We start from the raw sequence: 54,627 nt of genomic DNA, 5'->3' as shown, positions 1-54,627 counted from the left end.
GCCGACTACCCCGGCACAGAAATCATCGTCGCCGGCGACGACGACCGCCAGACCGAAGCCGAAGGCAAGGGCAACCCTGGGCGCGCCGCCGCCCATGAAGCCGCGGCCGCGTGTGGTGGCCTGGTGACCTTCCCCGAGTGGCCAGCCGATGCGCCGCTGACCCTTTCCGACTTCAACGACCTTGCCGCCTGGAGGTGCCGCCATGCGCCCGCCTGAGAACAACGTCATCAACCTGCGCCCAGAGGCGCCCAAGGTCGAGCCTGATCGTCCGTGCTGGGGCGTCTATGAGCACTGGGTGACCAATGAGAAAGGCCGCAGGCTCAAGCCCGGCGTGTACTGGCACGGCTTCAAGCGCAGCGCCAGTGACGATGACGGCGACGACGACAAGGCCGACCGCCCGATCACTGACGAGTGGATCGCCACACCCGTGACCGTCGCCGCTCGCACCACCAACAGCGACGACGGCAGCGAGGGCCGGTTTCTGCGCCTGCTCACCGACAGCGGCCCCAAGGAGTGGATCATTCCTATGGAGGTGTTCGGCGGTAGCGGTGAGGACGCCAGGCGGACGCTGTTCGGCATGGGCGTCATCATCGCCCTGAAGAAGCGCGGTCAGTTCATGGAGTACCTGCTGGACCAGCGCCCTGCAGAGGTGTTTGCCACTACCTGCCGCCCCGGCTGGCATGAGTCGGGCGCCTTTGTGCTGCCTGGACGCACCATTGGCAGCGACAAAGTGCGCTATCAGGCCAGCGCCAAGGGCCAAAACCTGTTCAGCGTGCGCGGTAGCCTGGACGGCTGGAAGGCCGACGTCGCGGCCAAGTGCGAGGGAAACCCGGTGCTGACCCTGGCTATCGGCTGCGCCCTCGCAGGCCCGCTGCTGAGCCTGGTGGGCGTGTTGGGTGGCGGCGTTCACCTGGTGGGCGACAGCTCCAGCGGCAAGTCGCTGGCGCAGTTGATCGGCTCATCGGTATGGGGCGACCCAGGCATATTCGCCGCGTCATGGGATATGACCAAGGGCGGCCTGGAGATCGAGGCATCAAGCCGCAACGACACCATGCTGCCTCTGGACGAGATCAAGCGGGCCGACCCCAAGCGCGTACAGGAGATGGCCTACTCGCTCGCCAACGGCCAGGGCAAGGGCACCATGACCCGTGACCGGGAAGCCCGCGGGAAACTGAGCTGGCGCCTGCTCGCGCTATCCAGCGGCGAGCGCTCCCTATCTGAGCACGCGGCCATCAGCGGTAACGCCGCCCATGCTGGTGCTGAGCTGCGCATGGTGGACGTGAACGCCGGCACCCGCACACACCGCGCCTTTGACGAATTGCACGGCCTGGAGGGCGCCGACTTCCACCGCCAGCTCACTGTGGCCGTAGGAGCAAACCACGGGCATATCGGGCCAGCATTCGTGGAGAAACTGCTGGCCAGCGATGACCGCCCCGGCCTGCTGGAGGACTTCGCCGGTATCCGCGCCCAGTTCGTCGAAGACAACGCCCAGGCCGGGCGGGTGGCGGATCGCTTCGCGGTGATCGCGCTGGCGGGCGAAATGGCCATTGCCTATGGATTGCTGCCCTGGACGCCGGGCACCGCTCTGGCCGACTGCCAGTTGCTGTACGGAGAGTGGCTGAGTCGGGTGGGTGGGGGCAATGCCGAGGATCGCCAGATCCTGGCGGGCATCCTCGACTTCATCGACAAGCACGGCAGCAGCCGATTTTCGGACGTAGAAGACCAAACGCCAGACGCCAAGGTGTTCAACCGTGCCGGTTACTGGGAGGTGGTCGGCGCCAAGCGTCTGTACCTGTTCAACAAGTCCGCGCTGACCGAGGCAGCCCATGGGCACGGATTGGCGCGTGTCGTGAAAGCGCTGGAGGGCGCTGGCGCAATCGCCAAGCACGACACTGACAGAGACAGCCGCAGGACCAAGAAATACCGCCTGCCTGCTGGTGGGTCTGCCCGCCTGTATGTGATCGACCCCGACGCCATGGACAGCGAAGGCGGTGGCCTATGACCGCCATCACCACCCAACGCCAATGCCCGAATCCACAGGAACCTAAAAACGTGGGGAACAGGGGGAACGGGGGAACAGCCAGTAAATCCGGGGGCTGTAGCCGTTCCCCCTTATTGAAGTGTTGGGGAACAGGGGGAACACAAACATGTTTTTGAATATAAGCACCTGTGCTGTTCCTGACGTTTGGTTATCACTGTTCCCCAGTTTTTCGGGTGGGGAACACGTACCCCCGCTGGAGGCCCCGGAAACCCTGAGCGTTCCCCGCGTTCCCCCGTTCCCCCCGATTTTTTTCACAGACACATTTGGGCGTTGTGGAAATCAGGGAGAGGTGACGCCATGAGCCTCCTTGCCGACCTGCTCAATCACATGCCGCCGAACGTTGCTGGCGCTGGCAAACCATCCGTGGAGAAACGCGCCCAGGATCGCCCGCGCTTGGCGCTGGTTGAGCCCGCGCAATTGCCGTCCAGCCCGTACACCAACGCCGCCAATGCCACGCCCGAGTGGCGCCAGGCCCGTGACCGGTACATCAACCACGTTATGACCTGCCGGGGCTGCTATGCGCCTGGTGGTCGCCATTGCGCGACCGGTGCCGAGCTAAGCACCGCCTACGACAAGACGCCCATGGAGGCCCACCCATGAAGCCCACACAGACCATGCGCCTGTGCGACATCGCCCTGAAGCCAGGGGCCAGCGCCAACACGCAGCTCATCACCACCCGGCGCATCTGCCGCAACATCAACCGCAACCTCGATTCGGTCCGCGATGAGCGACGTTCCATGCGCCGCCAGGCGGGCAAGCTGAAAGCGTTCTTACCGTTCACCCGCCAGGCCATTGCCGATCTGGAGCAACAGGCACAGGAGCACCGAGAGGACGAGCGCAGCAAGGCCGTGGCCGCGCTGGCCGGGTTCGGCCAATCACTGCTGTTCGACCATGACGGGTTGGCCGGCGCCCTGGGGTTCGACCGTATGTGCGACCTGCTGAGCGTTAACACCGTTGAGCGCGAGCAGGCCAGGCGGGAGGGCGTCACCAGCCTGGAAGACCTGGTGTTCGCCCATGCGCTGGAGGACAGCGCAGAACGCCGGGCACAAGAGTGGAATGACGCGCCGCTGTTCAACGCCTGCCATGCGGCGATGGCGGACTTCATCAGGGACTGCCCCGATGGCGTGCTGCCTGATCCATTCGCACCCGGGGCGCCATTCGGGCCGAAGCTGCCACCGAAACTGAGGGTGGTGTGAGCCATGACCAAGCCAGCAGCGAAACACCCTGATTCATCCGCGAAGGCGAAACAGCGGGTTTCAGATGAGCAGCGCCGCCTGGTGCTGGACCTGCGCCGCCGTCACTCGCTGCGCGAAGTGGCCGAAGCGACGGGCCTGCCGTTGGGAACGGTGAAGCCCCTGGTTTCACGCTCCGGGGCATTCCGCGACAACGAGCAGCACCGCGCCATGTTCACTCTGCTGCCGATCAGCGCCAGCACCGAGACCCTGCCGAGCGTGCCCGAGCTGCCGCCGCAGGAGGTCGTGACCGGGGATAAGGAGGTGGATGCGGTGCTCTGGTTGCGCTCGATCATCAGTACCGGCCAGACCGCTCTGATTGACCGGGCCATGGAGGGCGCCAAGAAGATCAGGACGCCGCTCGATGTGCTGGAGAAGCGTTACCGCGATTACCTGGTGGCCGCCAACCCCGGTCACCTGTTCGCTGCCATGTCGTCGTTCGGCTTCGCTGACCTCGAGGCGCTGGCCATTCGGGCCATTGGGCAGCACCAGCTTCGGCTGGAAGGCGCCGCCCGCTTCGGTGACGACCTGCTGGCCGACACCGCGGCGGAAACGTTCTGCATCTAGGCGCTGCGCGGGCTGGAGGCTACCGGCCAATTCGGTGACTTCGATAAGGGCCAGGTAGCCGCCAGGTTCAACGCCCACCCTGAACTGCTGCCGCACACCCTGGCGGATTGCCTATACGAGCTGGGCTACTGGGATCAGCTCTACCGCCTGCGCCACGCCGCGGACCGGGACGCCAGCGACGGGCCGCCCGATGCAACAGCACGGGACTGGTTTGTGTTCGGCCTGCTGGCGCAGATCCGGCCCCGTGATAAGGCCGAAGCGCTGGCGGTGTTCCGCTACCTGATCGCCAGCCAACGCGACGACATGGCGGAGTCTGAGGCAATTCTCTGCAACTTGATTGGATAGGCCGCGCCACGAAACGCAACTGCGCGAAAACGTGGCGCGACATAGAGCAACACCACCGGGCACCAGCCCATGACCAGCGCCAGCGGCGCCCATGCGAGAGAGATCCATGAACGATCAATACCAAGGAGAAACCGATCTATGACCACGTTCCAAGAACGATTCACAGAGGCCTGCAAGGCCACCGACTTCGCCGACAATTCGAAGGCCATCAGCGGTTACGACGTGTGGGATGTGCGCTATGTCCGGGATGGTAAGCACGTCGAAATCGACGGTCCCTTCTTCACCGAGGACGAAGCCCGAATTTCTGCTGATTTGCTCCGCGGCACATTCCGCGGCGCTAGGGCTTATTCCGTCTGCCACTGCGGGACATGGAATCCAGATCCGAAGCGGGAACAACTGATCCGCGACCAAGCTCGCATGTCGCGCTCTCTGCTGGCTTGCCGGCTCAATGTTCCGTCTCCCACTAACCCAGCTCAGGAGGCTTTCTAATGGCCGCATTGGCAATCGAATACAACCCGCGAACCATCATCAAGCTTGGCGGCTTTCTCGGGAGGAAATATGGAAGGGAGCACCCGTACCTTCTTTCCGACCATGGCGACACCCGTGAAGCGATGAGAGCGATAGATGTTAATCACCCTGGCTTCTTGAAAGACCTCGCGGATGCGCGATCGAAGGGGCTGGACTTCGCGGTGTTCCGAAACGGCAGGAATGTTGGCGAAGAAGAGTTCGGCCTGGGCGGCTGTCGCGAGATCAGGATTATTCCGGTGATCTGCGGGAGCAAGCGCGCCGGCTTGCTCCAGACAGTTGTCGGCATTGCGCTGGTCATAGTGGGCGCATTCTCGTTTGGCTCTACCACACCGCTTGGCGCAAGCCTTATCGCTACTGGCGTAGCCTCCACAGCAGGCGGCGTCATCCAGATGCTCAGCCCCCAAGCTAAGGGCCTAAAGACCAGCGCCGCCCCCGAGAATACTCCGGGCTATGCCTTCGGCAGCGCGAAGAACACCACCGCCAGCGGCAACCCGGTGCCGCTATGCTTTGGTCACCGGCGCTGGGGTGGGGCAGTAATCAGCGCCGGGATCTACGCGGAAGACCAGATGTAGCCCCCACCAGTGGTACATTCATCTTTTTGAGGGGAGAAAGAACTGTGCAAAGAGTTTTGATGGCGGGGCTGGTCGGCGTTTTATTGTCAGGGTGCTCGACTTCCCCTGTTTCCGCTGGCGATGCAGATCCCGTCCCCCCATCAAGGCTCTTTGCTTTCAGCTCCAAGGGAGGCTCCCAGTTGGTTGTGACTCGGGATAGCGGAATGTTTGGAGCCGGGTGTAACCATCGCTTCTACATCGATGGCACTTTGGCCGCCGAGTTTGCTACTGGCGAGATTGCTCGGTTCGGGCTGGCCCCGGGCAAGCACGTTATAGGCGCCAAGCCGAGCGCCGCTTGTGGAGGCGGCGGGCTAGTTGAATCCGAAGTTGATTTGAAGCTTGGCGAATCGGTCAGACGACGCCTTTCGGTCACCCCTGGAGGCATCACTGTCACGCCCACAGCCTACTAGGCCAGCAGACGGCATAGTCCGACTTAGGCCATATCGCCTGTCTCGCTGAACTGGTGACCATGGCAGCCTGAGAAAAGTGGTAACCAGTGCTGGTAACCACACCTTGTAGCCAGTCTGGGCATGGGTACTGAGCAGTGGCGCGCACTCCCCGCGCCAGCACATAGCCTTGACTATTGTTAACAGGCTGCGAGGTTGGCCGGCCCCGGCCAGGCACAAACATTTGCTACCTGGGCGAGGTCTCTGGCAGCGGCCGGGGCCGTTCCCATGTCAACATTTGTCAACATTTGTCAACGTCTGGCCTCGTCTCGACACGTTGGCTCGGGTATTCGTTTTGCTAGGTTGATTCTGATTCCGGCAGTAGGTGTCTAGGTTAGACTCCTACTGCATTGATTGCAGGTACGGGGACAATTATAGGTGGCTTCTGTAATGCGCCCACCATGCCTCCGACTCGCTAAGCAGACCTTGCACATCATTTTCCGTCGAAACGCCAGATTTCAACGAGTCACGCAATTCTTGGAATGTGTTGAATGGCAAACCGCCATTTGCTGCCTGCTCGTTCATTATTTTTTCAATGTGTAGTTTATTTTTTTCTGAGCAGTGCTCCATAGACCTAACCATTTGCAGTGCCACTTCAAGAGATTTGGCTGGGTCTCTATCCCACAAATGCTTGCGCGCCATGAAGTCTTCAATAGCTGGACCGATCTTGGCTTCGCAGAAAAAGATAATGACAGTCAGAAAAGGTGAAAATCGCGAGAAAGACCTTCCTCCCCTCGCAGTTAGTATCGGTGGAGCAAGAGGGCAAGTGGTGCCATTCACGTCGACACCCACGCTTGTTAGGTTCGCACCTCTATGAATCATGGCGTGGCGAAGGAGTCGAAGGTACTGGAAGTTATTTGTTCCCGAGTGTCCGCCATACCCATCAAGTGTAGCCACCATGTAGTCATTAAATGAGTTGTCGAAGTCGATCAGGATCTCCATTGCGCTAACGAGATAAAGGAAATATTCACCGAAGTATTGACGAGCATTAGCGGCGAAATTTGAGGCGTTCAGCGACTCAAAACCTCGGTAAGCCTCCACCTTTCGAGACCAGTACCAATCAAGACCGTCGAGTAATTCGCCGTGTTTATCGTCCATCCAGAAACTCCTTAGGTATTTGGGATGAGCTGTCACAATGAGCGTAAGCCATCCCCAACTATACGTACGCAGCCAGGTACGCGCTGCTGGTACCCATTCTGGCGCTGATGTTGGGCAGGTTCGCACAGAGGTTCGCAACCATCATGGCGCGAACCCCGGAGCCATCATGGTTTTTCAGCACATGGCCGAACAGCGGCTATTGTTGCTGTTCAAACTCACGGAGGCTTCAACATGGCTGAACAGTACGTAGGGCAGATCGTCGCGGTAGGGCCGGACAACCTGGATTACCAGATCCAGGTTTTTCAAGATGTAATTACAGAACGATTATTGAGCGGCGAGATTCGGCATACGCCGGGACTTGAGCGTTTTCAGCTCCAAGGAGGCGGAGCTGTAAATCGGCTCTCCGAAACAGAATATCTGGTGGTAGCCACCGACATGAAACTCACAGTTTATACGTGATCCACGATGACCTGCGAACCTTGGCCAGATCAAGGGGCTGGCCAAGGTTTCCACTTTGGTTTCCACGGTATTGCAGCCTGCCAGTAGCGTCCTGCCCGGCGCGCCACGGCTCGAATGACCACACGAAAACCACAATGCCCGCCGCCCAGCGCCAGCCCAAGCAATTTCTCAGGTTTCATTGTGGATGAGATGTGTATGGCCTAAATGGCTGTATAAATAAACAGTTCATTGTTGTATGCTGATAGAACGAGGCATGACTACGGTGTCAACATAAATTTGACCCAAAGCCTTGACTTAGGCAGAATCGCGCCTCATTTTTGATGAACCAACCCAACTGACACAGGAGGTCGACATGGTATATCGCACTGCCGCGGACGTCCTTCAGGCCCATTGGGATGGAAGGTTGCCGGTAAATCCTCAGGCCATAGCGCAAGCAATGGGAATCGAGGTGAAGGCTCTGACTCCCTTTGATCCTGCGACCTGGCGTCCCAATGAAAGTGGGCATTACTCCTATCGCGAGGGGCGCCCTCTGATCACCTATAACTTTACCGATGCCCCAGTGCGGCAGCGGTTTACGATTGCCCATGAGATTGGGCACCACGTCCATGGCGACCTTGACGCACCTCGAGACACGACGGAGCAGTTCAGTGCCAGGGCACGTGACCCCAAAGAGGTCGCTGCAAATCGATTCGCGGCCGCACTACTTATGCCGGCGGCGTTGGTCAAGCATATGGTCCTTGAGCAACGAATTAACGACATCTCCAGACTGGCGCAGACCTTCGGAGTGTCTACTGCCGCGATGGAGTTCCGGCTGAAAGCGATCGGCCTGCTATGACTGATTCGAGCGACGACCTGTCCCTCGGTGAAGCTGAAAATCCTGGGCTGATCAGCGACTACCTTCGGAAAGAAGCTTGGCGGTTTCGGTGGGAGAAGCGCCTCACCACCGTCACCGTCAGCCTTATCATCATTTTTTATGTGTCACTGTTGGGGTTCGTATTTTTCGGCAACATTCGAGTAACGGCCGGTGCTTGGTATTTCTTTGCTTCGGTGAGGCCGCATACTACTGGCGACATCCCCATCATCGTGTCCCTCTCAACGGTTCCGACGCTTCTACTGATCGCATTGCTTAGGTACTTCCACCACAGGCCCAAGCCTGAGCAGGATGAACCGCAGGCGACTCTGCCCATCAGCGTCGAGGCGGCCAAAGAGATCATCAAGGCCACCACCGACGCTATGAAGGGCCCGACCCCTTAAAAAACAACCCCGCCGACAGCGGGGTTTTTTATTCGCGGCGGTAACCCCACGGGTGGCCGTCAGGCTCCCCTGGACAAACGCCCGGAGTAAATCGCATGGCTTCAATGGATGTAGCAGTTGTTGATGGGCAGCGACTGCCGCCTGCTCCTGGGTTGAAGGGAGTTTGTGAGAGGTGTGGGGCGCCAGCTCAGGCGAAGTGTGGGCCGATCGTTCGCTGGCATTGGGCGCATGCCGGCCGGCGTCATTGCGACCCTTGGATGGAGAATGAAGGACCATGGCACAAGGCTTGGAAGGAGCTATTTCCGTTCGAGTGGCGTGAGAACGTTCGCATTGACGAAGCCACCGGGGAAAAGCATGTGGCTGATATCAGGCGCCCTGATGATCTTGTGATTGAGCTCCAGAACTCTCCAATGCCGCTCGACGAGATGCTAAGTCGAGAGCAGTTCTATGGCGAGAGGATGATCTGGGTCGTCAATGGTGAGAGTTTTCGCAATCACATCAACATCGGCGTTGCTCTGCCTGCCCCCGAGCATCCCCAGCTTGAGGAATATCAGTTGGCTATGCCGATCCTTGGGGCTCAAGCAGCTTCGTGGCTTGGGTACTTTCGTCGGGCGGATTTGGATGCCCGAACGTCCACGCGCGACCTCATGGAGCTCTTCCACGGCAAGGAGTTTGAGGCCCTTGAGGGATCGCACCGTGGCCACCATGCCTGGTCCTGGAAAAGGCCACGTGAGGTTTGGCTACACACCCGGCGAACCGTGTTCTTTGATTTCGGCGGGAGAGGGTGTCTTTGGGCACTGGTTAATTACAAAGGGCACACCGGCAAGGCGATCTATCCCGTCGTTCGCGAGCGGTTTATGCAAGCTGCTTTATCCGGAGCACAGCTCGACTTTGATCAACCCCCTAGCACTGCTGTTCCAATAGCGCCGCGGGTTTAGCTTTACTAAGCCTTTCCCAAATGTGAGACAGGCATGAGACGAAACCCGCATGGCCTGGGCGCCGGAGGCCTCACGCTAGGTCGTGCCGGTAAAGCTGGTGGTCGGCGCTGTCTCACATTGCTGGTGGTGCCGGGCACTTGTTTGACCACGCTTTGACAGAGTGAGGGCCAGGCAGATGGCGACCGCGCCTGTGGGCAGGCGTCTAAGGTCCGGCCGGTGCTGGAGGCCGTCAAAGTAGAGGGTCTGGCCGTCTCATACCCCTGACAGACCCCTGACGGATTTTGGACAGCTTTGGACGGATCGGCGCCAGCAACAGGTGGGAGGAGTGGGCCTGAGGGCAGATGTCATCGAGCATTCAGCCTGGGTTGCGACTTCGTCAGCGTGGGGCCGTCAAAAATCAACAGCGAATGTTTGACTGGCACTAGACAGAATTAGACGAGTTGCCACGAGCATGCGGTGCTCAAGCCCACGACTGGCCTGGGCGGCGACCCAAACAGTGGTCCCGACGCGCTTCACCTCGTCAAACATTTTCGAGTGCTTATTCTGGACAGGCTCTGGACGGATCGGCGCCAGCACCAACAGGCAGAATGCCGGGAAGCCAGCGGCACACCTGGCGCATGGTGCGGCTCGACCAGGCCCGGGCGATTCGCCTTGTCCAGAAGGGCTCGCACCCTAGACCCGCCCTTGACAGTCCTTGACGGAAATTCTTGACCACGCTTGACGGATTGAGCCGCTGGCGCTTGAGCAGGATCGGCTGTAAGCCTTACTGCACAAGGGCTGGAGTCACGTCGAGTGGTTCTGTGGGGACGGCGGTCGTCAAAGTTATCGCACATGCTCGTCAAGGAAACACCCGGCCAATCTGGACCTGAGATGACACTACCCTGAAACAGGATAGTGAGGCCAAGCAGTTACTGGTTCCCAATTATTTACACCACGTTCAGCTGTGACTCTGCAAGAATCGAGGCTTTTAACGCATCGGGGGGAGGTTCTTATGGATCGGGAAAAAATGACGGAAGCTTATGTTTCGTTATTGAGGGGTATGGAGACCACTGCCGCTCGTATGCGCGATTTGATTGTTGCGATGCCTCCACATGATTTGCTCGGCTATATCTACGCCCAACACGTGATGAAGGCGATAGCAGATCAACGTGGCTCTCAGGATCTACACAAAGAAGGCGTCCCAGACGATTTAATTAATGATAATCAGTTCTTATTAGAGTACGTCCATGCGGTTCTCGCATCAGATGTCGCCCCTATGGACGTAGTCTTCGACGAGGCGCAGTGTGCCGAGCTGTATGAGCTTGGCCGAAAACTGCGAGAGCAGGCTATGCTTTTCGCCATGGCTTCGTCCGCCAATACTAAAGATGGTGTCTTTGGTCCAGATACCGCCGACATTGAATTTCGCGCGAAATCTTCGTGGGTCATGCTACGAGGGAACCGCTACCAAGTGTTGGAAGGCGAGTTCTATCGCTACGTTTTGGCTCCTCACGAAGATGTCCTGAGAGAGGTGTACGGAGTTAATGCCGCTGATATCGCGGATGGCTTCCAGGCCATGGCAAATGCCACACGTTCAGGGCATTCCAATGCAATCTCGATGATGATGAAGCAGTTTGAGGCCGCACAGAATTTCGCTGTGGCTCAAGGCAAACCCCTGGAGGACGTCATGGAGGCATGGGTTGCGTCCAACGAGGAGCAAACGAAAGCCGCAGGCGAGGCGATAGATGACATGTTTCGGGGCGGCATAGCCAACGTGAGTCTTCACACGAAACTGCCGCCTACGCTTCTGGCAGATTTGTCGTATCGGCGCGGGGAAGAATCCGAGTTTTTCGCACCTGGGGATTTCGCTGGAACACCGTATCGAACACTGCCTGCCAGGAAGAAACCTCTGATCCAGCTAGGAGAGGAATACTACGCCGTCGATCCGTGCTTTACCCGAGACGCGGGCTATCGCGCACTGCTCTTCAATCTCCTTCAGCGAAAACCGGACTACAAAAAGTCCTTTAATGATCGGCAGAAAATGATGAGCGAATCTGCTTTCGCTGACATCCTGGCCGCTCAGCTTCCAGGTGCTACAGTTTTGCAAGAGGTCTACTACAAAGACCCCGTCACCAATAAATGGTCGGAGAATGACACCCTTGTCCTGATCGACGACGTGTTGATCCTAGTTGAAGCCAAAGCCGGTGCTGCTGCGACGATTGCATCTCCGGCGCTTGATTTCGGACGCCATGCCCAGTCTGTGCAGGACTTGATTCTTAAGGCCTACACCCAGTGTGAGCGCTTCTTCAATTACCTACATTCCTTAGAGGAAGCTCCCCTCTATCAGCTCATGGACGGTAAATACAAAGAGTGCGGTCGCGTCCGCCGTTCCGAATACCGAGTGATGGTCCCGATTGGGCTGACAGTCGAATCCTTCTCTCCCTTTTCAGCGTACTGCAAAAAACTGCCGCAGATCACACCAATACTTGGGAAACACGCCTTCATTTCTCTATCCATTGACGACCTGTTTGTGCTTAAGCGCTTCCTGCCTACGCCCGGCGAGTTCATGCACTATTTGGAAGTACGACAGGCTGTGGCAGGGCAGCGTCATGCTCATCTGTTCGATGAGTTTGACCACCTGGGTGCCTATTTGAAAAGAAACCGCTTCGATCAAGATATCGACAATCAGCTAGCAGACGGGTCAGTGAGCATGCTCGTCTGGGATGGTATGAGTGATCTCATAGATAAGGCTTTCGAGGGCGAAGACTGGGAAAACACTCCGTTTCCGAAGCAAGACTTCCCTGTTGAGGTGCATAAGCTGCTTCAAGCGCTTGACGCCAATCGGGTTCCAGGATGGCTTGTAGCGGAAAGCCGTATTCGTGATCTAGGAGAAGAGGGGCGCGATGATCTAGCCAGGACGCTGTCCGATCTTCGCCGTACTCTGAATCAGCGCCCCTATCGCTTTTTTCTTCTTGAGAGCTCCGCGCCCATATTCGTTTGGCTCCAACAACACGACTACAAAATTGACTGGGCTACGGTGAGTAACAAGGCCAGCGCAGGCGCTCTGTCCATCAATGCCTCAGACATGGTAGGCATTGTGGCCTACGTAGGTACCGATGGGACCTATCATCGAGCTCAACCCTTCGCGGTTCATATGCCCAAACAACGAACGGAAGAAAATTCTCACGTTTTCGATGAGGCCGCTCGAATTACTCAGGCCGCGCTTATGGTGAAGCCCAAGCCTGAGAGAAAATTCATACCTGCTATGGCGATCGAAAGGCAGGGGCGGAATGAGCCCTGCCAGTGCGGCAGCGGTGTCAAGTTTAAGAAGTGTCACGGACGTTGAGGCGTTGCGATCCGAAACTGGTCGGTCTTTACACTAGGCCTTTTGCGGCGAAATCGTAAAAGTCTTCGACTAGGCCTAAACATAAGTTTTCCGTTTGGTGGACGAATATTAGTTCGATGAGCAGCTACGAGGCATGAAAGCAGGATGGACTAGGTAAAGGTGAACGTGGCTCACACTTGCACAAATGGGGGGCAAAGCGCGACCCCCTTTCAATTCTGCTGGTGGCCAGAGTTGGCCATGGTGGTGAAGCGCCACTCCCTTGTTTCGGGTTCGTGGGGCACGGCTATACACAACCCCTGGGCATCGCTTAAACAATAGCTATACACGCCCCCCCAGGCATCAAGGTGGCTGCAGGAGCAGATCACTGGCTGCGCGTGTTTCCAGCTGGCGCTACTACAGACCAATGAGCTTTACGCTGCGAGTGGAACCGCGAAGCCCTTGGAAGGCGCAACGCATTTGCAAACCATACCTCGCTCTACGGTAAAGTGCCCGCCACTGCCAACCCAAGGAGGTATCAATGAAGATCGCACTGAGCAATGACGTACTGCTGGCCACCGCGAACGAAGAGCTGAAGCAGCTGCCATGGTACAAGGAAGGAATGGCCCTCGTGGAAGCTGAGATGAAGGGTGAGTTTCTCGTAATGAGGTCGGTGGGGATGGGGTTTGAAAACGGTCATCCTGATCCAAAGCTGTTGGATGTAATAAACGATTTCGCAGCATCCTTCTCCGATCGCTACACGCTGAAAAAATAAAGCGTAGGAACGGTGAAGCCAGGGGCGTGTTGAGTAGCCTCTCCCCGGAACAGCGTTCTACCGGTACCCCTCAGTCCTCGCGGCGCTGAGGGGTACTTTTCGTTTTAGGTATATATTTAGGTATACAGTGGTGGTTTCAAGCTATCTAGAGGCCCTGTTTTTCTGGCTTAAAGGTGCCCGATTCGACTCCTGTCTCCGCACCAGAGACCAGTTTCCAGAAGTCTATGACTGTCTACGAAACACCCCTCAAAGCCCGCCTAGTGCGGGCTTTGTTGTTTCTGTATCTCTTGACGGCTGTGTCGTGGTCGAAGGTGGCGCCGTAAAACGTTACGCTGAAGGCTCAACTTTACCTTCTACGACACACTTCCCGGTACGTGTCTCCCGCGCGCGCAAATGAGCACCTATCGCAATCGGCGGTATCTGAAAGCGAAGAGGTGAGGTACGTCGCGCGGTTCAAGTTTGGAATTGGCGAGGAAAACTCGCTAGGCAAAGGGATTGATTTGAAAGATCGAGGATCTGAAGCAGTTGGCTTTTGTTCCGGGGCCATTGAAGGCGCCGGTTAAGCCAACTTGAGTCCAGCGGTGGTTAGCAGCTACTCCCCCTGATAGTTGGATTCGCAGGTACTCACCTGTGCTCACACATGGTATCTGATTTCTAGCTGTGTAAGACCGCGGCTATGTAAATTCTGGGTTCTCCTGGTGTTTTGTTGTCTCTGCTGGCCCAAGGACTAAACAGGGACATTCGGGTGGTACCATCGATCAGTATTACGGATAATGGACACTATGGAATCACGGAGTGTCCAGTGTGAAGAAATGGAAATTGGCTTTAATTAGCGTGTTTTTGATGTCCCTCTCAGCCTGTGAGAAAGGACCATTGTATGCCTTCGAGGGCACCTACTTCATAACTGAAGGTGAAGACTGCACGATTCCGGCGAGTGCGGAAGACAATGAGAATTATTTTTTAGAAATAACCAAGCAGGTACACAATGGAAGCGTGTCGTACTCCGCCAAGCTCCCATCAGTTGCAAAAGCCGAAATGCCCATTACTAGCGTGAAAAACGCCTCGCCCACCAAAGATAATGAACTCACGTTCAGCTTTACTCACGCCACGGTGCCCGGCGCCGTGGCGGGGAGCTCAAAGATGAGCTTCGAAATTTCTGTAGTTCCTAATAAGAACAAGGAAAACCATCTATGGCTAACTAAACAAAAGGCCATCATGGTTCGGGACGAGAAAGTATCCGAGTACGACGTTCTCGATAATTTGAGAAGATTTTTCGAACTCGGGAAGGCCGGCGCTTGCTTGAGAAAGGGGACAGCGACGAGCTGAGTACAACAGGGCGGCGGTGTTGGCGAGGATAACCAGACGCGTTCAACCTCGCCCGCCACCTTTTGGTCATTCGCCAAACAGCGCCTTGGTGTATTTTTTGGAGACGGCCCCGGATCGCTCCCCGTTCGCGCCGTAGTACCGATCCTCGCGGCATAGCCGCTCTTTCACGTCGCAGAATATCCCGTTAACGAAGGTGAATTCAGTCAGGTCGACGTCACTCGATGTGAAGACGTCGGTCGTCGCTGCCTTCTTGCCTAGGTACTTTTCCGTTAGCTCGCGGGAGATGCCTTTGTCATTGGCGCACACGTAACGGTCGCAGAGTACGCCCGATGCAGGCGTTTTCAGTGCGGTTCGCTGTTTGGCCTGTGCGGGCATCACGCCCACGGCCAGCAGCAGCGCCAAAGAGAACAGTAGAGGTGATTTATTCATACTCATTGGACTTCGTTCAGTGGGTTTCAGATTTACGCAAGCCACGGCGCTGCAGGTTAGCAGACCATGTTAAGGCAAAGAGGTTTCTGCGAGACCAGGCGATTCATTTGCCGTCGCCAAATCCTCGATCAATGCCTTCGCCATCCCACTGAGAAAATGAGCCGCACAAGTCATCGCTTCATCTTCTTCAATCATCACGTGATGAGTCAGCTTGCTCACGCAGCCCATCAACAAAGCTGCCTGTTCCAGCACAAATTCCACACTGTGCCCTGGCTCAACCCGAAACAGTCGTTCGGTGGTCTTCCCGCCCGGGCCTTCGCCGAAGGTGCCGACGCCTATCGTTTTCAGAACTGAAGCACGATCTTCGCTCATCCATACCTCCCAAAGCACGCAGCCAGCATTGCCCAGGCAACACTGGCGCTCTTCTGAAAAATGCCGTCAGTGCTTCAACTGAACCTTGCTCAAAGCCACTTCAATCAAGCTTCGGGCGTGTTCAATCTCGTGCATGGTCGCCAAGGTCAGTACCTGCTCAGGCGGCCTGGGATGGAGCAGCACTGTCTGCTGAGCAATGGTCAGCGCGCGGACCAAGTATCCGGACGTCTGGACGAGAAGGTCTTCAAGGGATTGGTTGGGATGATGCGGTGGGTCTGGGACGATTTTGAGCATGCGAACCTCTAGAGTCATCGAGGCTGCTACAGACCTGCTGTCAAACAAGTAGGTGGCAGCGGTACGCGGGTTGACAGACCGAGGACTCTAGAAACTCGGCGCACACGAGGTGCCCCACGTACTGCCGCCATAAAGCGTGCACGTGTTCTAGAGATCTGGAGGCCTGTCAAAGCCTGTCGTTAAAGGTCAACGACCGGTCGAGACTAGAGTGAGGCCAATGCCATCGCAATGGTTTACGCGCGGCAAAAGTATGATTGGGAAATGGACTACATGGAATCAGGAAATTCTGAAGATTTCCGCCGTTAACGTACCGTTCTCGCGACTATTCGTTACAAATCCACGCTTCACGCTGGTGACCCTGCCATCACCCACGCCATCATAGGAGGTCACCGCAACCTGGCCTGTCCAGGCGCTGCGTTTTATACGAAGGGCAACGAGAGCCCTCTTTTTCTGCTGGGGCGATGGATGAAACAAGGGCGAGTGTGGGCGCTGATGTTGATGGTTGCGGTCTTGTCGGGCTGCGCCACGGCGCCGCCGAGGGATCAGAACAATCTGTGCAATATCTACCGCCAGTACCCGGACTGGTACGAAGATTCGCTGAAGATGCAGCAGCAGTTCGGCACGCCGCAACATGTGGCGATGGCGATCATGAAGCAGGAAAGCAGCTTCGTCTCCGATGCGCTGCCGCCCCGCGACTACTTGCTGTGGGTAATTCCGTGGGGGCGGGTGAGTTCGGCCTATGGTTATGCACAGGCCCAGGACCCGGTCTGGGGTGAGTACAAATCCGGCACCGGCAATGGCGGCTCGCGCGATAACTTCGATGACGCGGTGATGTTCATCGGCTGGTACACCGCCGGCACCCAGCGCCAGTTGGGGATTTCCAAGTGGGATACCTACAACCAGTACCTGGCCTATCACGAAGGGCGCGGCGGTTTTAGTCGTGGGACTTATCGCAGCAAGCCGTGGCTGATGCAGGTGGCGCGCAAGGTGGAGGCGCAGTCGCGGGTCTATGGCGCCCAGCTCAAGGCCTGTCGCCAGGAGCTGGAAGATGATCGCGGTTGGTTTTAGACCGTTCGGCGTAGCAGCGGGCGGGTCTTGATCAGCCCCGCCGCAAGGGCCGCCAGGATCAGGGCAATGGCGATGCCTTCGTTGCGGTCGATGTGGTGGCCGAGCATGACGATGGAGCCAGCGATGCCGAATATCGGGATCAGCAACGACAGCGGCGCAACGGTTGAAACCGGGTACTCGCGCAGCAACAGGTTCCAGCCCCAGTAGCAGAAGTGCGTCGCCGCGTAGACCTGGAACACCAGCGATAGCAGGGCGATGCCCTCAAGGTGGCTGGCCAGGGCGGTGAACGGCGCGCTGCCCTGGCTGAGCCAGGTGAGCAGCAGCAAGGGGATCGGCGGGAAGAGGCTGGCCCACACCACAAAGGCAAACATCTCACGCACTTTCGAGCGTTTGATGATGACGTTGCCAACGCTCCAGCTGAAGGCGCTGACCAGCAATACGCTGTAGCCCGCGGTCGTCGCCTGGCCGGGGCTGCTGGCGATAATGCAGAGCAAGCCGAGGGCGGCGAGTAGCACGCCAAGGCACTGGCCAAGGCTCATGCCTTCGCGAAACAGCAGCACGGCCCAACCCAAGGTAAAGAAGGCACTGAACTGGATCAGCAGGGCAGCGGTGCCGGGTGGCACGCCCAGGCTGATGCCTAAGTTGATCAGCGCCCACATCGCCACGCCGAAGATCAAGCCGTAGGCGGCTAACCAACCCAGGGCCACTGGCGGGCGTTTGATGAACAATACCCAGGGCAGGGCGGCGAGGCTGAAGCGCAGGGCGGTAAGCAGCAGCGGGTCGATCTCGGCCAGGGCCAGTTTGCTGATGGGGAAGTTCAGGCCCCAAACGGCGGTCACCAGCACGGCGAGCAGCAAGTGTTTTGGTTGCATGGTGTTGTTATCCACAGGCGGGCAGGGCGCCACTATGCGCAATGCAGGCGCTGGCCCGCTTGCGCTATCGGGTCGCATATCGGTAGATTCGGGCCATGATTGAAATTGACCCGTCTGAACACATTCCCCGCGATGCAGTGGTGACCGCCGTTGATTATGCCGATGGCCATCACTTCGCCCTGCATACCCATCAGCGCGGGCAGTTCGCCTATGCGGCCTGTGGGGTGATCACCGTGTTCACCCGCCAGGGCAACTGGGTGGTGCCGCCGCAACGGGCGATCTGGGTGCCGGCGCAGGTGCCCCATGAGATGGTCATGAGCGGGCCGGTGACCATGCTCAACACCTATATCAGCAACGAGGCGGCGGCACGTTTGGCGCTGCCGAGGTTGTGTCAGGTATTCGATGTGTCGGCGTTTTTGCGCCAGTTGCTGATTCAGGCAGCAGACGTGCCGGCGCTGTATGCGCAAGAACAGCGCGACGGTCATTTGATGGCCTTGCTGCTGCACGAAATCGCCAGCATGGCGCCGCTGTCGCTGAATGCGCCGCTGCCGGATGATCCGCGCCTGGCCCAGGCGTGCCAGCGGCTGTTGCAGCAACCTTCGCTTGAGGTGAGCATCGATGACATGGCCCGGCAGGTGGGCCGGAGCCGGCGAACTTTTACCCGGCTGTTTCGTCAGCAAACCGGTATCAGCTTTGTCGAATGGCGCCAGCAGGCATGCCTGTTGGCAGCGGTAGTGCGCCTGGGCAATGGCGAGCCGATCACCCGGGTGGCGGTGGACCTGGGCTATAGCAGCCCGAGTGCGTTCACCAGTGTGTTTCGCAAGGTGCTGGGAGCGGCGCCGAGTCGGTATTTCAGCAAGGATGCGCTATGAATCATGGCGCGCATGCACAGCCGCAACGGCGATGCGCCCTACGGTTCATCCGCCGAAGCGATGTCCTTCTGGTGTGAAACGGCTACCGCTATTGCTGTTCGACGCACTGCTGAGGATATGTGTGAAGTGTCGGCGCCTTTGGGGCTTGATGACTTGTTCGCGCTGCTGCTCAGGCCGAGCCGGCGCTTTGTGGTGGATAAGCGGCAGGTTTATGAGGAGCGGATTGCGGGCAAGGCGTGGTTGAGTAAGTGGCCACGGTTGCGGTGTGTTGGTTATAGTTTTCTGCACTTCACTATTTGGTTTTGTCTCGTGTCGGATAGGAAGACGCGTGAGCTATCATTAGAGCCATCGCTGCCCAACCGACGAACGGATAACGATCAATGATTTCCGGGTGATGAAATAATAATAGGTATCGGTCATGTCTTACGATGTCCAAATAGATGACGCCAAATAGCATGTTGTAGGCAAGGCAGATGTAGAATTTAAAGTAATTTAGTTCGGGGCCGGAAAAATGCCATTTTAGCCATCTGGCAATAAATAGGCCAATAGCTGCAGTGCATAGAAGTGCGAGTGCTATCATCTTTCATTGTCTAATAAAATTTGGATTCCCGTGCTGGCGTTACTGGTGCTTTCTATAGCGCCTGATAATGGCCCTATCGTCTTGTATGATCTGACATAGTCCGTGTCGATGTACCGGAACAAGCGCCAAGCGTCCTTCTTTACTACCAATCTGGTCAAACCGTAGACCGAAAGACCTATATCTACCGCGCCATATGCTGTGTTTCCATCGCGCTCTGCGTGCCCCATTTTTTTGGCGGCAAGCTGGTAGCCTTTTCTGATTGGCCCTTCAGTGCGAGAGTGCCCTTCGATCAAATTTCGACTGTTTTCATAAATATTATTTGCCCCGTGAGCCATCAAGGGAACACCGGCTACAACACACAGGGTGCCCACAGAGGCATAACAGATACCTGCACCGGCAACGAATTGCGTAGTACCCGCTATGGTCCCGATGCCTTGCATGAAAATTTCGCTCGACTGCCTGAGCAAACTCCGCTGCTCTTCCTGGATTTCTCTAAGCCCTTCCTCAGGGCTCAAGCGTCGCTGCTCGACATCATCGACCACGCGCTTGGCGTAGTACGCCAGCTCGCGGTTGAATTGCATGCGTACACCATCATCCTCAAGGTGGCGGGCACTGATCGAGCAGGCGTAGCTGGTCAGGCGTGCGGCGGCGCTACTGACTTCCCATAGATCATGTGAGCGCAGTTCAGGTTTTTTCTTCATTCGCTCCATTGCTCGTCCCCCCAAAAGGCATGACCGCTGGTGCCTGCCAGGTGATGAGTCCAGAAAATGTCGCGATAGCGGATGGCAAGGTGTGCCTGGGCATTCATGTCGTGCTGGAGAACCGCGTGGGGTACATCGATTCTCAAATCGACGACCATCCCGCCCCTGAGTTCTATGGTGTAGTACTTCTCATGGTGGCCGCTGGAAGAGATTCGAAAGAAGTTGATCAGGCACTTCAGCTCCTCTCGATTGGCCAGCGCCTGAGCCAGTAACGGTGATGCCTTGTCTATGTTTTTGCTGATGACAATCGGGCGGTGGGTAGCGTTCTGGGTGTTGCCGAGGTTGGAAAGGTTATGACTGTACGCCAGCACCATGATCTCGTCGCAATGCCCGGACTGATACTTGTTGCCCATTGAATCTGCGGTGGAGCAGCCAGCCGAGATCAACCCTTGCTGCCTGCCGGTGATGGTCATGTATCCATGATTGGCCATAAGCGTTACTCCCTGTAGTCAGAGAGCGCAGCCTAGATTCGAATAAGTTGATGGGTATGTAGGTCGTTTCCGAAGATTGTTGCTTTGGCCTGAAAGATTTACGCCCAGCCAAACAACTCACAAGCATTACCCGTACTCACCTCAGCCAACCGCTCAACCTCGATCCCCATGATCGCGGCCAGCGCCTGGGCAATCTGCGGTAGGTGCTCCGGGCTGTTGCGCACGCCGGGGAACATCACCGGGGCCATGTCTGGCGCGTCGGTTTCCAGCACCACGCTGTCGTGCGGTAACTGTGGTAGCACCTTGTGCAAGCGCAGCGCCTGCGGCCAGGTCGCGGCGCCGCCGAGGCCGAGTTTGAAGCCGAGCTTGTGGTACTCGCGGGCTTCTTCGACGCTGCCGGCAAAGGCGTGGATGATGCCGCCACGCTTGAGCTTGTAGCGCTTGAGCGTGGCGATGACCACGGCGTGGCTGCGGCGCACGTGCAGCAGGGCGGGCAGGTTGCAGTCCGCGGCCAGTTGCAGTTGCGCTTCGAACAGCGCTTGCTGGCGTTCGCGGTCGAGTTCGGGCAGGTAGTAATCCAGGCCGAATTCACCGACGGCACACAGCTGGCGCTCGCCCTGCAGGCGGGTCAGCCAGTCGCCCAATTCGACAAGGTGCTCGGGGCGGTGCTGGTCGAGGTAGACCGGGTGCAGGCCGAACGCGGCATAAAGTTGCGAGTCGCTGCGCACCAGGTCCCAGACCCGCTGCCAGTTGCTTTGATACACCCCCAGCACCACCATGCGCTCGACCCCGCCGGCCCGGGCGTTGGCCATTAAGGCCGGGCGGTCGGGGTCGAAGTCTGGAAAGTCCAGGTGGGTGTGGGTGTCGATCAGGCGCATGTTCAGGCCGGGAAGATTCGCTGTTTGAAGGTTCGACCGATGGCGTGCACGCCAGGTTGGTATTGCTTCTGTTCAACGGCGGCGAGGGCCAGTTTTAGCGCGGTTTCGGCAATCAGGCCGTGTTGCTGGGCCATGGCGTTGACCGGCAGCGGCAGGAAGTCGAGCAACTGGTTGTCACCGAAGGTGCCCAGTTGCAGGCTGCGCGAGTCGGCCGGGCGCGCTTGCAGCACGTCGAACACGCCTTGCAGCAGTACGTAGGAAGTGGTCACCAAGGCGTCGGGCAGGCGGCCGAGGTCTTCTAGCAGCTGGTTCATCAGGCGCTGGCCGCACTCGCGGCTGAAGGCTTCGCCTTGCAGGCGGCTGACGTTGCCGCCGAAGCCTTCCAGGGCCTGGTCGAAACCACCGGCGCGGGCCTGGCTGACGCTCAGCTCCGGGCGCGCGCCGATCAGGGCAATGTGTGCAGGTTGGGTGGCCAGCAGGCTGCGGGTCAGTTGCTGGCTGGCGTTGCGGTCGTCGCTGACGATCGAGCAGAAGTGCGCGGGGTCGAGGCTGCGGTCGATGGCGATGATCGGCATGCCCTTGGCTTGCAGTTCGCGGTAGCTGTCGTCTTCTGGCGGCAGGCAGCTGGCGACGAACAGGGCGTCGCAACGGCGGGCGCGAAACAGCTGCTGCAGCTGGCGCTCGCTGTCGGGCTGGTCGTCGCTGCTGGCGATCAGCAGTTGGTAACCCTGGGCCCGGGCGCGTTGTTCCAGTTGCTTGGCGATGCGCGCGTAGCTGGGGTTTTCCAGGTCGGGGAGGATGAAGCCGAGGGTACGCGTGTGCCGGCTGCGCAAACCTGCAGCCTGGGGGTTGGGGGTAAAGCCATGGGCTTCGACCACCGCCTGCACCCGCTCGACAGTGCTTTTGCTGATGCGTTGCTGTTCGGCCTTGCCATTGATGACGTAGCTGGCGGTGGTGACGGACACACCGGCCAGACGCGCGATATCGCTGAGTTTCACCGCATTTTCCTTGTTATTACCGAGACTGGCTGCAAAGCCTGACCGGGTATTGTCGCCGATCCTGGAAGGATGGCGCAGACGACCATTGTCGCAATTGTCCTACAACATGGGCAATGTTGTTCACAGTTGGAGCTGGCTTGCCCCGGCGACGTGTCCGGCACTGAGGTACGACCGCTTCGCGCTCGATCGCAGGGCAAGCCCGCTCCTATAGCAATACGACAAGCAGGGCTTCATTCATCCCACATTATCGAGTAACGTGCTCGTGAATCTAGATTAAACGATTCAGCAGGCGATTTACTGCCGATCCTTTCGCCTGGACAGGGCCATTGCAACTGGCCCTTAGCTGAACAATTCACAACAATACCTCAGCACCGCCCTGGTGCTGCAAAGGAGAAGGTCATGCTCGAGCTCACCGTGGAGCAGATATCCATGGGCCAGTCGGCTGTGGATAAGTCGGCGGCGCTGCACCTGTTGGCTGAGCGCCTGGTCAGCGACGGCCTGGTTGCCGAAGGCTATCTGGCCGGCCTACAAGCCCGTGAAGCGCAAGGCTCGACCTTCCTCGGCCAAGGTATTGCCATCCCCCATGGCACCCCCGCAACCCGCGAGCTGGTGCATGCCACCGGGGTGCGCCTGCTGCAGTTTCCCGAAGGGGTCGACTGGGGCGATGGCCAGATCGTCTACCTGGCCATTGGCATCGCCGCCCGCTCCGATGAGCACCTGCGCCTGCTGCAACTGCTGACCCGCGCCCTGGGCGAGACGGACTTGGCCGAAGCCCTGCGCCGTGCCAGCTCTGCTGAGGCATTGCTGAAGTTGCTGCAAGGCGCGCCGCAAGAGCTGGCGCTGGATGCGCAGATGATCGGCCTGGGTGTGCCCGCCGACGATTTTGACGAGCTGGTATGGCGCGCCGCGCGCCTGCTGACCCGCGCGCAGTGTGTCGGCGGCGGCTTTGCCGGGGTGTTGCAGCAGCTCGACCCGCTGCCGCTGGGCGAGGGCCTGTGGTGGCTGCACAGCGAGCAGGCGGTGCGCCAGCCGGGCCTGGCCTTCGTCACCCCGCAGCAGCCACTGCGCCACAATGGCCAGCCGGTGCAGGGCCTGTTCTGCCTGGCCAGCCTTGGCGCTGCGCATCAGGCCTTGCTTGAGCGCCTGTGCACGCTGTTGATCGAAGGCCGCGGCCAGGAGCTGTGCCGCGCCACCAACAGCCGCACCGTGCTGGAAGTGCTGGGCGGCGAGCTGCCTGCCGACTGGCCCAGCGCGCGTATCGGCCTGGCCAATGCTCACGGCCTGCATGCGCGGCCGGCCAAGGAGCTGGCGCAACTGGCGAAAAACTTCGATGGCGAGATTCGCCTGCGCCTGGTCGACAGCGGCCAGCCGGCGGTGTCGGCCAAGAGCCTGAGCAAGCTGCTGAGCCTCGGCGCCCGGCGTGGGCAGATGCTGGAAATCATCGCCGAGCCGAGCATTGCCAACGATGCCTTGCCGGCGTTGCTGGCCGCGATTGAAGCGGGCCTGGGCGAAGAGGTGGAGGCGCTGGCGCCCGTCGTCGAGGCGGTCATCGAGGTGATGGCCGAGCCAGAGCTTGTGCCACCGGCAGCGGGCGCGCTGATCCACGGCGTTGCCGCCGCACCGGGTATTGCCAGCGGCCCGGCGCATATCCAGGTGCTGCGCGAGTTCGACTACCCGCTGCGCGGTGAATCGCTGCCCATCGAGCGGCAACGCCTGCAGCAAGCGTTGGCCAATGTGAACCACGAAATCGAAGCGCTGACCCAGCGCAGCCCGGCCAAGGCCATCCGCGAGATTTTCGTCACCCACCAGGAGATGCTCGCCGACCCGGACCTCAGCGACGAAGTCGACCAGCGCCTGCGCCAGGGCGAAAGCGCCGCCGCTGCGTGGATGGCGGTGATCGATGCCGCCGCGCGCCAGCAGGAGTCCTTGCACGACGCACTGCTTGCCGAACGTGCCGCCGACCTGCGCGATATCGGCCGGCGGGTATTGGCCCAGCTGTGCGGCGAAGCCGACGTGCCGGCGCCGGAGCAACCCTATGTGTTGGTGATGGAAGAGGTTGGCCCCTCCGATGTGGCGCGCCTCGACCCACAACGGGTAGCCGGAATTCTGACCGCTCGGGGCGGCGCCACCGCCCACAGCGCCATCGTCGCTCGTGCCCTGGGCATCCCCGCTGTGGTGGGTGCCGGCGACGCCGTGCTGCTGATTGCCCCGGGCACGCCGCTGCTGCTTGACGGCCAACGCGGGCGCCTGACCGTCGCCCCCGCCGCTGACCAACTCGAACGGGCCCTGGCTGAACGCGACCGCCGCGAGCAACGCCTGCACGCCGCCAAGGCCCGGCGCCTGGAGCCTGCAATCACCCGCGACGGCCATGCCATCGAAGTGTTCGCCAATATCGGCGAAAGCGCCGGGATCGAAGCGGTGGTTGATCAGGGCGCCGAAGGCGTTGGCCTGCTGCGCACCGAACTGATCTTCATGGCCCACCCGCAAGCCCCCGACGAAGCCGTGCAAGAGGCCGAGTACCGCCGCGTGCTCGATGGCCTTGCTGGTCGGCCGCTGGTGGTACGCACCCTCGATGTCGGCGGCGACAAACCCTTGCCTTACTGGCCGATTGCCAAGGAAGAAAACCCCTTCCTCGGCGTGCGCGGCATTCGCCTGACCCTGCAACGCCCGCAGGTGATGGAAAGCCAGCTGCGCGCCTTGCTGCGCGCTGCTGGCGACCGGCCGCTGCGGATCATGTTCCCGATGGTCGGCCAGCTCGAAGAGTGGCGCCAGGCGCGGGCCATGGTCGAGCGCCTGCGCGAGGAAATCAGCGTCAGCGACCTGCAACTGGGGATCATGATCGAGGTGCCATCGGCCGCCTTGCTGGCGCCGGTGCTGGCCCAGGAAGTGGACTTTTTCAGCGTCGGCACCAACGACCTGACCCAGTACACCCTGGCCATCGACCGCGGCCACCCGAGCCTTTCGGCGCAAGCCGACGGCCTGCACCCGGCGGTGCTGCAACTGATCGACATCACCGTGCGCGCCGCCCATGCCCATGGCAAATGGGTCGGCGTGTGCGGCGAGCTGGCGGCCGATCCGCAGGCGGTGGCGCTGCTGCTCGGCCTTGGCGTCGATGAGCTGAGCGTTGCTGCGCGCAGCATCGCCGAGGTGAAAGCCGAAGTACGTGAACTGAACTTTGAACATGCCCAAAAGCTTGCGCGCCAAGCCTTGCTGCAGGGCAGTGCCGGCGCAGTGCGGGCACTGCTGGAGACCCGTTGATGGCCAAGATACTGACCCTGACCCTGAACCCGGCGCTGGACCTTACCGTCCGCCTCGACAGCCTGCAGGCCGGCCAGGTCAACCGCAGCCAGGCGCAGCACACCCATGCCGCCGGCAAGGGCCTGAACGTTGCCCAGGTACTGGCCGACCTTGGCCATAGCGTGACGGTGGGCGGCTTTCTCGGTCGCGACAACCTGGCGCCGTTCGAGGCCCTGATCGGCCGCCGTGGCTTTGCCGATTGCTTTGTGCGGGTAGCCGGCGAGACCCGCTGCAACATCAAGCTGGTCGAAGCCTGCGGCCAGGTCACCGATATCAACGGCCCTGGCCCGCAGGTCGATGAGCAGGCGCGTCTGGAACTGCTGACCCGCCTGGAGCAAATCGCCCCTGGTCACGATGCGGTGGTGGTCGCCGGCAGCCTGCCGCAGGGCATCAGCCCGCAGTGGTTGCAGATGCTCCTGGCCCGGCTCAAGGCCATGGGCCTGAAAGTGGCTCTGGACACTAGCGGTGAAGCCTTGCGGGCCGGGCTTGCCTGCGGGCCGTGGCTGGTCAAGCCGAACACCGATGAATTGAGCGAAGTGCTTGGCACTGCGGTGCATGATGTTGCCCAGCAGCAACAAGCTGCAACCCGGTTGATCGGCCAGGGTGTCGAACATGTGGTGGTGTCCCAGGGCGAGCAGGGCGTCAACTGGTTCCGCCAGGGCAGCGTCCTCAGCGCCGTGCCGCCCAAGGTCACGGTAGCCAGTACCGTCGGCGCCGGCGATTCGCTGCTGGCAGGCATGGTCCATGGCCTGCTGAGCGCCGACACGCCGGCGCAAACCCTGCGCCGGGCCACGGCGATTGCCGCCCAGGCGGTGACCCAGATCGGTTTTGGCATCAACGACCGGGCGCAACTGGCGCAACTGGAAAGCCAGGTGCAGCTGACAGAAGAACAACAAGAGGCTTGCAGATGAACATTGCCATCGTCACCGCCTGCCCCAATGGCCAGGTCTCCAGTGTGCTCAGTGCGCGCCTGCTGGAAGCGGCCGCGCTGCGCCAGGGCTGGAGCACCAGCGTTGAAGTGCACGACCCGCAGCAACCCGAGCGGCAGTTATCGGCGGCGGCGATCGCTGCCGCCGACTGGGTGCTGGTGGTCAACACCGGCCCGCTGGAGCTGCGCCGTTTCGCCGGCAAGCGCCTGTACCAGAGCACCCCGGCGCAAGCCCTGGCGGATGTCGAAAACTTTCTCCGTGAAGCGGCCGAAAAGGCGGTGGTTTATCAGCCCGAAGCCGAGCCGGTTGCAGCGCCGGTAGAGCGCAGCGCGAAGATTGTCGCGGTCACTGCCTGCCCGACTGGCGTCGCCCATACCTTCATGGCCGCCGAGGCCTTGCAGCAGGCGGCGCAGCAACTGGGCTACCAGCTCAGCGTCGAGACCCAGGGCTCGGTGGGCGCGCGTAACCCCTTGTCGGCAGCGGCCATTGCCGACGCCGACGTGGTGCTGCTGGCCGCCGATATCGAGGTGCCCACCGCGCGCTTTGCCGGCAAGCGCATCTACAGCTGCGGCACCGGGGTTGCCCTCAAGCAGGCCCAGGCCACACTGAAAAAAGCCATGGCCGAAGCCCGCGAAGAAGCTACCGCGCAAGGTGCAAACGCAGCGCCTGCGCGCAGCGAAAAAACCGGGGTGTACAAGCACCTGCTCACCGGCGTGTCGTTCATGCTGCCGATGGTGGTGGCCGGCGGTTTGCTGATCGCGCTGTCGTTCGTGTTCGGTATCGAGGCCTACAAAGAGCCCGGCACCCTGCCTGCAGCATTGATGCAAATTGGCGGTGACGCGGCGTTCAAACTGATGGTGCCGCTGCTGGCCGGTTACATCGCTTATTCGATAGCCGACCGTCCGGGGTTGGCGCCGGGGATGATTGGCGGCTTGCTCGCCAGTACCTTAGGCGCGGGTTTTATCGGCGGTATCGTCGCAGGCTTTCTCGCCGGTTACAGCGCCAAGGCCATCAGCCGCTGGGCGCGCCTGCCCAGCAGCCTTGAGGCGCTCAAGCCGATCCTGATCATCCCGCTGCTGGCCAGCCTGTTCACCGGCCTGGTGATGATTTACGTGGTCGGCAAGCCGGTGGCCGGCATGCTCGAAGGCCTGACCCATTTTCTCGACAGCATGGGCACCACCAACGCGATTCTGCTTGGGGTGTTGCTCGGCGGGATGATGTGCGTCGACCTCGGTGGGCCGATCAACAAGGCGGCCTATGCATTCTCGGTCGGGCTGCTGGCGTCGCAGAGTTATGCACCGATGGCCGCGACCATGGCCGCCGGCATGGTGCCGCCGATTGGCCTGGGCATCGCCAGCTTCATTGCCCGGCGCAAGTTCGCCCAGAGCGAGCGCGAAGCCGGCAAGGCGGCGCTGGTGCTGGGCCTGTGTTTTATTTCCGAGGGGGCGATTCCGTTTGCCGCCAAAGACCCGCTGCGGGTGATCCCGGCCAGTGTCGTCGGCGGTGCGCTGACCGGCGCCTTGTCGATGTACTTCGGCTGCAAGCTGATGGCGCCCCATGGCGGCCTGTTCGTCATGCTGATCCCCAATGCGATCAACCATGCCTTGTTGTACTTGCTGGCGATCGTCGCCGGCAGCCTGCTGACGGCAGTGGTGTATGCCGTGCTCAAGCGTGGTGAAGGGGTGGAGCTGACAGTGCAGCCGGCCAAGGCCTGATCAGTTGCGCGGGCGCGGGTACTTCTTGCGCAGGGGGACCAGCAGGTCGCTCAGGCCGTTGTGATCGACCTCGTGCATCAGTGCCAGCAGGCTACCCAGCTCGCCCTTGGGAAAGCCCTGGCGGGCGAACCAGTTGAGGTAGTGACCAGGCAGGTCGGCGATCAGCCGGCCCTGGTATTTGCCGTAGGGCATTTCGCGGGTGACCAGCAGGACGAGGGCTTCCGGGTTCATGGCAAGGCTGTTCTTTGAAGAGGTGGGCCAACATACATGCAATCTGCATGAAGGCCAAAGGACAGTTCATGCAGAACGCGTGCAAGTGATAAGTTCATTTAATTTCAAGTTATTGAAAGTTAACGATATTTTTATGTTCGCCGGCTGGCACGAACCCTGCTCCGATTTATTGCACTTCCCTCATGCAAAGGAGCAACGTCATGACTACCCCCAACAAAGAAGTGGTCTCGGTTCTCAACGAACTGATCGAGTTCAGCAAGGATGGCGAAAAGGGTTTCAAAACCTCTGCCGAGGATGTGAAAAATCCGCAGCTCAAAAGCTACTTCATCCAGCGTGCCGGTGAGTGCGGTAGCGCCGCCGCCGAACTGCAACAGCAAGTGCGCCGCCTCGGTGGCGACCCGGAAACCTCCACCAGCGTCAGCGGTGACCTGCACCGTGGTTGGGTCAACCTGAAGTCGATGCTCACCGGCAAGGATGAAGAAGCGGTGCTCAACGAAGTAGAGCGCGGCGAGGACCACGCGCTGAAAGCCTACAAGGACGCTCGTGAGAAGTTGGTCAAAGTTGGACTCACTGTGACCGATCCGGTTTACCTGCTAGTCCAGAAACAGTTGGAAGGCGTGCAGCGCAATCATGACCAGGTCAAGGCCCTGCGCAACCAGGCTCGCGCCAGCTCTTAACGCGCAGCCTCGACCCGGTTGCGGCCGTTGCCCTTGGCACGGTAAAGCGCTTCGTCGGCATCGCCCAGCAAGGTCGCAAGATCTTGCTGGGCGCCTGGCGTGTGGCAACCGATGCCGATACTGACGGTCACCGGCGCCGTGTCCGCGCCAAACGGCGGCAACGCCTCGACGGCTGCGCGAATACGTTCGGCCAGCAGCAGTGCCCCCGGCAGTTCAGTCTCCGGCAACACCACCAGAAATTCCTCACCCCCATAGCGTGCGGCCAGGTCGGCCGGGCGGCGAATGCTGCTGGCAATCGCTGCGGCCACCTGGCGCAAGGCGGCATCGCCACCCGGGTGGCCATGACGGTCGTTGAAGGCCTTGAAGTGATCGACATCGACCATCAGCACCGCCAGCGGCCGGGCATTGCGCAGGCTGCGCGCCCATTCCTGGCGCAGCACCTGGTCCAGGCGCCGGCGGTTGGCAAGGCCGGTCAGGCTGTCGGTGGCGGCCAGCGCCGCCAGGCCTTGTTCGGCGCTCTGCCGGCGGCGTAATTCGCGACCCAATAGCAGGGTCAGCCAGAGAATGCCGATGCACAGCACGCCGGTGGCGACGCTGACCAGCACGGCGGTGCGCCGCCACGACTCGAAGACTTCGTCGGCGGAGTGGGCGACGATGACGATCAGCGGCAAGTCGCCAACCCGGGCGAAGGTAAACAGCCGTTCTTTGCCGGTGCGCGTGGAAACCCCGGCAAAGGTGCCGCTGACATCGGCGCGCATGCGCTGGAAGTTCGGCCGGTCGCTGTAGTTCTGGCCGATTTTTGGTTCATCCGGGCTGCCCGGCTGGCGTACCAGCAGGGCGCCGTCGGTGTTCATCAGGTTGATGCTGCTGTCGGTGCCGATGTCCAGGCGCTGGAACAGCGTGCTGAAGTACGACAGGCGCAAGGCCCCGGCAGCCACGCCGAGAAACTCGCCGTGGGGCCCGGAGATGCGCCGACTGAAGCTGATGCACCAGTCCAGGTCGCCCAGCCGTGCCTTGAACGGCTGGCCGATGACCAGGCCCAGGTCGGGGTTGTCGCGATGCTGCTGGAAGTCCTTGCTGTCGGCGAAGTTGGCCTGGCGCGGGATGGCGCTGGTGGAGTCTGCAACCACGTCGCCCTTGGCATCGAGCCAGAGGATATCGCCACGTACCGGTGCGGTAACGGCCTGGTTGAAGAGAATCTGCTGGCGCAGCTCGACCGGCACGGCGAGCAGTTCCGGGCGCTGCACGGCCCAGATCAGGCCTTGCAGGGAAAGGTCGTAGAGTTCGACATTGCGCACGATGTCGCTTTCGATCAACTGCACTATGTTGCTGGCCGAGCGTGCGGCGGCCTGTTCGACGCTGCTGCGTTCGCGCATCAACAGGAAGGTGACAATGGCGACGATGGCGAGCACCGCGAGGCAACTGCCCAGGTTGAGGATCAGCTCCGGATGAGACTTGTACAGGGCGGATCGCTGGGATCGGGTGGGCAACGTCATGGTCACTGATGCCGAAGACCGTCTGGAAAGTGCGGTATTACTGCGCGGCGGCCGTATTCTAGGGGCGCGCGGATTGTCGGACAAGGATTTAATGGTGACATTCTGACGAATGTGGGAGCGGGCTTGCCCCGCGATTGCAACGGGTCGGACCCATCGCATCGCGAGTCAAGCTCGCGCCTACCGGTTCGATCAGAAAATGTTCAGCGGGTAGTCAACGATCACCCGGTACTCGTCGACATCGTTGTCGATGTGCGAGTAGCCCTGAGTGCCACGGTGCGAGGCCCAGCGCAGCAGTACCGAGAGGTCCTTGAGCTGGCCTTGCTGGAACACGTACTGCAGGTCGACGTCACGTTCCCAGTGCTGGGCATTCTCGCCGTCGGCGTTGTACCAGTGGCCGTAGCCGACGCTGTTGGGGTCGACCTTGCTCATGTCCAGCTCACCGCGCGAGTAGGACACAATCGAGGTCAGGCCGGGGATGCCGGCACCGGCGAAGTCGTAGGCGTACTTGAGCTTCCACGAGCGCTCGTTGGGGCCGTTGAAGTCCGAGTAAATCTGCGAGTTGTCGAGAAAGACGCTGTCGCCCTGGTTGATGTAGTCGAACGGGGTGTTGCCGTTGACCCGCTGGTACACCGCGGTGAGGCTGTTGTAGCCGACGTTGACGGTGAAATGCAGGCTGTAGGTGTTGTTGTCGATGTGCCCGAGCAGCGCCTGGCCGGTGTCCTGGGTGTGGTAGAAATGCAGGCCGGGGTTGAGGCTGACCAGCTCGTTGAGCTGCCAGGTGTAGTCCAGATCGAAGTAGTACTGGTTCCAGATGTCCTTGAGCTCGGCGGCATACAGGCTCGAGGTCAGGTTCGGTACGCCGCTCCAGGCCACCCCGGCCCAGTTCAGGTGGCGGCTGTCGCGCTCGTCCTGCAACTTGCCGTAGAAGGTGTCGATGCGCCGGTGGCCGCTCTGGTTGTAGGGCTTGGTGAAGCTGGCCTGGCCGGCTTCGAGCATCACCCCGTCAAAGCTGTTGTTGGTGACGCTGACGCCACGGAAGGTCTGCGGCAGCATGCGCGACTCGCCGCCGGCGATCACCGGGTTGGTGAGGAACAGGTCGCCGGCCTTGAGCTCGGTGTCAAAGGCTTTCATCTTCAGCGCAGCGCCGGCAGTGGAGAACGAATCGTGGGCCTTGCCCGGTTCGCCATCGCCCTTGGTGTTGATCGGCAAAATACTCGAGCCGGAGGTACCGCCACCGCCGTCGAGTTTCAGCCCGAGCATGGCGTGGGCATCGAGGCCGAAACCGACTGTACCCGGGGTGTAGCCCGATTCGAACTTGCCGAGAAAACCCTGGCCCCATTCGCGGTTGTCACGCACGCCTGGCAGCAGCTGGTTGCGGTTCAGGTAGTAGTTGCGAGCGTGCACATTGAGGCTCGACCCTTCGATGAAGCCTTCGGCTTTTTCCTCGTCGGCCTGGGCGCTGCAGGGCATCGTTGCAGCTAATGCAACGAACAGTGGGGTGAAGCGTAAAGCAGTGTTCACCGGTGTGGACTCCTTGGGGTGAATGTACGGCAGTTTTTATTGTGTGAAAGACGGTCTTGTTATGAACAAACGAGCCAGCGCGCTGGCATTTTTCGACACACGAAAAAAAGCCGCTGATCGGCAGCGGCTTTGAAAGACAACCGCACAGGCGCTCAAGTCACCTGTACGGCCATCGAGGGAGTCGAAGGAGTGGAGCGTGGCGCTATCAGCTATCGGAAGCGTCACTCGCTTGAGCCTTGGAAGCGGTCTGTTCCAGGCCTTTGGCCTGCTCGGCCTTGTGTGCGGCGATGGCCTCCTGAACGACGGCGGCGCGCTCGGCATTACGGGCAACAAAGGCCGGGGATTCTTCAGCCATGGCCAGTGGCGACAGCAACAGGGACGACAGGACGAATACGCTGGCAACACCCATACTGTTGGACATTTGCAACAACCTTCTTGCTTGGCAAGTGTGGATTAGGTTTGACTAAATTAGTCGGAAATGGGTGATAGAAACAGTTACTTTTAGGATAAGCACTGTTGCGTCAAAGGTAATAGTCATCGCGGGTCAAGCCCGCTCCCACAATGGATCTGTGTACACCGGACCCGCGATGAGGCCCTCAGGCCGGCAACAGGATCCCGAAGGTATTGGCCCCCGCCTGGCTGCGCACGAACACGCTGCCGCCATGCATCAGCGCAATCGCCTTGACGATCGCGAGCCCCAGCCCGTGGTTGCCGGCGCCGCTGTTGCTGCGCGCCGCATCCACCCGGTAGAAGCGTTCGAACAGCATCGCCAGGTGTTCCTCGCCAATCGCCGGCCCCGGGTTGCTCACGGCGATGCTTACCTGGCCGTGCTGCTCCTCGATGCGCACCTGGATCACCTGCTCGGGCAAGGTGTGCTGCACCGCGTTGTTCAGCAGGTTGATCAGCGCCCGGCGCAGCTGGGCCTTTTCGATGCGCGCCTGGGCATCGCCGCTGACCTGCACACTGATGCGCGCGTCCTCGAGGATGTAGTCCAGGTAGTCGAGAGTGGTCGCCACTTCTTCGGCCAGCGAGGTGCTGGTCAGCGCCGTGGCTTTGCTGCCCTGGTCGGCGCTGGCAAGGAAGAGCATGTCGTTGATGATGCTGCGCAGGCGCTCGAGTTCTTCAAGGTTCGATTGCAGCACCTCGAAGTAGTGCTCGGCGCTGCGCCCACGGGTCAGGGCGACCTGAGTCTGGCCGATCAGGTTGGTCAGCGGCGAGCGCAGTTCATGGGCGACGTCGGCGTTGAAGGCTTCCAGGCGGCTGTAGGCCTGGTCGACGCGCTCCAGGGTCGAGTTGAAGGCGCTGGCGAACTGCGCCAGCTCCGGGGGCAGGTCGGCCAGTTGCAGGCGCCCGCTCAGGCGCGGTGGCGCCAGCTTTTGAGCTTCCGCCGAGAGTGCCAGCAACGGCCGCAAACCATAGCGCGCCACCCAGTAACCGAGCAACGAGGCCAGCACCACGCCCAGCACCGACAGGCTGATGATCGCCACCAGCAAGGTGTGCTGGGTGTGCCAGAAAGTCTCGGTGTCGATGCCGATCAAAAAGCGCAGGGCCGGGCGCTTGCCCATGGCCGGCAGTTCGCTGACCAGTACCTTGTAAGGGTAGGGGCTGGCGGCCAGGTGCAGGTCGCGCATGCCCAGCCGGCCCTGGGCAAAGGTGCGGATGCTGGCGTCTGGCTGGCCATACTCGAACGGGCTACCGTCGCTGACCACCCAGAAGCGGATGCGCCGGTCTTCTTCGCTGAGCAAATTGAGCTTGTTGGTGATCTTCTGCCAGTGCTCGCGGGTGTCGTAGCGGGTCAGCGACGACTCCAGCACGCTGAAGCGCGCTTCAAGCTCGGCGGTGGGCAGCAGGTCGAGGCTGCGGTCGACCTGCTTGTACAGTGCGGTACCGATCACCAGGAACACACCCAGTGCCACCAGGGTGAACAGCGCGCTCAGGCGCAGGGCGATGGAGTTAGTCGGCACGGTTTTCCAGAACATAGCCCATGCCTCGGATGGTGTGCAGCAGTTTGGTTTCGAAAGGCCCGTCGAGCTTGGCGCGCAGGCGCTTGATCGCCACTTCGACAACATTGGCGTCGCTGTCGAAATTGATATCCCAGACCAGCTCGGCAATCGCCGTCTTCGACAAAATCTCGCCATGCCGGCGGGCCAGCACGCTGAGCAGCGAGAACTCCTTGGCGGTCAGCTCCAGGCGCTGCCCGGCGCGGCTGGCCTTGCGGCTGATCAGGTCGACCCAGAGGTCGGCGACCTGGATCTGCACCGGCTCATGGCCGCCGCCACGGCGGGTCAGGGCTTGCAGGCGGGCGACCAGTTCGAGGAACGAGAACGGCTTGCCGAGGTAGTCGTCGGCGCCTTCGCGCAGGCCGTGGATGCGGTCTTCGACCCGCTCGCGGGCGGTGAGCATGATCACCGGCGTCTGCTTGCGCGCACGCAGGGCGCGCAGCACACCGTAGCCGTCCAGGCCCGGGAGCATCACATCGAGGACGATCACCGCATAGTCGCCTTCCAGGGCCATGTGCAGGCCATCGATACCGTCGCGCGCCAGGTCCACGGTAAAGCCTTGCTCGCTGAGGCCGCGGTGCAGGTAGTCGGCGGTCTTTTGTTCGTCTTCGATAATCAGCACACGCATGGTCGGCTCTCAACTGGCATCGGTTTGCGCCATGGTCACGGCCGTCTGGCGCCGGTGGAACAGGCGTTCCAGGGCCAAGTATATGACCGGTGTGGTGAACAGTGTCAGCGCCTGGCTGACCAGCAGCCCGCCGACCACAGCAATGCCCAGTGGCTGGCGCAGCTCGGCGCCGGCGCCCATGCCGAACATCAGCGGCACGGCGCCAAGCAGGGCGGCGAGGGTGGTCATCATGATCGGCCGAAAACGTGTCAGGCAGGCCTTGTGGATCGCCTCTTCGGCGCTCAGGCCCTGGTGGCGCTGAGCGTCGAGGGCAAAATCGATGAGCAGGATGCCGTTCTTCTTGACGATGCCAATCAGCAGCACGATGCCGATCAAGCCCATGATCGAAAAATCCTCGCCCGACAGCCACAACAGCGCCAGGGCGCCGAGCCCGGCCGAGGGCAGGGTGGAGATGATGGTCAGCGGATGGACGAAGCTCTCATAGAGCACGCCGAGGATGATGTACACCGCCACCAGCGCCGCGAGGATCAGCCACGGCTGGCTCGACAGCGAACTCTGGAAGGCCTGGGCCGCACCCTGGAAGGTGCCGATGATCGAATCGGGCATGCCCAGTTCGCGCTGGGTGCGTTCAAGAATCTGCACCGCGTCGCCCAAGGCGACGCCGGGGGCCAGGTTGAACGACAGGTTGGCGGCCGGGAACAGGCCGTCATGGGCAATCGACAACGGCCCGGTGCTCGGCGCCGCGACCTTGGCCAGCACCGACAACGGCACCATCTCGCCGCTCAAGGGCGAGCGCAGGTAGAAGTAGTTGAGGCTCTCGGCCTTGCCGCGCTGGCGGGCGTCGAGTTCGAGGATCACCTTGTACTGGTTGGTCTCGGTCTGGAACTCGCTGATCTGCCGCTGGCCGAAGGCATCGTAGAGCGCCTGGTCGACGTCGGTGGTGGTCAGGCCGAAACGCGCCGCGGCCTTGCGGTCGATGTCGATGCGGGTAACGCTGGCGCCCAGTTGCAGGTCGTTGGACAGGTCGCGAAAGGCCGGGTTGGCCTTCAGCCGCTCGGTCAGGCGCTGGGTCCAGAGGTTCAGCGCCGGGCCGTCATTGCTCTTGAGCACGTACTGGTACTGGCTGCGGCTTGGTCCGGAGCTGAGGTTGATGTCCTGGCCGGCGCGCAGGTACAGGACGACGCCCGGCACCTTGGCCAGCTTCGGCCGCAGGCGGTCGATGAATTCGCTGGCCGAAACGTCGCGATCGCCACGGTCCTTGAGGGCGATCCAGAAGCGGCCGTTGGCGATGGTCTGGTTGCTGCCGGTCACTCCGACAGCATGGGAGAAGGCTCGCACGGCCGGGTCGGCCTCGACGATCCTGGCCAGCGCCTTATGTTTTTCGAGCATGTCCGGGTAGGAGACATCGGCCGCCGCCTCGCTGGTGCCGAGCACGAAGCCGGTGTCCTGCACCGGGAAGAAGCCTTTGGGGATGGCAATGTAGCCGACCACTGCCAGGGCGAAGGTCAGGCCGAATATACCCAGCATGAGTCGCTGGTGGGCCAGGGCCTTGACCAGCCCGCGCTCGTACCAGCCGAGCAGGCGGCTCGGGGCGTCATGGGCGTTGTGCTGCGGGCGGCGCATGAACAGGGCGCAGAGGGTCGGCGCCAGGGTCAGCGACACTACCACCGAAATCAGGATGGTCGAGGTGGCGGTGAGGGCGAACTCCTTGAACAGCCGCCCGACCACGCCGCCCATGAACAGCAGCGGAATGAACGCGGCAATCAGCGAAAAACTGATCGACACCACGGTAAAGCCGATTTCGCCCGAGCCCTTGATCGCCGCCTCGCGCATGCCGTCACCGGCTTCCAGGTGACGGTGTATGTTCTCCACCACCACGATCGCGTCATCGACCACAAAGCCCACGGAGATGACGATGGCCACCAGGGTCAGGTTGTTCAGGCTGAAGCCGAACAGGTACATCAGGGCGAAGCTGGCCACCAGCGACACACCGAGCACGCTCGACACGATCAGGGTTGCCGACCATTGGCGCAGGAACAGCGCCATCACCCCGATCACCAGCAGCACGGCGATCATCAGGGTGATCTCCACCTCGTGCAGCGAGGCGCGGATGGTCTGGGTGCGGTCGTTGAGCACCGACACCTGCACGGATGCCGGCAGCATCTGCTCAAGCCCCGGCAAGGCCGCCATAATGCCGTCGACGGTATCGACGATGTTCGCCCCGGGCTGGCGGAACACCACCAGGTTCAGGCCCTGCTGCTCGCCGGACCAGGCTTTGACGTAAGCGTTTTCGGCGCCATTGATCACCTTGGCAACATCCTGCAGGTGCACCGGTGCGCCGTCGCGGTACGAGACGATCAGCTGGGCGTATTCCTCAGGGTGGAACAACTGGTCGTTGGTGGCGATGGTCGACACGCTGTTCTGCCCGTACAGCGCGCCTTTGGCCAGGTTCAGGCTGGTCTGCTGGATGGCCTGGCGCAGGTCGGCCAGGGTCAGGCCCAGGGCGGCGAGTTTTTCTGGCTGGGCCTGCACGCGGATGGCCGGGCGCAACTGCCCGGTGATGTTGATCAGGCCGACCCCGTCGATCTGGCTCAACTGGCGGGCCAGCAGGGTTTCGGCGTAATCACTGAGCTCGTTGGCCGGCATCTGCGCCGAGCTTACGGTAAGAATCAGCACCGGGCTGTCGGCCGGGTTGACCTTGCGCCAGGTCGGCGGGCTGGGCATGTCCTGGGGCAGGCGCGCGGTGGCGGTGTTGATTGCTGCCTGGACTTCCTGGGCGGCGGTGTCGATGCTCTTGTCGAGGGTGAACTGCAAGATCAGGTTAGTCGAGCCCAGGGCGCTGCTGGAGGTCATCTGGGTCATGCCGGGGATGGCGCTGAACTGCACCTCCAGCGGCGTGGCCACCGACGAGGCCATGGTTTGCGGGCTGGCGCCGGGCAGTTGCGCGGTGACCTGGATGGTCGGGAAATCGGCTTCGGGCAATGGCGCCACCGGCAGGCGCGGAAAGGCGATGACCCCGAGCAGCACCAGGGCGAAGGTCAGCAGCAGGGTGGCGATCGGGCGGTCGATGCACCAGGCGCTGATCGAGCCGCGCGGGTTCATGGCTGCACCTTGGCGCTGGTCACGTCTTCTGGCGGCGGCGCCTCAGGGGCGATTTCGACATGGGCGCCGGGCTTGAGCCGCGACTGGCCGTCGGACACCAACCGGTCGCCAGCTGCGACCCCGGCAATGATGTTCAGCACACTGTCCTGGTACAGCACCTTGACCGGCACGCTGTCGACCTTGTCGCCATTGAGGCGGTACACGTAATGGCCGTCGATGCCGCGCTGCACCACTTGCGGTGGCACCACCAGGGCTTTTTGATCCAGCGCGGTCTGCAGCTTGAGGGTCACCAGTTGCCCGGGCCACAGCCGCGCATCCGGGTTGGCGAACTCGGCCTTGACCCGGATGGTGCCGGTGTTGGCCGCCACCTGGTTGTCGATCAGGCTAAGCCTGCCCTCGCCCAGCAGCGTGCCGCCGCTGTCGCCGTCGCCTTCCAGGTAGGCTTGCACCACCGCCGGGGTTGGTGCGGTGAGCAGGCCCTGCAGGGTTGGCAGCAATTGCTGCGGCAGCGAGAACTCGACACCGATCGGGTCGATCTGGGTCACGCTGAACAGCCCCTGGGTGTCGGCCACGCGCAGGAAGTTGCCCGCGTCGACATTGCGAATACCGACCCGGCCGGTCACCGGCGAGCGAATCTGCGTGTACGAAAGTTGCACTTGAGCGGCGGCAATCGCGGCCTGGTTGCCGAGTACCGTGGCCTTGAGCTGATTGAACAGTGCCTGCTGCTGGTCGAGCGTCTGCTTTGAGACGCTGTTGTCGGTACTCAGCAGGCGGTAGCGCTTGAGGTCTACCTCGGCCACCTGCAACTGCGCCTGGCTCTGGCCCAGTTGGGCCTTGGCTTGTTCGAGGCTGGCGCGGATCGAACGGTCGTCGATGGTGGCCAGCAGGTCGCCTTGCTTGACCGCCTGGCCTTCTTTGACCAGCAACTGCGTCAGCACCCCTTCGACCTGCGGGCGGATCACCACGCTGTGCAGCGACAGCACCGAACCGATGCCGCTGACAAAGCGCGGCACGTCCTGCTGCTTGACGCTGACCACGCGCACCGGGATGGCGCTACTGATGGTGGATTGTTCCTTGCCGGGGCGGTTGACCAGCCACAGGGCGGTGCCTGCCAGGGCGATGAGCAGGGCGCAGATAAAGACGGAACGAGGCTTGATTGACATGCTTGCAGGGCACCGCGGGCGCAGGGGTGGGTATTTAGCGTTATAGCTGCTCAATCAGGTCAGCAGCGTGACCGCTAACTGACAGCGCTGACAGGTTTGGCGTACACCGCTCCTTTGTGGGAGCGGGCTTGACCCGCGATGAGGCCCGACCTGCCAACACAGCAGATTCTGTGTATTTCAGCTCGGTAATGGCCAAGTGCCAATATCCTGAGCTGGATCAAGATTACGCAAAAATTTGCCACTAGAGTCGTACGCCCTGCCGATTCTCCCCGACAAAAACGAGTGCCTCCGATGAAGAGCAATTTGCCTGTGACCGGTCGCAATGTGGATTATCCCGGTGACGCCAATATCCTTTCCACCACTGACCTGACCAGCCAGATCACCTACGCCAATGACGATTTCATCAAGATCAGTGGCTTTACCCGCGAAGAGTTGATCGGCAACCCCCACCATATCGTCCGCCACCCGGACATGCCGCCCCAGGCTTTCGCGCAGATGTGGCAAACGCTGAAGAGCGGCCGCTCATGGATGGGCCTGGTGAAAAACCGTTGCAAGAACGGCGACCATTACTGGGTCAGCGCCTTTGTTACGCCCATCTCCAGCAACGGTCAGGCCATGGAGTACCAGTCGGTGCGGACCAAGCCCAGTGCCGAGCAGGTCGAGGCCGCTGAGCGTTGTTACGCCCACCTGCGCAGTGGCCGCAACCGCTGGTGGCAGCGTCTGCCGGTGCTGGGGTTGGGCTGGCAGTTGTGGGGCGGGGTGACCCTGGCGCTGGCGGCGGTGTTTGCCATCAGTCGCCTGCTGCTGCCGGTGCTGCCATGGCAAGGTGCGCTGGAGCTGATTGTGGCCAGCGGCCTGGCGGCGTTGATGATCTTCATTGCCCTGCGCCCGCTGGAGCGCCTGCGCGTGCAGGCCCAGGCGATTGCCGACAACCCCTTGAGCCAGCAGCTGTACACCGGCCGGCGCGACGGCATCGGCCAGATCGACTTCGCCCTGCGCATGCTCAAGGGCCAGTTGGGCGCGGTGGTCGGGCGTATTGGCGATACCTCGCGGCGCCTGGCCGGGCATACCGGCAGCCTTGCCCAGTCGCTGCAAAGCAGCCACAGCAACAGCCTGGAGCAACAAAGCGAAGCCGACCAGGTGGCCACCGCGATCAACCAGATGGCCGCCAGCGTTGCCCAGGTTGCCAGCAGCGCCCAGCAAGCCTCGCAGGCTGCCGACCAGGCCGAAGGGGAAACCCAGGCCGGGCATCAACTGGTCGATCTCAACCGCAGCGCCATCCAGAACCTGGCGAACTCGCTGAATTCGGCCACCGAAGTTATCCACAATCTGGAAAGCCACAGCAGCGAGATCACCGGGGTGCTCGAGGTGATTCGCGGCATCGCCGAGCAGACCAACCTGCTGGCCCTCAACGCTGCCATCGAAGCGGCGCGAGCCGGTGACCAGGGCCGTGGTTTTGCCGTGGTTGCCGACGAAGTCCGCGGCCTGGCCCAGCGCACCGCGCAGTCGACCCACGAGATCCAGCGGATGATCAGCGCCCTGCAAAATGGTGCGCGCGAAGCGGTGCAGGTCATGCAGCAGAGCAGCGAACATGCCGGGCACAGTGTCGAACAGGCGCAGCGCGCCGCCAGCGCCCTGGACGGCATCAGCCTGCGGGTCAACCAGATCAGTGAAATGAGCCTGCAGATTGCCGCTGCAGTGGAGCAGCAAAGCCAGGTCAGCGAGAGCATCAACCGCAACATCATCAGCATTCGCCAGGCCAGCGAAGCCACGGTGCAGGTCGGCCAGCAGAGCCACCTGAGCGCCACCGACGTGGCCGGGCTGGCGCAAGACCTGCGCCGCTTGGCCGATGAGTTCTGGCGGCGCTGCCAGTAGGGCGATTCAGAAGCCGATGAAGCTGTAGTACAAGCCCGGTTCGCTGCACACCTGCGCGCCGCAGGCTTCAAGCTCGGCGCTCAGTTGCGGATCGACCACATGCAGCGTCCACGGCGCCAGCGGCTGCTCCAGCGCTGGTCGTTGCAGGGCCTGGGCAAGCGCGGCAGTGTCGGGCAGGTATGCGGTAAAGCCATTGCCCTTGAGCGCGCTGACATCGATGCCCAGTGCCTGGCAGATGGCAACCTTGGCACGGATATCATCGCGGTCGGCCTGGCGTGAACGCTCGATCAGCTCCGCCAGGCGTTTATCGACCAACTGATTGCCGTGGATCAGCGCCGGGCCGCTTTGCCAGGCTTCGCCCGGGCAGTCTTTGGCTTCGGGGCGCAGCGGGATGTGCGGGTTGATTTCCATCGGGTAGATGCGGCACACCAGCGGGCGGATCTCGTAGATGCCGCAGCGGTTGTCGTCATCCAGGTTGCGGCAGCGGCCGGGGTTGAAGGCAGCGAAGGTGATGGTCACCCAAGCTTCGCTGCTGCCGCAGGGCACCGGCCAGGAGCGGCGCATGGCGTGCTCGCGCTGCTCGGCCGGCAGGCCCAGGCCGTTGGCGAGGAAGGCTTCGACCAGGACGATGACCTGGCCGCCAGAGCCAGCCCAGTGGCGGGCTTCGCTCAAGGTCAGGGGCACATGATGCCCGGTGCAGCATTTGCCACAGCCGGTGCAGTCGAAACGGATATCGGAGGCAGGTGCGCTGTTCACGGTTGGCCGGGTGCCCACTCGGTGACGAAAGCCGCCTTGCGTTTTTTATCGAACAGGCACAGCTCGGTGCCTTTGCGGTTGTTCATGTGTTTTTGCGGGTAGCGGCCTTCGAGCAGCAAGGCGCTGTAGCCGACGCGGTCGTCGAACTCGGCGGCCTTGCCCAGGGCCTTGACCTGTTTGAGCTGGCTGGCGGCGATGCAGCTTTTCAGGACCTGCTGTTCATGCTCGCTCCAGGCCTGGCTGCTGGAAGCCTGGGCGCCGGCACTGAACACAGCGCAGCCGAGCAGGGTGAAGAGGAGGGCTTTCATGGCGGGTACTCGCAAAGGTGTGCGCACAATTGTGCCTGAGCCTCAGGCACATTCAAGCGCAGCGCTTCGCGGGTATGTGTCAGCGTTCTTCGAAGGCCACGGTGCGCGCGGCGACGATCAGGCAGTCGGTCAGCTCCGGCGAGGAGAACTTGGTCAGCACCGCGTTGGCCCCGGCATCCTTGGCCTTATCGCTGTTCATGGCGCTGTCCAGCGAGGTGTGCAGCAGCACGTAGAGGTGCTGGAAGTCAGGGGTTTCGCGCAGGGTACGGGTGAAGGCGTAGCCGTCCATCTCCGACATCTCGATGTCCGATACCACCACGTTGATCTCGCGCTCGGTGCCTTGCAGTTCCAGCAGGGTGTTGATTGCATCCTTGGCGCTGCGCGCGGTGTGGCATTCGATGCCGAGGTTGCGCAGGGTGTGCACCGACTGCTGCAGGGCCACCTGGCTGTCATCGACCACCAGAATGTTGGTGGCGGCCAGTACCGCAGCATCTTCGGCATTGAGCTCGGAGCTGGCCACCTCATGGGGCGGCGGGGCGATGCCGTGGATGACCTTCTCGATATCCAGTACCTGCACCAGGGTGTTGTCGACCCGGGTCACGCCGGTGATGAACGACTTGCTCCCCGAGCCGTAGGGCGGCGGCTTGATGTCGGTGCTCAGGCAATGGACGATCTTGCTCACCGCCTGCACGTGCAGGCCCTGTTTGGAGCGGCTGATGTCGGTGACGATCAGGCAGCCGCCGTCCGGGTCTGCCAGCGGCCGTTCGCCGATGGCCCGGGACAGGTCGATGACCGACAGCGAGTTGCCGCGCAGGGTGGCCACGCCTTTGACGTGGGGGTGCGACTCCGGCAGCTTGGTCAGCGGCGGGCAGGGGATGATTTCACTGACCTTGAGCAGGTTGATCGCCATCAGCTTGCCGCTGCGCAGGGTAAACAGCAGCAGCGACAGCGAGTCCGCGCGGGCATTTTGCGACGCCATAGGCACCTTCAGGGCAGAGTAATAGGGGGAGATGCCAGGTTATCGACCCGGCAGCCCGTGGCTTTAATCACTCGGTGAAATCAGCGTAGACCCAAGCGCCGCGCCAGGCGACTGAGATTGGCCCGGTCCAGGCCCAGCTCGCGGGCGGTGCTGGCCCAGTTGTGCTGGTGGCGCTCCAGGCAGGCCTGGATCAGCTGGCGCTGGTAGTCATCCAGGGCCTGGCGCAGGTCGCCAACGGGCAGCGGCGCTTCGGCCAGCGGCTGTGTTTCGGCTTGTGTCGGCAGCGCCTCGAGCGGGCGCAGGTCCAGGTCAGCGGCCTCCAGGGTGAGGATTTTCGGCCGCTGTGCATGTTGCCCCAGGGCCTTGAGCGCCGAGCGGCCGATCAGGTGTTCCAGCTCGCGCACGTTGCCCGGCCAGCTGTAGGCAAGCAACGCGGCCTGGGCTTCGGCGCTCAGGCGCAGGCTACCGAGGCCCATGCGCGAGCGATTCTGTTCCAGAAAGTAGCCGCTGAGCAGCAGCACATCGCGCCCGCGCTCACGCAGCGACGGTACCAGCAGCGGATACACACTCAGGCGGTGGTAGAAGTCGGCGCGGTAACGCCCGGCGCGCACTTCTTCGGCCAGGTCGCGGTTGGTGGCGGCGATCAGGCGCACATCGACGCGGTGCTCCTGGTCCGAGCCCAGGCGTTGCAACTGGCCGCTTTGCAGCACGCGCAACAGCTTGGCCTGCACGCTCAGCGACAACTCGCCGACTTCATCGAGAAACAACGTGCCGCCATTGGCCAGCTCGAACTTGCCACGGCGCTCGCCGACCGCGCCGGTAAAGGCGCCACGCACATGGCCGAACAGCTCGCTCTCGACCAGAGTGTCGGGCAGCGCCGCACAGTTGAGGCTGATCATCGGCCGCTCGGCGCGGCTCGAGGCCTGGTGGATGGCCTGGGCCACCAACTCCTTGCCGACCCCGGTTTCGCCGGTGATCAACACCGTCAGGTCGCTGCTGCCGACCAGGCGGATTTCTTCCAGCAGGCGTTTGTGCGCCTTGCTCTGGCCAATCAGCTCCTTGTGCTGCTGGCCGCTGGCCTGGCGATACACCTCGGCGCGCTGGTGTTCGTCTTCGGCGCGCAAGGCCAGTTGTTCGATGCGCTCGGCAACATTGACCGTAGCCGCGGCCAGGCTGGCAAAGGCCTGCAGGGCATCGAGCTCGACCTGCTGGAACTGCTCCGGGTCGAGCGCATCGAGGGTGATCAGGCCCCAGGGCTGTTCGTCGACAAACAGCGGGCAGCCCATGCAGTCGTGTACCTCAAGCTGATGATGCAGGCCTTCGACCAGGCCGTCATAAGGGTCGGGCAAGTCGCTGTCGCTGGCGAAGCGGGTGGGCTCTTCGCGGCTGAGAATGGCGGCAAAGCGTGGATGTTCATCGACCTTGAAGCGCCGCCCGAGGGTATCGGTGCTCAAGCCGTCCACCGCCAGGGGCACCAGCCATTCGCCGTCCAGGCGCAACAGCGCCGCGGCATCGCACGGCAGCAGGCTGCGCATGGCTTGGAGCAGGCGCCGGTAGCGCTCGCGTTCGGGCAATTCGCGGGACAGGTCGCTGACCAGCGGCAGCAAGGCGGTGAGCAGGGATTTTGCGGTCATAAAGACTCCTGTGGGTCAAAATGACTATATCGCAGATGTTGTCGTTATGACTCTATAATTTATAAGTTGTTGATTTATATGGATTAAATAGTTGGCACGAAAGCTGTAATAACTCAGGCATTCATCAAGAAGCCACAGGCTCAGGAGTCATCCATGCTCAATGCCCAGGATCGTGCAATCGTCAAAGCCACCGTACCCCTGCTGGAAAGCGGCGGTGAAGCGCTGACCACCCATTTTTACAAGCTGATGCTCAGCGAGTACCCCGAAGTGCGCCCGCTGTTCAACCAGGCCCACCAGGCCAGCGGCGACCAGCCACGGGCCTTGGCCAATGGCGTGCTGATGTACGCCCGCCACATCGACCAGCTCGAACAACTGGGTGGCCTAGTCGGGCAGATCATCAACAAGCATGTGGCTTTGCAGATCCTGCCGGAACATTACCCGATTGTCGGTAGCTGCCTGCTGCGCGCCATCGAAGAAGTCCTCGGCAAAGACATCGCCACCCCTGAAGTGATCGCCGCCTGGGGCGCGGCCTATCAGCAACTGGCCGATATCCTCATCGGCGCCGAAGGCGAGGTCTATGCACAAAAAGCTGCGGCCCCTGGTGGCTGGCGTGGCGCGCGCGCATTCAAGCTGGTCGAGCGGGTCGAGGAGAGCAGCGAAATCGTCTCGTTCTACTTCGCCCCGGTTGATGGCGGCGCGATCCTGCAGGCCGAGCCTGGCCAGTACATCGGGTTGCAACTGCTGATCGACGGCGTCGAACAGCGCCGCAACTATTCGCTGTCGGCCCTGAGCAATGCCGGCCAGTACCGCATCAGCGTCAAGCGCGAAGCCGGCGGCAAAGTCTCCAACTACCTGCACCAGCAGCTGGCGGTAGGCGACAGCATCAACCTGTTCCCGCCATCGGGTGAGTTCACCTTGAGTGCCAGCGACAAGCCGCTGGTGCTGATCAGTGGCGGCGTCGGCATCACCCCGACCTTGCCGATGCTCGAAGCGGCGCTGGACAGCGGCCGTTTGGTGCATTTCATTCACTGCGCACGCAACGGCGCGGTGCACGCCTTCCGCGACTGGGTCGATGAACTGGCGGCGCGCCACCCGCAGGTCAAGCGCTTCTACTGCTATGCCGAGGACGATGGCGTCAGCCAGCCGGCGGACGCCGTGGGTTTGCTCAGCGCCGATCAGCTTGGCCAGTGGTTGCCGCAAGAGCGTGATGTGGACGCCTACTTCCTCGGCCCGAAAGCCTTCATGGCCAGCGTCAAGCGCCACCTCAAGGGCCTGGGCGTGCCCGAGCAGCAGAGCCGCTACGAATTCTTCGGCCCGGCTTCGGCGCTGGAGTAAACACGTTTCGGTAACCGCGAACTGAAAGGATAGGGGCACGGCCAGCGATGGCTGTGCCTTGCGGCAATCGGTCGCCTTCTCAAGCAGGGGGCCTGGCCTTTTTACTGCATGCAGACAAAGCGTCATGCGCCTGGCGCATCATCCTTCCAGCCGTATCAAGGAAACCGTATCGTGAGCATCAATTGGGCTGACAAACTGCGCAAGAGCCTGCATGGCTCGGCCGACTCGCTGGGCAACCTGTGCGTCGAGGCGTTCCACTACCTGGCCCTGTTCGGCATCGGTGGCATCACCGCCTACGCGGCTGTGGTCACTTTCATCGAGATGCTCGGCAAGGGCGTCAGCGTCGACGACATCCTGCTGCTGTTCATCTACCTCGAGCTCGGCGCCATGGTCGGGATCTACTTCAAGACCAACCACATGCCGATCCGCTTCCTGCTGTATGTAGCGATCACCGCGCTGACCCGCCTGCTGATTGGCGACGTGTCGCACCACAAGGCGCCGGACCCCGGCTTGTTGTACGTGTGCGGCGGCATCCTGCTGCTGGCGTTCTCGATCCTGGTGGTGCGCTACGCCTCGTACCGCTACCCGTCGACCAAAGCCATCGATGCTAGTGGCAAGGAGATCGAGGAAGCGAAGTAACCTGGCCGGCTTTTGCACCGTTGCGGGTCATGGCGGCGAGGATTTCCACGGCGCTGTGGCCCTGTTCGATGGCGATACCGAACTGGACGCTCTCGATCAAGCGCTGCAGGCGCTGCGGGTCGTTGCGCTGGGCCGGGCTGATCAGCCGCTTGGCGACGATGCCGGTGTCGTTGGAGAGGGTCAGCATGATGCTGCCGTCGAGCCGCTCGATACTCAGGTTGACCCGGTACTCGGGGGCAAAAGCGTCGTTGATCTGTTCGAAAGGGTTGATCATGGTGCTTCACCTGGCAAAGACATGCAGTGATTGACCGGGAGGGGGAGGGTTGGTTCAGGTGATTTTTCTCACGGTCTTTTGCGATATCTGACAGCTAAATCCTACGACCGAGTGGGATGCTTCTGAATTGCCTCTGCCCAGGCAGAAGGCCACCTTTACCGTGCTAGGTTCCGGGCTTCATTTGCCCAAGGAAGCTACACATGACACGGAATAATCAACCCGCCACCTCTTCCTTCACCAACGCGCTGACTTCGCAACAGTGCGCAGCCGTTTCATCCTCTGTTACCGAAGCCATCTATCGTCTGGCAACCCAAGGCAGCCGCACGCGCAAGGGGGGTGTCATTCGCCAGGCCAGTGCCCCACTGACCATCACCCTGGACGATGGCCAGGTGGTGCGCGTGGCGCAGACCGGTGACTATGCCGAGTATCCGGACGGCAGCCGCGCGCACATCATTAGCGGCGCCGGAGCCCAGGGGCAACTGCAGGATCAGGCCATTGCCCTGGTCGGCAGTGCCTTGAGCAACGGTGATGAAATCATCGACACCCCACAAAACACCGTGCTGATCAGCAAGCAGCACGGTGTACCCCTGGCGGACGATTTCCTCACGAGCGCGAGGTGAGCGATGGTTTATCGCCTGAACCTCAATGGTCGCGGCGCCGGGCAGCATGGCGACCCGACCACCAGCGGCGCGACCTGCCTCAGCAGCCAGTCCAGCCACCTGCAGAACGGGGTCGGCAGCCTGCGCCTGGGGGATGCCACCACGCCATGCCCGGAGTGCGGCCAGGCCGGCAAGATTGCCGAAGGGTATGCTGACTGGACCATCAACGGGCTGCCGATCGCCTTTGATGGTGCGCAGGTCGACTGCGGCTGCCCGGCCGGCAGCAACCGCCTGGTAGCGCCGCTGGATGGCGGCGGCGCCAGAGCGGCGCCGGTAGCGGGCGGCTTTGCCGCGCCGGCTGGCCAGGCCTTCAAGCCGCCTGCGGCGACGCTCAGGCCAGCTGTCATCGGTACGACCGGGCCCGCTTCAGCCATGTCCAGTGCGCCCGGCACGCTGGAGCCTGGCTTCTATGTGGTGCCACGCAGCATGTCGGGCCAGCAGGTGCTGGCCCGGCTTGGCGGCGAAAACCGCTACCTCAGCGCCCGGCTGCAGCGGCTTAACCCCAGCTTCGCCGAAGGTTTCAAGGCCGGTGAGCTGTTCGTCCTCGGCGACCCCGACAACGGCATGAGTTGTACCCGCGAGGAAGCGCAACTGATGGCCGCTGCCGCCCAAGTGCGCGAGGTGCTGGCGCCGCTGACCGAGGAGGAGGCCAACTTCATGGTCCGCTACCAGGGTGAAATCGCCGGCTTGTTCAGCGGCGCCAGCCAGTCGATGGGCGTCGGCAAGGACATGCTCGGTCATGGTTTGAGCCAGGTTGAAAACAGCCTGCGTGCGCTTGAACAGCTGCATCAGCGCTCGTTCAGCACCTACGGGCATCTGAACAGCCCGCAGTTTTTCGCCTCCCGCCAACAGCTGTACCGCCAGCTGGATGCCCAGTTGAAGACGGCGTTTCTCAACAAGCCATTGAACCTGGGCAATTACGAGAGCCTGCGTCGAGACCTCGGCATCTCGACCAAAAGCCTGGTTCACCACTGGAGCCGTGCCGGTGCGCCGGGAGAGATCCCGGGTTATGCCACGCACCTTGAGCAGGTATCCCGGACCGCGAAATACCTTAAGCACGGTGGGTATGTCGGTATTGCCCTGGGGGGTGGCGCGTCGGTTCTCAAAGTGCAGGAAGTGTGTAGAGCGGGGGAGACGGAGGAATGCAAGAAGATTCGATTTACTGAGGCTGGGAGTTTCTCTGGGGGGGTGGCGGGTGGTGCTGCTGGTGCCTATTGGGGAGGGAAGGCGGCTGTAGCTGTATGCGGAATTGCTGCCGCTACCAGTGCTGGGGTTGGAGGAGCGATTTGTGGAATTGTTCTGGTTGGTGGTGGCTCGCTGATTGGAGGGTATGGGGTGGGCAAGGTTGGGGAGTTCACGGGGGAGGAACTTTACAATTGGACGGGACCATGACGCCTGACTTCTATTATTCCTGGCATCCAGGGTTACGATTCGCCTTCTTGTTCACGCCGTTCGTGATCATGATGTCTGGTGTGGCAATGAGTACCTACCTTGCCTTAAGTCGAAACTTTGAGACCATGATTGCGAGCCTGCAAAAGAGTTTTTGGCTTCAACAGCAGATGCCTTTCTGGGGGACGACAGGTTGGAGGTCACGTTGCTATCTGCTTAGTACAATCAGCGGAGCATTGCTCTATCCGAAACTCAGTGTTCGATCAGGGATGATGGATGCCGAAGAGTTACGTAACTTCCCTCGGTACCTTCGACGCAAAATGCTAGTGGCTTCCTGGCTGACAATCATTGGATCAGCCTGGTTGTTTATCGGATTTGCCTTGATCAAGCTGTTGGTGCAACGCTAGTGCTGGCTGGAACTGTGAGCAGCTTCTGGGACTCTTGGTGGGCATTTGCCTTCATGCTGACTCCTTTCGTGATGGGTATAGCCGGCGTAGCCATGGAGACCTACATCGCCCGCAGCCGGGACTTCGACCTCGTCATTGCCAGCCTCCCAAACAGTCTCTGGCTCAAGCAGCAGATACCGTTCTGGGGGACCACCAGGTTGAAATCGCGCTGTTATTTGCTCAGCACGATTTGCGGTGCAATGCTTTATCCAAAGCTCTGTATCCGCCTGGGAATGATGGATGCAGAAGATCTGCGCAACTTTCCTCCACGGCTTCGGCGACGATTATTGATTGCTTCCTGGTTGATCATCATTGGCTCAGCCTGGATGTTTATCGGTGTCGGCCTGATCAAGCTTTCAAAAACCTGAGCAAAAAAAAGCGAGCCCCATGGGCTCGCCTTTTTACCGTCTGCGTTGCTGCTTGTTCAGTTGATACGAGCTTGCTCGTTCTCCAGGAACTCTTCCTGCAACAGCCCGTCATTCTGGGCGCCGTCGATGCTTTGCTGGGCCACCGCGCGTTTGCTGCGCAGTTTGCCGTAGAAGTGCTCCAGGGCGTGGTTCAGTTTGATTGCGGCGCCTTCGACAGCCTGGTCGAGGGATGCGGACTTGTGGCTTACGGAAATCGGTTGATGGCCTTTTGGGCGTGCCTCCATCTGGCAGCGTTTGTCGTGCGGACCTGGCTTGTCGCCGTTCTCGTCGCGCAGGTGGACCTCGATGCGGGTGAGGTCTTCGTCATATCGTTCGAGCGTGCTTTCTACCGTGCTGCGGACCCACTCTTCCAGCCGGATGTTGCCTTGAATATGGTTGTCGCTATTGACCTGGATTTGCATAGTTCAATCCCTTATTCAGCTAGCTCGCAAGAGAATCGATGGGGCCTTGGCGGCCTGTGACAACCATCGCCTCTTGACTACAAGGTCAGGCACTTGGCCAAACAATTCAAGCCCTTTTGAAATAAAAATATCTTGTAGCAAATAGCCCGGCACAGGCCGGGCTTTTGCATGCGCTGGATCAGAACGCGACGGAGGTCTGCAGGTATACCGTACGGGGTTCCCCCACGTACTTGCCCTTGTTGTTGTCGTCGAACGAGCGGGTGTAGTACTGGTGATTGAAGATGTTTTTCACCCCCACGGCGACGTTGAGGTTCGACAGTTGCGGGCCGAAATCGTAGGCCGCGCGGCTGCTGAACAGCATGTAGCCGGGGATGCGCCCGGTGCTGCCGTCAGCGCTTTCGGCCGCGGTGTTGGCGTTGTCGGCGAACTGGTCGCTCTGGTAGCTGCTGTCGAGGTTGAGCCGCCACTGGCCTTCGGTATAACCGATGCCCAAGGTGCCTTTGTGACGCGAGGAGAAGGGCACACGATTGCCCTTGTTCGGCCCGTCTTCGCGGATTTTAGCGTCGACAAAAGCGTAAGTGGCATACACGTCGAAACCTGCCAGCGCCGGGTTGAGGCCTTCGAGGGCGTACTTGACGCTGGTCTCGATGCCCTGGTGGCGGGTTTCGCCGCGGGCGATCACTGAATCGTTGGTCTGGTTGCTTTCGTACTGGTTGTCGAAGTTGATCAGGAAGGCGCCGATCTCGGCTTGCAGGTTGCCGTTGTCGTAGCGGGTTCCCAGTTCCCAGGTGCGGGCTTTTTCCGGTTTCACTTCGCCGCTGCTGACCCGGTTGGGCATCTGGCTGTACTGCACGCTGCCGAACGAGCCTTCGGTGTTGGCGTACAGGTTCCAGCTGTCAGTCAGGTGGTACATGACATTGAGCGCCGGCAGCGCGGTGTTGTAGTCGCCCTGGTAGCGCTGGCCGTTGAGTGTGTTCGACTGCTCGGAATCGATCATTTCGTAGCGGACGCCCGGGGTGATGGTCCACTGGCCGATGTCGATGCGGTCATCGAGGAAAAGCGCGTGGGCTTCGGTGCTGCCACGGGTGTCGCGGTCGTTGCGGCTGGCGCTGGTCGGCAACTGGTTGGCAGCGATCGGCTCGCGGTAGCGCAGCTCGTGGCCGGCTTCGTTGACGTAACGGTAACCGACGCCCACTTCATGCCAGCTCTCGCCGAGGGCAAAGCCCTGGGAGAAGCGTGTTTCGATGCCGCGTACCCAGTACTCGCGCGGCGACAGCGAGACGAAGCTGCCCTGGTCCAGATAGCCGCTGCGCAGGGTCTTGGTGAAGAAGCTGTTGACGCTGAACTGGCGGGCGTCTTCCTTGTAGTCATAGCCGAAGTTGAACATCGTTCGGCGGCCCCAGAACTTGTCCTGCAGGCGGGTCGACTGGTACGGGTCGGCATCGTAGTCGGCAACGCTCAGGCCGCCAGGCATCTGCGCTTCGCCTTCGTAGTACTGGGCCATGGCGTGCAGGCTGTTGGCTTCGTCGAGCTGGTATTTGCCCTTGAGGATCAGGTCGTCGATCTGCGTGTCGCTGTGCTCGCGCCAGTCACCGCCACGGCTGCCGGAGTACAGCAGGGCGCCGCCCAGGCCGTTGGCGTTGGTGCCGCCGGCGAGCAGGTTGGCGCTGGTCTTGAAGCCGTCGTGGCTGGACGACGGGCTGGTCTGGGTCTGGAAACCGGCTTTCACCGTCGGCTCGTCGGGGATCGCCCGGGTCACGAAGTTGACGATGCCGCCGACGTTCTGCGGGCCGTAGCGCACCGCGCCGCCGCCGCGCACGACGTCCACCGCGTCCATGTTGCCCATGCTGATCGGAGCGAACGACAGCTGTGGCTGGCCATAGGGTGCGAACGGCACCGGAATGCCGTCCATCAGCACCGTCGAGCGCGAGGCCAGGCGCGGGTTGAGCCCGCGAATGCCGAAGTTCAGCGCCATGTCGTGGCTGCCGGTGCCGTTGTTTTCCGGGGCGTTGACCCCGGGGATGCGGTTGAGCACTTCGCGCGCGGTGGTGGCGCCGCTGCGCTCGAATTCTTCGCGGCGGATTACATCGCGGGCACCGGCATGTTCGAAGACGTTGTCTTGCTGCGCCGCGCCCAGCCAGTCGCCGACCACGGTGGAGGCGCCGAGCTCGACCGGCGCGCTGGGGGCCGCGAGCGGTTGCAGGCTGAAGGCGTTGTCACCTTCGGCGCGGGCGTGCAGGCCGGTGCCTTGCAGCAATGCATCGAGACCCTGCTGCGGGCTGTACTGGCCCTGCAGGCCGGGGCTATGCACACCGCGAGTGAGCTGCGAGCCAAACGAGATCAGCACGCCGCTTTCACGGCCGAACTGGTTCAGGGCGTTTTCCAGCGTGCTCGGGGCGATCTGGTAAGTGCGCGCCGGGGCCTCGGCTGCCTGGGCGGCAACGGCGCTGAAACTCAGGCTGGCACCCAGCAGCAGGGTGCGCATGGCCTGGGCAAGTGGACTCGGTCGAAGGGGCATGCAGAAGGTCCTTGAGAAGGTCGAAGCAAAGGGTTCTGCCTTCTCTGTCACGCGAGAGGTGAAAACGGCTCAGGTCAGTGGAAAAAAACGTTCAGGCCCGCGCTTCGACCGTCACCCAGTAGCGGGTAAAGCGCCGCACGCGCACCGGCAGTGCCACCTCGAGCAGGTCGAGAATGCGTTCGCTGTCGGCCAGTGGATAACTGCCGGAGATCAGCAAATTGGCTACCTCGGGTGCACAGTTGAGCTGGCCGCGGCGGTAGCGGCCGAGCTCGTCGAGAAACGCGCCAAGGGGCATGTGCGCAGCCACCAGCATGCCGTCGACCCAGGCCCCGAGGTTGCTGTCCAGGGCCTGACTGGCCTGCCAATGCGGGCCGTTGAAGCGCGCTTGCTGGCCCGCCCCCAGGCGATTGCCGGCCAGGCTGGCGCTGCCTTCGAACACCGCCAACTGGCTGTAGCCGGCGAACTGGCGCAGGTTGTAGCGGCCGTTGCCCAGGTTCAGCAGGCCGTATTCGCTGCGCAGTTGCAGCGGTCGGCTATCGCCGGCCACGGTCAGTTGCAGTTCACCTTCGAGCAGGTGCACCAGGCGCTGGCTGGCATCGAAACGCACGTCGGCGGCGCTGCGGGTGTTGAGCTGCAGCAGGCTGCCGTCGTCCAGAGCCAGGCGCCGGCGTTCGCCGACCGGGCTGCGGTAATCGGCGAGCAATGTCGGCAACGGGTTGTGCTGCTGCAAGGCCAGGCCACTGGCGCTGCCGACCCCGAGGATCAGCAGGGTTTTCAGCGCCCGGCGGCGGCTGGCCGAACGTGGCGCCTGCAACGCGGCGTGGGCCAGGGGCGAGGATAAGCCGCGCAAACGCTGGTTGACCCGCTGGATGTGCTCCCAGGCGCGCTGGTGGTTGTCGTCGGCCTGCAACCATTGCTGCAGGGCCTGTTGCTGACGCGCATCGAGGGCGCCGCCCTGCAGCTCGATCAGCCAGTGCACGGCCTGTTCGGCCACCTGCGGGGAAAACTCCTGATGGCCGTTCACAGGGCGAAGTAACAGCGCATGGCCGCCTTGTTCAGGTAGCGCTTGACCGTGGCCAGGGAGATGCCCAGTTGCGCGCCGATCTCGGCGTAACTCAGGCCGTCGACCTGGGCCATCAGGAACGCGCGCTTGACCACCAGTGGCAGGCCGTCGAGCAGGCGGTCGAGCTCCAGCAGGGTTTCGAAAATGATTGCCCGGTGTTCTTCCGACGGTGCCAGTGCTTCGGGCAACTGCGCCAGCGCCTGGAGGTAGGCGCGCTCCAGGTCCTGGCGGCGGTAATGGTTGCAAAGTACGCGTTTGGCGACGGTGGTGAGGAACGCCCGCGGCTCGTTGAGCAGCGGCGTTTCGCGGCCCTGGAGCAGGCGCATGAAGGTGTCCTGGGCCAGGTCGGCGGCACTGTCGGGGCAGCCCAGACGCCGGCGCAACCAGCCGGTCAGCCAGTTGTGATGGTCGAGGTAGAGGCCTTCGAGCGAGGAAGAGGGAGCGCTGGGCACCGTGAACACTCCGGCGCCGGGATGCGCAACAGAATAAGAATTGTTCGCATTGTAGTGAAAGGTGCCACTACTCGGCAATCGGTGCCTGACTGACGGGCGTAGCAGAGGATCGGGGAAATGTAAAAAACGTAAATACGCTTTACTCACATTTGAGAATGAATAGCATTCGCTCCCTAGATGAATTTACGCAACCTTTACATTTCTCAGGGAGAGGTCCTCGTGTCCCCGACTTTCAGTAA

At 61.4% G+C, this 54,627-nt stretch carries 56 protein-coding genes and 1 pseudogene (2 of these 57 cut by a window edge); 31 read left to right on the top strand and 26 right to left on the bottom strand.

Annotation, left to right across the window (positions count from 1 at the left end; genetic code table 11):
• From LOY37_RS22940 to LOY37_RS22905, 8 genes are all read left to right on the top strand, one after another.
• Positions 1 to 216, top strand: the 3' portion of a protein-coding gene (locus tag LOY37_RS22940; RefSeq protein WP_258715801.1) for a toprim domain-containing protein. It extends 675 nt beyond the left edge of the window; the window shows 216 of its 891 coding nt (coding positions 676-891); its start codon lies beyond the left edge, outside the window; the stop codon is at positions 214 to 216.
• Positions 203 to 2,002, top strand: coding sequence for a DUF927 domain-containing protein (locus LOY37_RS22935; protein ID WP_258715800.1), 1,800 nt, complete (start codon positions 203 to 205; stop codon positions 2,000 to 2,002). The genes LOY37_RS22940 and LOY37_RS22935 overlap by 14 nt, the downstream gene beginning before the upstream one ends.
• Before the next feature lie 336 nt (positions 2,003 to 2,338).
• On the top strand, positions 2,339 to 2,641 hold the full coding sequence (locus tag LOY37_RS22930) for a hypothetical protein (protein ID WP_258715799.1): 303 nt from the start codon (positions 2,339 to 2,341) through the stop codon (positions 2,639 to 2,641).
• The gene (locus tag LOY37_RS22925) at positions 2,638 to 3,237 is read left to right on the top strand and encodes a hypothetical protein (RefSeq protein ID WP_258715798.1); all 600 of its coding nucleotides are present in this window, start codon (positions 2,638 to 2,640) and stop codon (positions 3,235 to 3,237) included. Before LOY37_RS22930 ends, LOY37_RS22925 begins: the two co-directional genes overlap by 4 nt.
• Positions 3,238 to 3,240: 3 nt before the next feature.
• Positions 3,241 to 3,840: a hypothetical protein gene (locus tag LOY37_RS22920; protein ID WP_258715797.1), complete on the top strand. Its 600-nt coding sequence runs from the start codon at positions 3,241 to 3,243 to the stop codon at positions 3,838 to 3,840.
• 213 nt (positions 3,841 to 4,053) lie between these two features.
• A complete protein-coding gene (locus tag LOY37_RS22915) occupies positions 4,054 to 4,185 on the top strand; it encodes a hypothetical protein (protein WP_258715796.1) in 132 nt (43 codons plus the stop codon).
• 138 nt (positions 4,186 to 4,323) lie between these two features.
• Positions 4,324 to 4,674, top strand: a complete 351-nt coding sequence (locus LOY37_RS22910) for a hypothetical protein (protein ID WP_258715795.1) — start codon at positions 4,324 to 4,326, stop codon at positions 4,672 to 4,674.
• Entirely contained in the window at positions 4,674 to 5,285 is a 612-nt protein-coding gene (locus tag LOY37_RS22905) for a tail assembly protein (RefSeq protein WP_258715794.1), read from the top strand. The genes LOY37_RS22910 and LOY37_RS22905 overlap by 1 nt, the downstream gene beginning before the upstream one ends.
• Before the next feature lie 857 nt (positions 5,286 to 6,142).
• Here LOY37_RS22905 and LOY37_RS22900 read toward each other — a convergent pair.
• Positions 6,143 to 6,868 carry a hypothetical protein gene (locus tag LOY37_RS22900; RefSeq protein ID WP_258715793.1) on the bottom strand — a complete coding sequence of 242 codons (726 nt, stop codon included), beginning with the start codon at positions 6,866 to 6,868 and terminating at the stop codon, positions 6,143 to 6,145.
• 231 nt (positions 6,869 to 7,099) lie between these two features.
• Between LOY37_RS22900 and LOY37_RS22895 the strand changes: the two genes are divergently transcribed.
• The 7 genes from LOY37_RS22895 (at position 7,100) to LOY37_RS22865 (ending at position 14,918) form a co-directional block, all read left to right on the top strand.
• Positions 7,100 to 7,327 (top strand): hypothetical protein, encoded by a 228-nt coding sequence (locus tag LOY37_RS22895; RefSeq protein WP_258715792.1) that lies wholly within the window; start codon positions 7,100 to 7,102, stop codon positions 7,325 to 7,327.
• A 352-nt stretch (positions 7,328 to 7,679) separates the two neighbouring features.
• On the top strand, positions 7,680 to 8,162 hold the full coding sequence (locus LOY37_RS22890) for an ImmA/IrrE family metallo-endopeptidase (protein WP_258715791.1): 483 nt from the start codon (positions 7,680 to 7,682) through the stop codon (positions 8,160 to 8,162).
• Positions 8,159 to 8,581, top strand: a complete 423-nt coding sequence (locus LOY37_RS22885; RefSeq protein WP_258715790.1) for a hypothetical protein — start codon at positions 8,159 to 8,161, stop codon at positions 8,579 to 8,581. Before LOY37_RS22890 ends, LOY37_RS22885 begins: the two co-directional genes overlap by 4 nt.
• A 95-nt stretch (positions 8,582 to 8,676) precedes the next feature.
• Complete coding sequence (locus LOY37_RS22880; RefSeq protein WP_309475536.1) at positions 8,677 to 9,519, top strand: competence protein CoiA family protein; 843 nt, start codon at positions 8,677 to 8,679, stop codon at positions 9,517 to 9,519.
• A 991-nt stretch (positions 9,520 to 10,510) separates the two neighbouring features.
• Complete coding sequence (locus tag LOY37_RS22875) at positions 10,511 to 12,841, top strand: YecA family protein (RefSeq protein WP_258715789.1); 2,331 nt, start codon at positions 10,511 to 10,513, stop codon at positions 12,839 to 12,841.
• 517 nt (positions 12,842 to 13,358) lie between these two features.
• Positions 13,359 to 13,592 (top strand): hypothetical protein, encoded by a 234-nt coding sequence (locus tag LOY37_RS22870; protein WP_258715788.1) that lies wholly within the window; start codon positions 13,359 to 13,361, stop codon positions 13,590 to 13,592.
• A 795-nt stretch (positions 13,593 to 14,387) separates the two neighbouring features.
• Positions 14,388 to 14,918 (top strand): hypothetical protein, encoded by a 531-nt coding sequence (locus LOY37_RS22865; protein WP_258715787.1) that lies wholly within the window; start codon positions 14,388 to 14,390, stop codon positions 14,916 to 14,918.
• A gap of 66 nt (positions 14,919 to 14,984) precedes the next feature.
• On the opposite strand, the gene LOY37_RS22860 is transcribed toward LOY37_RS22865, so the two are convergent.
• From LOY37_RS22860 to LOY37_RS22850, 3 genes are all read right to left on the bottom strand, one after another.
• Positions 14,985 to 15,353: a YcgJ family protein gene (locus LOY37_RS22860; RefSeq protein WP_249744399.1), complete on the bottom strand. Its 369-nt coding sequence runs from the start codon at positions 15,351 to 15,353 to the stop codon at positions 14,985 to 14,987.
• A 63-nt stretch (positions 15,354 to 15,416) separates the two neighbouring features.
• Positions 15,417 to 15,719 (bottom strand): DUF3077 domain-containing protein, encoded by a 303-nt coding sequence (locus tag LOY37_RS22855; protein ID WP_195885019.1) that lies wholly within the window; start codon positions 15,717 to 15,719, stop codon positions 15,417 to 15,419.
• A gap of 66 nt (positions 15,720 to 15,785) precedes the next feature.
• Complete coding sequence (locus LOY37_RS22850; RefSeq protein ID WP_045197124.1) at positions 15,786 to 16,013, bottom strand: hypothetical protein; 228 nt, start codon at positions 16,011 to 16,013, stop codon at positions 15,786 to 15,788.
• A gap of 465 nt (positions 16,014 to 16,478) precedes the next feature.
• Here LOY37_RS22850 and LOY37_RS22845 point away from each other — a divergent pair, with 465 nt between their 5' ends.
• Positions 16,479 to 17,081 (top strand): hypothetical protein, encoded by a 603-nt coding sequence (locus tag LOY37_RS22845; RefSeq protein WP_045197126.1) that lies wholly within the window; start codon positions 16,479 to 16,481, stop codon positions 17,079 to 17,081.
• On the opposite strand, the gene LOY37_RS22840 is transcribed toward LOY37_RS22845, so the two are convergent.
• Entirely contained in the window at positions 17,078 to 17,953 is an 876-nt protein-coding gene (locus LOY37_RS22840) for an EamA family transporter (RefSeq protein ID WP_258715786.1), read from the bottom strand. The two genes, LOY37_RS22845 and LOY37_RS22840, sit on opposite strands and share 4 nt — an antisense overlap.
• A gap of 95 nt (positions 17,954 to 18,048) precedes the next feature.
• On the opposite strand from LOY37_RS22840, the gene LOY37_RS22835 reads away from it, so the two are divergent.
• Complete coding sequence (locus tag LOY37_RS22835) at positions 18,049 to 18,825, top strand: helix-turn-helix domain-containing protein (protein WP_258715785.1); 777 nt, start codon at positions 18,049 to 18,051, stop codon at positions 18,823 to 18,825.
• 3 nt (positions 18,826 to 18,828) lie between these two features.
• The gene (locus LOY37_RS22830) at positions 18,829 to 19,209 is read left to right on the top strand and encodes a nucleotidyltransferase family protein (RefSeq protein ID WP_258715784.1); all 381 of its coding nucleotides are present in this window, start codon (positions 18,829 to 18,831) and stop codon (positions 19,207 to 19,209) included.
• A gap of 192 nt (positions 19,210 to 19,401) precedes the next feature.
• Here the strand turns inward: LOY37_RS22830 and LOY37_RS22825 are convergent, their stop codons facing one another.
• From LOY37_RS22825 to cra, 4 genes are all read right to left on the bottom strand, one after another.
• The gene (locus LOY37_RS22825; protein ID WP_258715783.1) at positions 19,402 to 20,115 is read right to left on the bottom strand and encodes a DUF4225 domain-containing protein; all 714 of its coding nucleotides are present in this window, start codon (positions 20,113 to 20,115) and stop codon (positions 19,402 to 19,404) included.
• The gene (locus tag LOY37_RS22820) at positions 20,103 to 20,597 is read right to left on the bottom strand and encodes an Hcp family type VI secretion system effector (protein ID WP_258715782.1); all 495 of its coding nucleotides are present in this window, start codon (positions 20,595 to 20,597) and stop codon (positions 20,103 to 20,105) included. Before LOY37_RS22820 ends, LOY37_RS22825 begins: the two co-directional genes overlap by 13 nt.
• Before the next feature lie 98 nt (positions 20,598 to 20,695).
• Positions 20,696 to 21,475 (bottom strand): TatD family hydrolase, encoded by a 780-nt coding sequence (locus LOY37_RS22815; protein ID WP_258715781.1) that lies wholly within the window; start codon positions 21,473 to 21,475, stop codon positions 20,696 to 20,698.
• Between the two features lie 2 nt (positions 21,476 to 21,477).
• Positions 21,478 to 22,473, bottom strand: a complete 996-nt coding sequence (cra, locus tag LOY37_RS22810) for a catabolite repressor/activator (protein WP_045197136.1) — start codon at positions 22,471 to 22,473, stop codon at positions 21,478 to 21,480.
• 399 nt (positions 22,474 to 22,872) lie between these two features.
• Here cra and ptsP point away from each other — a divergent pair, with 399 nt between their 5' ends.
• The 3 genes from ptsP to LOY37_RS22795 are packed head-to-tail and all read left to right on the top strand — an operon-like array spanning position 22,873 to position 28,414.
• Entirely contained in the window at positions 22,873 to 25,731 is a 2,859-nt protein-coding gene (gene ptsP, locus LOY37_RS22805) for a phosphoenolpyruvate--protein phosphotransferase (protein ID WP_258715780.1), read from the top strand.
• On the top strand, positions 25,731 to 26,681 hold the full coding sequence (gene pfkB, locus LOY37_RS22800) for a 1-phosphofructokinase (protein ID WP_258715779.1): 951 nt from the start codon (positions 25,731 to 25,733) through the stop codon (positions 26,679 to 26,681). The genes ptsP and pfkB overlap by 1 nt, the downstream gene beginning before the upstream one ends.
• On the top strand, positions 26,678 to 28,414 hold the full coding sequence (locus LOY37_RS22795; protein ID WP_258715778.1) for a PTS fructose-like transporter subunit IIB: 1,737 nt from the start codon (positions 26,678 to 26,680) through the stop codon (positions 28,412 to 28,414). The genes pfkB and LOY37_RS22795 overlap by 4 nt, the downstream gene beginning before the upstream one ends.
• On the opposite strand, the gene LOY37_RS22790 is transcribed toward LOY37_RS22795, so the two are convergent.
• On the bottom strand, positions 28,415 to 28,645 hold the full coding sequence (locus LOY37_RS22790; protein WP_093379533.1) for a DUF3820 family protein: 231 nt from the start codon (positions 28,643 to 28,645) through the stop codon (positions 28,415 to 28,417).
• A gap of 200 nt (positions 28,646 to 28,845) precedes the next feature.
• Here LOY37_RS22790 and LOY37_RS22785 point away from each other — a divergent pair, with 200 nt between their 5' ends.
• Positions 28,846 to 29,322: a PA2169 family four-helix-bundle protein gene (locus LOY37_RS22785; protein WP_258715777.1), complete on the top strand. Its 477-nt coding sequence runs from the start codon at positions 28,846 to 28,848 to the stop codon at positions 29,320 to 29,322.
• On the opposite strand, the gene LOY37_RS22780 is transcribed toward LOY37_RS22785, so the two are convergent.
• The 7 genes from LOY37_RS22780 to LOY37_RS22750 form a co-directional block, all read right to left on the bottom strand.
• On the bottom strand, positions 29,319 to 30,812 hold the full coding sequence (locus LOY37_RS22780) for a diguanylate cyclase (RefSeq protein WP_093387284.1): 1,494 nt from the start codon (positions 30,810 to 30,812) through the stop codon (positions 29,319 to 29,321). The two genes, LOY37_RS22785 and LOY37_RS22780, sit on opposite strands and share 4 nt — an antisense overlap.
• Before the next feature lie 195 nt (positions 30,813 to 31,007).
• The gene (locus LOY37_RS22775) at positions 31,008 to 32,339 is read right to left on the bottom strand and encodes an OprD family porin (RefSeq protein WP_156160193.1); all 1,332 of its coding nucleotides are present in this window, start codon (positions 32,337 to 32,339) and stop codon (positions 31,008 to 31,010) included.
• 205 nt (positions 32,340 to 32,544) lie between these two features.
• Positions 32,545 to 32,760, bottom strand: coding sequence for a hypothetical protein (locus tag LOY37_RS22770; RefSeq protein ID WP_093379544.1), 216 nt, complete (start codon positions 32,758 to 32,760; stop codon positions 32,545 to 32,547).
• A 175-nt stretch (positions 32,761 to 32,935) separates the two neighbouring features.
• On the bottom strand, positions 32,936 to 34,318 hold the full coding sequence (locus tag LOY37_RS22765) for a heavy metal sensor histidine kinase (protein ID WP_258715776.1): 1,383 nt from the start codon (positions 34,316 to 34,318) through the stop codon (positions 32,936 to 32,938).
• The gene (locus LOY37_RS22760) at positions 34,293 to 34,967 is read right to left on the bottom strand and encodes a heavy metal response regulator transcription factor (protein WP_045197149.1); all 675 of its coding nucleotides are present in this window, start codon (positions 34,965 to 34,967) and stop codon (positions 34,293 to 34,295) included. The genes LOY37_RS22765 and LOY37_RS22760 overlap by 26 nt, the downstream gene beginning before the upstream one ends.
• A 9-nt stretch (positions 34,968 to 34,976) precedes the next feature.
• Entirely contained in the window at positions 34,977 to 38,069 is a 3,093-nt protein-coding gene (locus LOY37_RS22755; RefSeq protein WP_258715775.1) for a multidrug efflux RND transporter permease subunit, read from the bottom strand.
• Entirely contained in the window at positions 38,066 to 39,232 is a 1,167-nt protein-coding gene (locus LOY37_RS22750; RefSeq protein ID WP_258715774.1) for an efflux RND transporter periplasmic adaptor subunit, read from the bottom strand. Before LOY37_RS22750 ends, LOY37_RS22755 begins: the two co-directional genes overlap by 4 nt.
• A 291-nt stretch (positions 39,233 to 39,523) precedes the next feature.
• On the opposite strand from LOY37_RS22750, the pseudogene LOY37_RS27675 reads away from it, so the two are divergent.
• Positions 39,524 to 39,805: pseudogene (locus LOY37_RS27675) on the top strand (PAS domain-containing protein); the annotation flags it as partial.
• 216 nt (positions 39,806 to 40,021) lie between these two features.
• Complete coding sequence (locus LOY37_RS22745; RefSeq protein ID WP_371128667.1) at positions 40,022 to 41,107, top strand: methyl-accepting chemotaxis protein; 1,086 nt, start codon at positions 40,022 to 40,024, stop codon at positions 41,105 to 41,107.
• Positions 41,108 to 41,113: 6 nt separating this feature from the next.
• Here LOY37_RS22745 and LOY37_RS22740 read toward each other — a convergent pair whose 3' ends face one another.
• From LOY37_RS22740 to norR, 4 genes are all read right to left on the bottom strand, one after another.
• The gene (locus tag LOY37_RS22740; RefSeq protein WP_258715773.1) at positions 41,114 to 41,863 is read right to left on the bottom strand and encodes a YkgJ family cysteine cluster protein; all 750 of its coding nucleotides are present in this window, start codon (positions 41,861 to 41,863) and stop codon (positions 41,114 to 41,116) included.
• Complete coding sequence (locus LOY37_RS22735) at positions 41,860 to 42,171, bottom strand: hypothetical protein (protein WP_093379574.1); 312 nt, start codon at positions 42,169 to 42,171, stop codon at positions 41,860 to 41,862. The genes LOY37_RS22740 and LOY37_RS22735 overlap by 4 nt, the downstream gene beginning before the upstream one ends.
• A gap of 79 nt (positions 42,172 to 42,250) precedes the next feature.
• A complete protein-coding gene (locus LOY37_RS22730) occupies positions 42,251 to 43,150 on the bottom strand; it encodes a chemotaxis protein (RefSeq protein WP_045197161.1) in 900 nt (299 codons plus the stop codon).
• A gap of 80 nt (positions 43,151 to 43,230) precedes the next feature.
• Positions 43,231 to 44,784, bottom strand: coding sequence for a nitric oxide reductase transcriptional regulator NorR (norR, locus tag LOY37_RS22725; RefSeq protein ID WP_258715772.1), 1,554 nt, complete (start codon positions 44,782 to 44,784; stop codon positions 43,231 to 43,233).
• A 153-nt stretch (positions 44,785 to 44,937) separates the two neighbouring features.
• On the opposite strand from norR, the gene hmpA reads away from it, so the two are divergent.
• Both hmpA and LOY37_RS22715 read left to right on the top strand, forming a co-directional pair.
• On the top strand, positions 44,938 to 46,119 hold the full coding sequence (hmpA, locus tag LOY37_RS22720; RefSeq protein ID WP_093379584.1) for an NO-inducible flavohemoprotein: 1,182 nt from the start codon (positions 44,938 to 44,940) through the stop codon (positions 46,117 to 46,119).
• A 171-nt stretch (positions 46,120 to 46,290) separates the two neighbouring features.
• Positions 46,291 to 46,758, top strand: coding sequence for a phosphate-starvation-inducible protein PsiE (locus LOY37_RS22715; protein ID WP_038998766.1), 468 nt, complete (start codon positions 46,291 to 46,293; stop codon positions 46,756 to 46,758).
• On the opposite strand, the gene LOY37_RS22710 is transcribed toward LOY37_RS22715, so the two are convergent.
• The gene (locus tag LOY37_RS22710) at positions 46,727 to 47,032 is read right to left on the bottom strand and encodes a DUF3509 domain-containing protein (protein ID WP_123566509.1); all 306 of its coding nucleotides are present in this window, start codon (positions 47,030 to 47,032) and stop codon (positions 46,727 to 46,729) included. The genes LOY37_RS22715 and LOY37_RS22710 overlap by 32 nt on opposite strands.
• A 200-nt stretch (positions 47,033 to 47,232) precedes the next feature.
• Between LOY37_RS22710 and LOY37_RS22705 the strand changes: the two genes are divergently transcribed.
• From LOY37_RS22705 to LOY37_RS22690, 4 genes are read left to right on the top strand one after another with little or no spacing between them, the layout of a single operon-like run.
• On the top strand, positions 47,233 to 47,652 hold the full coding sequence (locus tag LOY37_RS22705; protein WP_258715771.1) for a hypothetical protein: 420 nt from the start codon (positions 47,233 to 47,235) through the stop codon (positions 47,650 to 47,652).
• Between the two features lie 3 nt (positions 47,653 to 47,655).
• Entirely contained in the window at positions 47,656 to 49,083 is a 1,428-nt protein-coding gene (locus LOY37_RS22700) for a PAAR domain-containing protein (protein WP_258715770.1), read from the top strand.
• Complete coding sequence (locus tag LOY37_RS22695; RefSeq protein ID WP_258715769.1) at positions 49,080 to 49,487, top strand: hypothetical protein; 408 nt, start codon at positions 49,080 to 49,082, stop codon at positions 49,485 to 49,487. The genes LOY37_RS22700 and LOY37_RS22695 overlap by 4 nt, the downstream gene beginning before the upstream one ends.
• 14 nt (positions 49,488 to 49,501) lie before the next feature.
• Complete coding sequence (locus tag LOY37_RS22690) at positions 49,502 to 49,894, top strand: hypothetical protein (protein ID WP_258715768.1); 393 nt, start codon at positions 49,502 to 49,504, stop codon at positions 49,892 to 49,894.
• Between the two features lie 56 nt (positions 49,895 to 49,950).
• Here the strand turns inward: LOY37_RS22690 and LOY37_RS22685 are convergent, their stop codons facing one another.
• The 4 genes from LOY37_RS22685 to LOY37_RS22670 all read right to left on the bottom strand — a co-directional run bounded on the left by LOY37_RS22685 (position 49,951) and on the right by LOY37_RS22670 (position 54,388).
• Positions 49,951 to 50,355, bottom strand: a complete 405-nt coding sequence (locus LOY37_RS22685) for an HPF/RaiA family ribosome-associated protein (protein WP_045197178.1) — start codon at positions 50,353 to 50,355, stop codon at positions 49,951 to 49,953.
• A gap of 178 nt (positions 50,356 to 50,533) precedes the next feature.
• Positions 50,534 to 52,873 (bottom strand): TonB-dependent Fe(3+) dicitrate receptor FecA, encoded by a 2,340-nt coding sequence (fecA, locus tag LOY37_RS22680; RefSeq protein WP_258715767.1) that lies wholly within the window; start codon positions 52,871 to 52,873, stop codon positions 50,534 to 50,536.
• A gap of 91 nt (positions 52,874 to 52,964) precedes the next feature.
• Positions 52,965 to 53,897 (bottom strand): FecR domain-containing protein, encoded by a 933-nt coding sequence (locus LOY37_RS22675; RefSeq protein WP_258715766.1) that lies wholly within the window; start codon positions 53,895 to 53,897, stop codon positions 52,965 to 52,967.
• Positions 53,894 to 54,388, bottom strand: coding sequence for a sigma-70 family RNA polymerase sigma factor (locus LOY37_RS22670; RefSeq protein WP_195884996.1), 495 nt, complete (start codon positions 54,386 to 54,388; stop codon positions 53,894 to 53,896). The genes LOY37_RS22675 and LOY37_RS22670 overlap by 4 nt, the downstream gene beginning before the upstream one ends.
• A gap of 219 nt (positions 54,389 to 54,607) precedes the next feature.
• Here LOY37_RS22670 and LOY37_RS22665 point away from each other — a divergent pair, with 219 nt between their 5' ends.
• On the top strand, positions 54,608 to 54,627 hold the start of the coding sequence (locus tag LOY37_RS22665) for a ligand-gated channel protein (protein ID WP_258594848.1). 1,948 nt of this gene lie beyond the right edge of the window; 20 of the gene's 1,968 nt are visible here — the first part of the coding sequence; the start codon lies at positions 54,608 to 54,610; its stop codon lies beyond the right edge, outside the window.

Origin of the sequence: Pseudomonas sp. B21-012 (genome assembly GCF_024749305.1) — a bacterium.
In the GTDB taxonomy this organism is placed as follows: Bacteria; Pseudomonadota; Gammaproteobacteria; order Pseudomonadales; family Pseudomonadaceae; genus Aquipseudomonas.
Note: the sequence above shows the minus strand (reverse complement) of the source record. Positions and strands in the feature narration are given on the sequence as shown.

Excerpts from the sequence above, each read along its gene's own strand:
- LOY37_RS22845 (WP_045197126.1), top strand. The coding sequence starts at position 16,479 with ATGAAACAAGGGCGAGTGTGGGCGCTGATGTTGATGGTTGCGGTCTTG.
- fecA (WP_258715767.1), bottom strand. The coding sequence starts at position 52,873 with ATGCCCCTTCGACCGAGTCCACTTGCCCAGGCCATGCGCACCCTGCTG.
- LOY37_RS22735 (WP_093379574.1), bottom strand. The coding sequence starts at position 42,171 with ATGAAAGCCCTCCTCTTCACCCTGCTCGGCTGCGCTGTGTTCAGTGCC.
- LOY37_RS22760 (WP_045197149.1), bottom strand. The coding sequence starts at position 34,967 with ATGCGTGTGCTGATTATCGAAGACGAACAAAAGACCGCCGACTACCTG.
- LOY37_RS22895 (WP_258715792.1), top strand. The coding sequence starts at position 7,100 with ATGGCTGAACAGTACGTAGGGCAGATCGTCGCGGTAGGGCCGGACAAC.
- LOY37_RS22705 (WP_258715771.1), top strand. The coding sequence starts at position 47,233 with ATGACACGGAATAATCAACCCGCCACCTCTTCCTTCACCAACGCGCTG.
- LOY37_RS22930 (WP_258715799.1), top strand. The coding sequence starts at position 2,339 with ATGAGCCTCCTTGCCGACCTGCTCAATCACATGCCGCCGAACGTTGCT.
- LOY37_RS22860 (WP_249744399.1), bottom strand. The coding sequence starts at position 15,353 with ATGAGTATGAATAAATCACCTCTACTGTTCTCTTTGGCGCTGCTGCTG.
- pfkB (WP_258715779.1), top strand. The coding sequence starts at position 25,731 with ATGGCCAAGATACTGACCCTGACCCTGAACCCGGCGCTGGACCTTACC.
- LOY37_RS22900 (WP_258715793.1), bottom strand. The coding sequence starts at position 6,868 with ATGGACGATAAACACGGCGAATTACTCGACGGTCTTGATTGGTACTGG.
- LOY37_RS22700 (WP_258715770.1), top strand. The coding sequence starts at position 47,656 with ATGGTTTATCGCCTGAACCTCAATGGTCGCGGCGCCGGGCAGCATGGC.
- LOY37_RS22885 (WP_258715790.1), top strand. The coding sequence starts at position 8,159 with ATGACTGATTCGAGCGACGACCTGTCCCTCGGTGAAGCTGAAAATCCT.
- LOY37_RS22785 (WP_258715777.1), top strand. The coding sequence starts at position 28,846 with ATGACTACCCCCAACAAAGAAGTGGTCTCGGTTCTCAACGAACTGATC.
- LOY37_RS22880 (WP_309475536.1), top strand. The coding sequence starts at position 8,677 with ATGGCTTCAATGGATGTAGCAGTTGTTGATGGGCAGCGACTGCCGCCT.
- LOY37_RS22935 (WP_258715800.1), top strand. The coding sequence starts at position 203 with ATGCGCCCGCCTGAGAACAACGTCATCAACCTGCGCCCAGAGGCGCCC.
- norR (WP_258715772.1), bottom strand. The coding sequence starts at position 44,784 with ATGACCGCAAAATCCCTGCTCACCGCCTTGCTGCCGCTGGTCAGCGAC.
- LOY37_RS22710 (WP_123566509.1), bottom strand. The coding sequence starts at position 47,032 with ATGATCAACCCTTTCGAACAGATCAACGACGCTTTTGCCCCCGAGTAC.
- LOY37_RS22825 (WP_258715783.1), bottom strand. The coding sequence starts at position 20,115 with ATGGAGCGAATGAAGAAAAAACCTGAACTGCGCTCACATGATCTATGG.
- LOY37_RS22830 (WP_258715784.1), top strand. The coding sequence starts at position 18,829 with ATGGCGCGCATGCACAGCCGCAACGGCGATGCGCCCTACGGTTCATCC.
- LOY37_RS22920 (WP_258715797.1), top strand. The coding sequence starts at position 3,241 with ATGACCAAGCCAGCAGCGAAACACCCTGATTCATCCGCGAAGGCGAAA.
- LOY37_RS22730 (WP_045197161.1), bottom strand. The coding sequence starts at position 43,150 with ATGGCGTCGCAAAATGCCCGCGCGGACTCGCTGTCGCTGCTGCTGTTT.
- LOY37_RS22820 (WP_258715782.1), bottom strand. The coding sequence starts at position 20,597 with ATGGCCAATCATGGATACATGACCATCACCGGCAGGCAGCAAGGGTTG.
- LOY37_RS22790 (WP_093379533.1), bottom strand. The coding sequence starts at position 28,645 with ATGAACCCGGAAGCCCTCGTCCTGCTGGTCACCCGCGAAATGCCCTAC.
- LOY37_RS22755 (WP_258715775.1), bottom strand. The coding sequence starts at position 38,069 with ATGAACCCGCGCGGCTCGATCAGCGCCTGGTGCATCGACCGCCCGATC.
- LOY37_RS22870 (WP_258715788.1), top strand. The coding sequence starts at position 13,359 with ATGAAGATCGCACTGAGCAATGACGTACTGCTGGCCACCGCGAACGAA.
- LOY37_RS22875 (WP_258715789.1), top strand. The coding sequence starts at position 10,511 with ATGGATCGGGAAAAAATGACGGAAGCTTATGTTTCGTTATTGAGGGGT.
- LOY37_RS22890 (WP_258715791.1), top strand. The coding sequence starts at position 7,680 with ATGGTATATCGCACTGCCGCGGACGTCCTTCAGGCCCATTGGGATGGA.
- LOY37_RS22685 (WP_045197178.1), bottom strand. The coding sequence starts at position 50,355 with ATGCAAATCCAGGTCAATAGCGACAACCATATTCAAGGCAACATCCGG.
- LOY37_RS22835 (WP_258715785.1), top strand. The coding sequence starts at position 18,049 with ATGATTGAAATTGACCCGTCTGAACACATTCCCCGCGATGCAGTGGTG.
- LOY37_RS22765 (WP_258715776.1), bottom strand. The coding sequence starts at position 34,318 with ATGTTCTGGAAAACCGTGCCGACTAACTCCATCGCCCTGCGCCTGAGC.
- LOY37_RS22695 (WP_258715769.1), top strand. The coding sequence starts at position 49,080 with ATGACGCCTGACTTCTATTATTCCTGGCATCCAGGGTTACGATTCGCC.
- hmpA (WP_093379584.1), top strand. The coding sequence starts at position 44,938 with ATGCTCAATGCCCAGGATCGTGCAATCGTCAAAGCCACCGTACCCCTG.
- LOY37_RS22850 (WP_045197124.1), bottom strand. The coding sequence starts at position 16,013 with ATGCTCAAAATCGTCCCAGACCCACCGCATCATCCCAACCAATCCCTT.
- LOY37_RS22840 (WP_258715786.1), bottom strand. The coding sequence starts at position 17,953 with ATGCAACCAAAACACTTGCTGCTCGCCGTGCTGGTGACCGCCGTTTGG.
- LOY37_RS22795 (WP_258715778.1), top strand. The coding sequence starts at position 26,678 with ATGAACATTGCCATCGTCACCGCCTGCCCCAATGGCCAGGTCTCCAGT.
- LOY37_RS22905 (WP_258715794.1), top strand. The coding sequence starts at position 4,674 with ATGGCCGCATTGGCAATCGAATACAACCCGCGAACCATCATCAAGCTT.
- LOY37_RS22855 (WP_195885019.1), bottom strand. The coding sequence starts at position 15,719 with ATGAGCGAAGATCGTGCTTCAGTTCTGAAAACGATAGGCGTCGGCACC.
- LOY37_RS22750 (WP_258715774.1), bottom strand. The coding sequence starts at position 39,232 with ATGTCAATCAAGCCTCGTTCCGTCTTTATCTGCGCCCTGCTCATCGCC.
- LOY37_RS22925 (WP_258715798.1), top strand. The coding sequence starts at position 2,638 with ATGAAGCCCACACAGACCATGCGCCTGTGCGACATCGCCCTGAAGCCA.
- LOY37_RS22815 (WP_258715781.1), bottom strand. The coding sequence starts at position 21,475 with ATGCGCCTGATCGACACCCACACCCACCTGGACTTTCCAGACTTCGAC.
- ptsP (WP_258715780.1), top strand. The coding sequence starts at position 22,873 with ATGCTCGAGCTCACCGTGGAGCAGATATCCATGGGCCAGTCGGCTGTG.
- LOY37_RS22910 (WP_258715795.1), top strand. The coding sequence starts at position 4,324 with ATGACCACGTTCCAAGAACGATTCACAGAGGCCTGCAAGGCCACCGAC.
- LOY37_RS22770 (WP_093379544.1), bottom strand. The coding sequence starts at position 32,760 with ATGTCCAACAGTATGGGTGTTGCCAGCGTATTCGTCCTGTCGTCCCTG.